This window comes from Pseudoalteromonas sp. NJ631, assembly GCF_000276645.1.
GTDB lineage: Bacteria > Pseudomonadota > Gammaproteobacteria > Enterobacterales > Alteromonadaceae > Pseudoalteromonas > Pseudoalteromonas piscicida.
This window is the reverse complement of sequence record NZ_AKXJ01000012.1, coordinates 1-57,671: the sequence shown is the minus strand read 5'-3', so window position 1 is coordinate 57,671 and position 57,671 is coordinate 1. Positions and strand designations below refer to the sequence as shown.

Annotated in this window: 63 protein-coding genes (1 of these 63 running past the window's edge); 31 read left to right on the top strand and 32 right to left on the bottom strand. The window is 42.8% G+C overall.

From position 1 onward, the window contains the following. Positions 1–1,009: the 5' portion of a pyridoxal phosphate-dependent aminotransferase gene (locus tag A587_RS0117660; protein WP_017218656.1), read on the bottom strand. The gene continues 206 nt to the left of window position 1, outside the view; only the first 1,009 of its 1,215 coding nucleotides appear in the window; it begins with the start codon at positions 1,007–1,009; the stop codon falls past the left edge of the window. A gap of 188 nt (positions 1,010–1,197) precedes the next feature. Next, positions 1,198–1,542, bottom strand: coding sequence for an Hpt domain-containing protein (locus tag A587_RS0117655; RefSeq protein ID WP_017218655.1), 345 nt, complete (start codon positions 1,540–1,542; stop codon positions 1,198–1,200). Positions 1,543–1,661: 119 nt separating this feature from the next. Here A587_RS0117655 and A587_RS0117645 point away from each other — a divergent pair, with 119 nt between their 5' ends. Next, positions 1,662–2,252, top strand: coding sequence for a tRNA-uridine aminocarboxypropyltransferase (locus tag A587_RS0117645; protein WP_026001041.1), 591 nt, complete (start codon positions 1,662–1,664; stop codon positions 2,250–2,252). 9 nt (positions 2,253–2,261) lie between these two features. After that, positions 2,262–3,050 (top strand): CLCA_X family protein, encoded by a 789-nt coding sequence (locus A587_RS0117640; protein WP_017218653.1) that lies wholly within the window; start codon positions 2,262–2,264, stop codon positions 3,048–3,050. Here A587_RS0117640 and A587_RS0117635 read toward each other — a convergent pair. The 3 genes from A587_RS0117635 to apbC all read right to left on the bottom strand — a co-directional run bounded on the left by A587_RS0117635 (position 3,010) and on the right by apbC (position 7,767). Beyond that, positions 3,010–5,475: a bifunctional diguanylate cyclase/phosphodiesterase gene (locus A587_RS0117635; protein WP_017218652.1), complete on the bottom strand. Its 2,466-nt coding sequence runs from the start codon at positions 5,473–5,475 to the stop codon at positions 3,010–3,012. The two genes, A587_RS0117640 and A587_RS0117635, sit on opposite strands and share 41 nt — an antisense overlap. A gap of 601 nt (positions 5,476–6,076) precedes the next feature. Further along, entirely contained in the window at positions 6,077–6,661 is a 585-nt protein-coding gene (dcd, locus tag A587_RS0117630) for a dCTP deaminase (RefSeq protein ID WP_010371648.1), read from the bottom strand. A gap of 2 nt (positions 6,662–6,663) precedes the next feature. Next, entirely contained in the window at positions 6,664–7,767 is a 1,104-nt protein-coding gene (apbC, locus tag A587_RS0117625) for an iron-sulfur cluster carrier protein ApbC (protein ID WP_017218651.1), read from the bottom strand. A 202-nt stretch (positions 7,768–7,969) separates the two neighbouring features. Here apbC and metG point away from each other — a divergent pair, with 202 nt between their 5' ends. Then, complete coding sequence (gene metG / locus A587_RS0117620; RefSeq protein ID WP_017218650.1) at positions 7,970–10,006, top strand: methionine--tRNA ligase; 2,037 nt, start codon at positions 7,970–7,972, stop codon at positions 10,004–10,006. A gap of 360 nt (positions 10,007–10,366) precedes the next feature. Here the strand turns inward: metG and A587_RS0117615 are convergent, their stop codons facing one another. The 5 genes from A587_RS0117615 to A587_RS0117595 form a co-directional block, all read right to left on the bottom strand. After that, positions 10,367–11,509, bottom strand: a complete 1,143-nt coding sequence (locus tag A587_RS0117615) for an ABC transporter permease (RefSeq protein WP_017218649.1) — start codon at positions 11,507–11,509, stop codon at positions 10,367–10,369. Then, positions 11,493–12,425, bottom strand: a complete 933-nt coding sequence (locus A587_RS0117610; RefSeq protein WP_017218648.1) for an ABC transporter ATP-binding protein — start codon at positions 12,423–12,425, stop codon at positions 11,493–11,495. Before A587_RS0117610 ends, A587_RS0117615 begins: the two co-directional genes overlap by 17 nt. 2 nt (positions 12,426–12,427) lie before the next feature. Beyond that, positions 12,428–13,369, bottom strand: a complete 942-nt coding sequence (locus A587_RS0117605) for an HlyD family secretion protein (RefSeq protein ID WP_017218647.1) — start codon at positions 13,367–13,369, stop codon at positions 12,428–12,430. Beyond that, the gene (locus A587_RS0117600) at positions 13,366–14,013 is read right to left on the bottom strand and encodes a TetR/AcrR family transcriptional regulator (RefSeq protein WP_017218646.1); all 648 of its coding nucleotides are present in this window, start codon (positions 14,011–14,013) and stop codon (positions 13,366–13,368) included. Before A587_RS0117600 ends, A587_RS0117605 begins: the two co-directional genes overlap by 4 nt. Positions 14,014–14,464: 451 nt before the next feature. Further along, a complete protein-coding gene (locus A587_RS0117595) occupies positions 14,465–15,769 on the bottom strand; it encodes an NAD(P)/FAD-dependent oxidoreductase (protein ID WP_017218645.1) in 1,305 nt (434 codons plus the stop codon). Positions 15,770–16,394: 625 nt separating this feature from the next. Here A587_RS0117595 and A587_RS0117590 point away from each other — a divergent pair. From A587_RS0117590 to A587_RS0117490, 21 genes are all read left to right on the top strand, one after another. Continuing rightward, positions 16,395–17,543, top strand: coding sequence for an AAA family ATPase (locus tag A587_RS0117590; protein ID WP_017218644.1), 1,149 nt, complete (start codon positions 16,395–16,397; stop codon positions 17,541–17,543). Between the two features lie 109 nt (positions 17,544–17,652). After that, positions 17,653–18,873: an AraC family transcriptional regulator gene (locus tag A587_RS0117585; RefSeq protein ID WP_017218643.1), complete on the top strand. Its 1,221-nt coding sequence runs from the start codon at positions 17,653–17,655 to the stop codon at positions 18,871–18,873. Positions 18,874–19,171: 298 nt separating this feature from the next. Next, entirely contained in the window at positions 19,172–19,468 is a 297-nt protein-coding gene (locus A587_RS0117580) for a RebB family R body protein (protein ID WP_010371676.1), read from the top strand. Positions 19,469–19,606: 138 nt separating this feature from the next. Continuing rightward, positions 19,607–19,873 carry a RebB family R body protein gene (locus A587_RS0117575; RefSeq protein ID WP_010371679.1) on the top strand — a complete coding sequence of 89 codons (267 nt, stop codon included), beginning with the start codon at positions 19,607–19,609 and terminating at the stop codon, positions 19,871–19,873. 71 nt (positions 19,874–19,944) lie between these two features. Continuing rightward, positions 19,945–20,211: a RebB family R body protein gene (locus A587_RS0117570; RefSeq protein WP_010371682.1), complete on the top strand. Its 267-nt coding sequence runs from the start codon at positions 19,945–19,947 to the stop codon at positions 20,209–20,211. A gap of 81 nt (positions 20,212–20,292) precedes the next feature. Then, complete coding sequence (locus A587_RS0117565; protein ID WP_010371687.1) at positions 20,293–20,484, top strand: RebB family R body protein; 192 nt, start codon at positions 20,293–20,295, stop codon at positions 20,482–20,484. 16 nt (positions 20,485–20,500) lie between these two features. After that, positions 20,501–20,836 (top strand): RebB family R body protein, encoded by a 336-nt coding sequence (locus tag A587_RS0117560; protein ID WP_010371690.1) that lies wholly within the window; start codon positions 20,501–20,503, stop codon positions 20,834–20,836. A gap of 41 nt (positions 20,837–20,877) precedes the next feature. Continuing rightward, the gene (locus A587_RS0117555; protein ID WP_017218642.1) at positions 20,878–21,237 is read left to right on the top strand and encodes a hypothetical protein; all 360 of its coding nucleotides are present in this window, start codon (positions 20,878–20,880) and stop codon (positions 21,235–21,237) included. 39 nt (positions 21,238–21,276) lie between these two features. Beyond that, a complete protein-coding gene (locus A587_RS0117550; protein ID WP_017218641.1) occupies positions 21,277–22,284 on the top strand; it encodes a hypothetical protein in 1,008 nt (335 codons plus the stop codon). Between the two features lie 15 nt (positions 22,285–22,299). Further along, positions 22,300–22,767 (top strand): hypothetical protein, encoded by a 468-nt coding sequence (locus tag A587_RS0117545; RefSeq protein ID WP_017218640.1) that lies wholly within the window; start codon positions 22,300–22,302, stop codon positions 22,765–22,767. Positions 22,768–22,793: 26 nt separating this feature from the next. Continuing rightward, a complete protein-coding gene (locus tag A587_RS0117540) occupies positions 22,794–24,203 on the top strand; it encodes a hypothetical protein (RefSeq protein WP_017218639.1) in 1,410 nt (469 codons plus the stop codon). A 27-nt stretch (positions 24,204–24,230) separates the two neighbouring features. Beyond that, a complete protein-coding gene (locus A587_RS0117535) occupies positions 24,231–24,488 on the top strand; it encodes a hypothetical protein (RefSeq protein WP_017218638.1) in 258 nt (85 codons plus the stop codon). After that, positions 24,418–25,128 carry an eCIS core domain-containing protein gene (locus A587_RS25300; protein ID WP_332306260.1) on the top strand — a complete coding sequence of 237 codons (711 nt, stop codon included), beginning with the start codon at positions 24,418–24,420 and terminating at the stop codon, positions 25,126–25,128. The genes A587_RS0117535 and A587_RS25300 overlap by 71 nt, the downstream gene beginning before the upstream one ends. 169 nt (positions 25,129–25,297) lie before the next feature. Further along, positions 25,298–26,149 (top strand): hypothetical protein, encoded by an 852-nt coding sequence (locus A587_RS0117525; protein ID WP_017218636.1) that lies wholly within the window; start codon positions 25,298–25,300, stop codon positions 26,147–26,149. Positions 26,150–26,366: 217 nt separating this feature from the next. Then, positions 26,367–27,209, top strand: a complete 843-nt coding sequence (locus tag A587_RS0117520) for a glycosyl hydrolase family 18 protein (protein WP_017218635.1) — start codon at positions 26,367–26,369, stop codon at positions 27,207–27,209. A gap of 203 nt (positions 27,210–27,412) precedes the next feature. Then, entirely contained in the window at positions 27,413–28,075 is a 663-nt protein-coding gene (locus tag A587_RS0117515) for a hypothetical protein (RefSeq protein ID WP_017218634.1), read from the top strand. Between the two features lie 181 nt (positions 28,076–28,256). Beyond that, positions 28,257–29,630, top strand: a complete 1,374-nt coding sequence (locus A587_RS0117510; protein WP_017218633.1) for an ATP-binding protein — start codon at positions 28,257–28,259, stop codon at positions 29,628–29,630. Between the two features lie 539 nt (positions 29,631–30,169). Next, on the top strand, positions 30,170–30,442 hold the full coding sequence (locus tag A587_RS0117505) for a RebB family R body protein (protein ID WP_010371716.1): 273 nt from the start codon (positions 30,170–30,172) through the stop codon (positions 30,440–30,442). A 56-nt stretch (positions 30,443–30,498) separates the two neighbouring features. After that, entirely contained in the window at positions 30,499–31,515 is a 1,017-nt protein-coding gene (locus A587_RS0117500; RefSeq protein WP_017218632.1) for a hypothetical protein, read from the top strand. Positions 31,516–31,533: 18 nt separating this feature from the next. After that, positions 31,534–32,328, top strand: coding sequence for a hypothetical protein (locus A587_RS0117495; protein WP_017218631.1), 795 nt, complete (start codon positions 31,534–31,536; stop codon positions 32,326–32,328). 9 nt (positions 32,329–32,337) lie between these two features. Continuing rightward, on the top strand, positions 32,338–33,246 hold the full coding sequence (locus tag A587_RS0117490) for a hypothetical protein (protein ID WP_017218630.1): 909 nt from the start codon (positions 32,338–32,340) through the stop codon (positions 33,244–33,246). A gap of 119 nt (positions 33,247–33,365) precedes the next feature. Here the strand turns inward: A587_RS0117490 and A587_RS0117485 are convergent, their stop codons facing one another. Then, complete coding sequence (locus A587_RS0117485) at positions 33,366–34,631, bottom strand: Xaa-Pro dipeptidase (RefSeq protein ID WP_017218629.1); 1,266 nt, start codon at positions 34,629–34,631, stop codon at positions 33,366–33,368. 89 nt (positions 34,632–34,720) lie between these two features. Further along, positions 34,721–36,466, bottom strand: coding sequence for an MFS transporter (locus tag A587_RS0117480; protein ID WP_017218628.1), 1,746 nt, complete (start codon positions 36,464–36,466; stop codon positions 34,721–34,723). Positions 36,467–36,540: 74 nt separating this feature from the next. Here A587_RS0117480 and A587_RS0117475 point away from each other — a divergent pair, with 74 nt between their 5' ends. Then, positions 36,541–38,955, top strand: a complete 2,415-nt coding sequence (locus tag A587_RS0117475) for a hypothetical protein (RefSeq protein ID WP_026001039.1) — start codon at positions 36,541–36,543, stop codon at positions 38,953–38,955. Positions 38,956–39,067: 112 nt separating this feature from the next. Here A587_RS0117475 and A587_RS0117470 read toward each other — a convergent pair whose 3' ends face one another. The 7 genes from A587_RS0117470 to A587_RS0117440 are packed head-to-tail and all read right to left on the bottom strand — an operon-like array spanning position 39,068 to position 42,769. Beyond that, entirely contained in the window at positions 39,068–39,601 is a 534-nt protein-coding gene (locus tag A587_RS0117470; protein ID WP_017218626.1) for a GrpB family protein, read from the bottom strand. Between the two features lie 31 nt (positions 39,602–39,632). Further along, complete coding sequence (locus A587_RS0117465; protein ID WP_010371740.1) at positions 39,633–40,181, bottom strand: HPP family protein; 549 nt, start codon at positions 40,179–40,181, stop codon at positions 39,633–39,635. Positions 40,182–40,212: 31 nt separating this feature from the next. Beyond that, entirely contained in the window at positions 40,213–40,608 is a 396-nt protein-coding gene (locus tag A587_RS0117460) for an ACT domain-containing protein (RefSeq protein WP_017218625.1), read from the bottom strand. Continuing rightward, entirely contained in the window at positions 40,605–41,042 is a 438-nt protein-coding gene (locus tag A587_RS0117455) for a GFA family protein (RefSeq protein WP_017218624.1), read from the bottom strand. The genes A587_RS0117460 and A587_RS0117455 overlap by 4 nt, the downstream gene beginning before the upstream one ends. A gap of 2 nt (positions 41,043–41,044) precedes the next feature. Then, the gene (locus tag A587_RS0117450; protein WP_010371749.1) at positions 41,045–41,503 is read right to left on the bottom strand and encodes a YaiI/YqxD family protein; all 459 of its coding nucleotides are present in this window, start codon (positions 41,501–41,503) and stop codon (positions 41,045–41,047) included. A 41-nt stretch (positions 41,504–41,544) separates the two neighbouring features. Then, complete coding sequence (locus tag A587_RS0117445) at positions 41,545–41,985, bottom strand: GNAT family N-acetyltransferase (RefSeq protein ID WP_017218623.1); 441 nt, start codon at positions 41,983–41,985, stop codon at positions 41,545–41,547. Further along, positions 41,972–42,769 (bottom strand): PhzF family phenazine biosynthesis protein, encoded by a 798-nt coding sequence (locus A587_RS0117440; RefSeq protein WP_017218622.1) that lies wholly within the window; start codon positions 42,767–42,769, stop codon positions 41,972–41,974. Before A587_RS0117440 ends, A587_RS0117445 begins: the two co-directional genes overlap by 14 nt. Before the next feature lie 146 nt (positions 42,770–42,915). Between A587_RS0117440 and A587_RS0117435 the strand changes: the two genes are divergently transcribed. Further along, positions 42,916–43,101 carry a hypothetical protein gene (locus A587_RS0117435; protein ID WP_010604566.1) on the top strand — a complete coding sequence of 62 codons (186 nt, stop codon included), beginning with the start codon at positions 42,916–42,918 and terminating at the stop codon, positions 43,099–43,101. 50 nt (positions 43,102–43,151) lie between these two features. Here the strand turns inward: A587_RS0117435 and A587_RS0117430 are convergent, their stop codons facing one another. The 3 genes from A587_RS0117430 to A587_RS0117420 all read right to left on the bottom strand — a co-directional run bounded on the left by A587_RS0117430 (position 43,152) and on the right by A587_RS0117420 (position 45,082). Next, a complete protein-coding gene (locus A587_RS0117430) occupies positions 43,152–43,370 on the bottom strand; it encodes a DUF6500 family protein (protein WP_026001038.1) in 219 nt (72 codons plus the stop codon). A gap of 118 nt (positions 43,371–43,488) precedes the next feature. After that, positions 43,489–43,959, bottom strand: coding sequence for a DUF3291 domain-containing protein (locus tag A587_RS0117425; RefSeq protein WP_010371763.1), 471 nt, complete (start codon positions 43,957–43,959; stop codon positions 43,489–43,491). An 88-nt stretch (positions 43,960–44,047) separates the two neighbouring features. Next, positions 44,048–45,082: a phytanoyl-CoA dioxygenase family protein gene (locus A587_RS0117420; protein WP_017218620.1), complete on the bottom strand. Its 1,035-nt coding sequence runs from the start codon at positions 45,080–45,082 to the stop codon at positions 44,048–44,050. A 133-nt stretch (positions 45,083–45,215) separates the two neighbouring features. On the opposite strand from A587_RS0117420, the gene A587_RS0117415 reads away from it, so the two are divergent. Together A587_RS0117415 and A587_RS0117410 are read left to right on the top strand one after the other, a co-directional pair. Beyond that, on the top strand, positions 45,216–45,677 hold the full coding sequence (locus A587_RS0117415) for a carboxymuconolactone decarboxylase family protein (RefSeq protein WP_017218619.1): 462 nt from the start codon (positions 45,216–45,218) through the stop codon (positions 45,675–45,677). Further along, the gene (locus A587_RS0117410; RefSeq protein WP_017218618.1) at positions 45,655–46,419 is read left to right on the top strand and encodes an AraC family transcriptional regulator; all 765 of its coding nucleotides are present in this window, start codon (positions 45,655–45,657) and stop codon (positions 46,417–46,419) included. Before A587_RS0117415 ends, A587_RS0117410 begins: the two co-directional genes overlap by 23 nt. A gap of 43 nt (positions 46,420–46,462) precedes the next feature. Here A587_RS0117410 and A587_RS0117405 read toward each other — a convergent pair whose 3' ends face one another. The 9 genes from A587_RS0117405 to A587_RS0117365 all read right to left on the bottom strand — a co-directional run bounded on the left by A587_RS0117405 (position 46,463) and on the right by A587_RS0117365 (position 55,213). Next, a complete protein-coding gene (locus A587_RS0117405) occupies positions 46,463–47,317 on the bottom strand; it encodes an acyl-CoA thioester hydrolase/BAAT C-terminal domain-containing protein (protein ID WP_017218617.1) in 855 nt (284 codons plus the stop codon). Between the two features lie 17 nt (positions 47,318–47,334). Next, complete coding sequence (locus tag A587_RS0117400; RefSeq protein ID WP_017218616.1) at positions 47,335–48,045, bottom strand: LytR/AlgR family response regulator transcription factor; 711 nt, start codon at positions 48,043–48,045, stop codon at positions 47,335–47,337. Then, positions 48,039–49,061, bottom strand: coding sequence for a sensor histidine kinase (locus A587_RS0117395; protein WP_017218615.1), 1,023 nt, complete (start codon positions 49,059–49,061; stop codon positions 48,039–48,041). The genes A587_RS0117400 and A587_RS0117395 overlap by 7 nt, the downstream gene beginning before the upstream one ends. A 150-nt stretch (positions 49,062–49,211) precedes the next feature. Next, positions 49,212–50,144: a class I SAM-dependent methyltransferase gene (locus tag A587_RS0117390; RefSeq protein ID WP_017218614.1), complete on the bottom strand. Its 933-nt coding sequence runs from the start codon at positions 50,142–50,144 to the stop codon at positions 49,212–49,214. 116 nt (positions 50,145–50,260) lie between these two features. Beyond that, positions 50,261–50,845 carry a GNAT family N-acetyltransferase gene (locus A587_RS0117385; protein ID WP_017218613.1) on the bottom strand — a complete coding sequence of 195 codons (585 nt, stop codon included), beginning with the start codon at positions 50,843–50,845 and terminating at the stop codon, positions 50,261–50,263. An 88-nt stretch (positions 50,846–50,933) separates the two neighbouring features. Further along, positions 50,934–52,157 carry a DUF418 domain-containing protein gene (locus A587_RS0117380; protein ID WP_017218612.1) on the bottom strand — a complete coding sequence of 408 codons (1,224 nt, stop codon included), beginning with the start codon at positions 52,155–52,157 and terminating at the stop codon, positions 50,934–50,936. Beyond that, positions 52,150–53,499, bottom strand: coding sequence for a M23 family metallopeptidase (locus tag A587_RS0117375; RefSeq protein WP_017218611.1), 1,350 nt, complete (start codon positions 53,497–53,499; stop codon positions 52,150–52,152). Before A587_RS0117375 ends, A587_RS0117380 begins: the two co-directional genes overlap by 8 nt. Before the next feature lies 1 nt (position 53,500). Then, entirely contained in the window at positions 53,501–54,829 is a 1,329-nt protein-coding gene (locus A587_RS0117370; protein ID WP_017218610.1) for a M23/M56 family metallopeptidase, read from the bottom strand. Positions 54,830–54,832: 3 nt separating this feature from the next. Continuing rightward, positions 54,833–55,213: a BlaI/MecI/CopY family transcriptional regulator gene (locus A587_RS0117365; RefSeq protein WP_017218609.1), complete on the bottom strand. Its 381-nt coding sequence runs from the start codon at positions 55,211–55,213 to the stop codon at positions 54,833–54,835. A gap of 159 nt (positions 55,214–55,372) precedes the next feature. On the opposite strand from A587_RS0117365, the gene A587_RS0117360 reads away from it, so the two are divergent. Both A587_RS0117360 and A587_RS0117355 read left to right on the top strand, forming a co-directional pair. Next, positions 55,373–55,627 (top strand): hypothetical protein, encoded by a 255-nt coding sequence (locus A587_RS0117360; protein WP_017218608.1) that lies wholly within the window; start codon positions 55,373–55,375, stop codon positions 55,625–55,627. Beyond that, positions 55,624–55,827, top strand: coding sequence for an ATP-binding protein (locus A587_RS0117355; RefSeq protein ID WP_017218607.1), 204 nt, complete (start codon positions 55,624–55,626; stop codon positions 55,825–55,827). Before A587_RS0117360 ends, A587_RS0117355 begins: the two co-directional genes overlap by 4 nt. A 23-nt stretch (positions 55,828–55,850) precedes the next feature. On the opposite strand, the gene A587_RS0117350 is transcribed toward A587_RS0117355, so the two are convergent. After that, on the bottom strand, positions 55,851–56,606 hold the full coding sequence (locus tag A587_RS0117350; RefSeq protein ID WP_017218606.1) for an SDR family oxidoreductase: 756 nt from the start codon (positions 56,604–56,606) through the stop codon (positions 55,851–55,853). A gap of 109 nt (positions 56,607–56,715) precedes the next feature. On the opposite strand from A587_RS0117350, the gene A587_RS0117345 reads away from it, so the two are divergent. After that, positions 56,716–57,612 (top strand): LysR family transcriptional regulator, encoded by an 897-nt coding sequence (locus tag A587_RS0117345; RefSeq protein WP_017218605.1) that lies wholly within the window; start codon positions 56,716–56,718, stop codon positions 57,610–57,612. Positions 57,613–57,671 lie beyond the last annotated feature (59 nt).

Below are 57,671 nucleotides of genomic sequence, written 5' to 3'. Positions count from 1 at the left end.
TAGGAAACGCATAAAGCGCGCCCTTTGGCTTTACACAGCTTATCCCTTCGATTTCGTTTAAGCCTTTAAACGCAATATCACGCTGCTCATACAAACGCCCACCCGGTTCAATGAGTTGGTCGATGGATTGTATGCCTCCGAGCGCTTGTTGAATGGCAAACTGTGCAGGAACATTGGCGCATAATCGCATAGACGCGAGCATTTCTAAGCCTGTGATCAAATCCCGCATCACTGAATGCTTACCACTGATCACCATCCAGCCCATGCGGATCCCTGCCGCACGATAAGTTTTTGCTAAACCGTTAAAAGTGATAACAGGAATATCATCACAAAGACTCGCAATTGAAAAATGCTCTGCATCATCATATAAAATCTTTTCGTAGATCTCATCACTCAGTATTAATAGCTTGTGTTCTCTGGCAACGTCGATTAATGCCTCAAGCAATGCTTTGTCATATACAGCACCGGTCGGATTATTTGGGTTGATCAGCACCAATGCCTTTGTACGACTCGTGATTTTACGCTTGATATCTTCGATATCTGGAAACCAGTCTTGCTCTTCATCACAGAGATAATGCACTGGGTTACCGCCAGATAATTTAACGGCAGCAGTCCATAACGGATAATCCGGTGCGGGGATCAACACTTCGTCACCATCATTGAGCAAGGCTTGCGCGGTCATTTGGATCAATTCACTAACGCCATTGCCAATGAAGATGTTATCGACACTAATATTAGGAAAACTTTTTTGCTGATAATATTGATACACGGCAACTCGGGCAGAATACAATCCTTTTGAGTCGCAATACCCCTGTGCAGAATATAGGTTTTTTATGATGTCTCGGTGCATATCTTCTGGCATATCAAAGCCAAATGCCGCCGGATTGCCAATATTTAATTTGAGGACTTTCATGCCCTCGTCTTCCATTTTTCTCGCTTGATCCAATACTGGACCACGAATATCGTAACTCACCCCGTTGAGCTTATTACTTTTTGTTATTTGTAGCATCTATAACCCCCTCATTTTGCTCAAGCATATATCACAATGCCGTCAAAATTCTATGCTTGTGATAACTTTTTATGCTTCAAAAAAGCAACTTACAAAATGAAGTGATTAGAGTGGGATAAATAAGCGCAATTTTAAATAAAAAAGGCCGTATAAACGACCTCATTTCCGCTCATTGGCTTATGCTGGATTTAAGATTGAGCACTCAGCCACTGCTGCAGTTTCGCTTTTGAACCTGCAACTTGTGCTGCAAGCTCTTCAATAGAGTCATCAACAATATCCTGCTCCCCTTGAATAAGGGCATGCTCTATCGTCTTTGCTAAATCGCTCAAACTAGCGGCCCCAAACTGAGCAGCGTTAGATTTCAAACTGTGAGCATGACGAATGGCAGCTTCTTGATCCTGATTCAAATTCAGCATCAACTCCGATTCTAACCGCTCGAATTCAGAACAACAAAAATGAACCGTATCTTCGAATTGCTCGCCCAGTAACATTTGCATGTTCTCTAGGGCACCTTCATCTATTACGATGCTCATAACTTTCCTTAAATTTAATATTCTATTACTTATGCTAGCCAAATCTGGTTTCTTGTGCAAAGTAAATGCGGGCAAGATATGATAAAATATGACTTATATTAAGAAACACCTCATCAAACATGAAACGTAATACCTGTCCAGTCTGTCAGTTTCCCACAAAAACTTGCGTATGCTCCTATATTGGTAACGTAATACCAAATGCGACTCAAGTTATTATCATGCAGCATCCGAGCGAAGTAAAAGTCGCCAAAAATACCGCAAAGCTCCTCGCCTTGCAGTTAGGCAGTTTTGCGCTGTATGTTGGAGAAAATACCACTGACTTTGAAGAGTTGATTAACTTCTGCAACGAAAACCATGTTGCACTGCTCTACCCAAACAGCCACGCTAAGACCTTAACTACAGAACACAATCACGCTCAAAAGCTTGATGCCATCATCTTATTGGACGGGACTTGGAAGAAAGCGACTAAGCTTTACAACCTCAATCCGTGGCTAAGCCAGTTGCCCAGTTTTCAGTTCGATTCGATAAATGAAAGTGAATATACTATTCGTAAATCTAAACATGAATACAGTTTATCAACACTTGAAGCGGCAGCTCAATTTCTCGAGATTGTAGATCAATGCGAAACTGCGGATCTCTACAAACTTCAAGCAGGCATGGTGAAAGAGCAGATGAAGCGAATGCCTGAAGATGTTAAAGCTCGGTATTAAAGGAAGAAAATGCCAGGCTCGAGACTACAGCGCGGATACGCTCGCCGAGGACCCGATTATCGATTCGGCGATCAAGTTGATTTCAGTGAAATCAAACAGACCTTTGGCTTTAAAACCATGACCATTGGTCATTGGGTTACGCCCGAAGAAACCCGTTTATCCGCCAATTTCATTTATGATGCCCTCGCAGATCTAGCCCAAATACTACAAGTACCGCCACAGGTCATTGGCCTTCGGGGAACACTTAACTTTGCTTTTGGTACAGGCGGTCAACAAGGTGTTCAAGCGCATTACGCAGCAAATACGAGCACACTCGCCTTAGCAAAAAATGCCGGTGGTGGCGCACTTGCCCACGAATGGTGGCATGCATTTGATCACTATATTTGCCAGCATTTAATAACACAGCCAAAAAAGCCTTTTGCATCATCAGCTTGGTTACTTTCTACCGAAACCGTGTTACACCCATTGAACAATGCTTTAGCAACGTTTTTTGCGCATACCTTTTTAGATGAACAACATCAAAAACCAAATCGGTATTTTCATACCGCCAAGATTGCTGATAGCGCGAACAAACAGATTTATTACGCACTACCCGAGGAACTAACAGCTCGGATGTTCGAGGCCATTATTGCCTACCACAGCGATATATCAAATTCATTTTTGGCCGCGGGAATTAAGGGTTCAGAACAAGAAAAACTGGGGATTTACCCAGAACATGAACATAGAAAACGATGCGCTGAGCCCATTTTTCACTACTTCAGCGAACTAGGAAAGATTTTATATCACCAGCATAGGTGACTTTACTTAGCCAACTCTTAAATTCCGTGAACGGCAACGGACGTGAAATAAAATAGCCTTGCGCAAAGTCGCAGCCATAGGCCTGCAAACGAATGTAACTATTGATATCCTCAACCCCTTCTGCCACCACCCTTGAGCCTAAACTGTGCGCCATATCACACGTCGCTTTACATATTGTTTGATTGCTCTTAGATGTCTCAATATCCATCACAAAACTTTTATCAATTTTAAGTTCATCAAATCCAAGTTTACTCAAATATGCAAGGGACGAATATCCAGTACCAAAATCGTCTATCGCTACTTTTACGCCGATTGAACGATAATCATCTAACACCCCTTTAAGCTCAGCTTCTTTTCCTATTGTTACCGATTCCGTGATCTCTATCATTATTTGAGAAGGTGCGAGTGATAATTCATTGACAAGCGTAATAAGCTGTACCGACAACTCTCTTCTACTCAAGTCACGACCAGATACGTTGATTGAAATAACGTGCTCAGGCAATAACTTAGTTATCTCGGCTTGATAATGAAGCGCATGCTCAATCACCCACTCGGTGATCTCGTAAATTTGCCCTGAAGACTCCGCAATCGGAATAAATTCGTCAGGTGGTATGTAACCAAGCTCAGGGTGAAGCCAGCGCAGTAGTACTTCAGAGCCGAATACCCTGCCAGTACTGAGATCTACCTGCGGCTGAAAGAATAAACTGAACTGTTCATGTTCTATCGCACTTTTAAGAAACGAGGTGAGCTTTAATTGTCGCTCAGTCGAAATAGAGCTTTCAACGTCAAATAGATGCCAACGTTGGCCATTGTGTGACTTAGTATTAAGAGCCTGCAGAGCGCGCTGGATAAGCTTCTCAGTGGATTTGGCATGCATTGGATAATTCGCTACCCCAACCTCTAAACTATCTACAATCTGCGTGTCTTTATAGCCAACCCCTTCTTCGAATACAGCAGATAAAATACATACATATTGCTCAACTTGACTGACTTCAATTTTACCATCAAGTACGATGGCAAACACTTGGTCTTCTAGGCGATAAATAGGTGTGTTTCCTTTATTTGCAACGGCAGCGCTACCGTAAGTATTGATCTGCTCAGAGACCTCTTTGAATAACTTATTGATGTGCTGATTTGCAAAGGTTAAGCCAAAACTCAGTCTTATTGATGGCAGGATCAGTGGTTTAAAAAGCAACAATGTATGCGCTTTATTTTGCTCCTCAAGCTTAGCGAGCGAACCAAACAGGGCGAATTTATTGGGCAGTGCAGTCTCTTTATCAAACTCAGCATAATGAATATACATACGCCGCTTTTCCGCATCATGCCAAACCACAAACAGTAGTAAGAGCATTAAATGTAGGCTGATCAACACATGGTTTACGATTGATATTTGTTCACTTGGCTGGATTAATTGACTCCCAGCAAAGCCAATTAGTACCGCTACCATAGGAGACCAAATTGCGCAGCAAAAATAGACTTCTTTACGACTGTCTTTATCTTGGCTTACCAAAATCATCGTACTTAATACAATTGCACCAATAACCATAATTGACTGAAGTGCAAACGGTAAATCCACTTTCGCAAACGCCACAACGACACCGCTTAGTAAGTAGATATATGCGGTCGTCTTGATGGTTAGCTTAATCTTTCTATCAAGCCTATTTTTAGTAAGGAAATGATGAAAAAACAAAAGGCTGAAGCCGAGTGCAAAACACACAAAGCTGCCACTGTAATGTAAAAAATGAATGCTATTTTGGTAGCTGAAAAAGATATCAGCGAGTCCTTTATGGGTGACGTAAAGGCAGGCTAATGACAGCAAATAGCCACCAACCGAAAGCAGACTTGGGCGTTTCGAAATAATACCGGTACTGAGCATAAAAATACTCAATAAAAACATTACCCCTAGAAACAACCCGGTTAAAAATAGATGAGCATTAGTATCTTCTATATAAACTTCATAAGGTTCAATACTCACTCTAGACAAGGAAACATAGGGTGATTGAACCTTTACAATGATCGGCTCAATATAGCTATTAGCATCAATCACCAAATGGGGCGAAAAATGGGATAACGATGTATGATTGTTACTTTCGGGGATTTGAGTTAGTTTTCCAATAGGGTCCGTGGTAAAAAACTCAACACTACCCATGGATGGACGTGCAACTGTTAGCACTTGGTCTGACAGATCATCGCGAACGAGGCTTGTGATTCGAAGCCAAACCGCAACGCCCTTTGGAATAATTACCGTTTCTTGCGATACACTAAACTGGGCCTCAGAAAAGTCACCATAGCCTACTGAAATTAAAGGTCTTGCTTCTATAGTTTCTGCGGCCAGCTGCGTTTCAGCAGTAGCCAACATTGCAAAGATGCAACACACAATTATTGTAAACATCAGTGTGGCATACCTAGCAGCGCTAAGCCACATACCCATTCTCCTTGAGTCACTTTGACGGTGATTTATCAGCCTATTCGTTATGCAAAAAACCAAGCGTTAACGTTCAAGAAAAACACCAACTCGAATACATTGGCTATGAGCTTCCCTTTGCAAATCAGGAAGCAACGTCATTCGCGCACTAATACCAGTGGTATTAAGTCAATGATCTACTTTGAAGCGGGAAAATAGTTTTAGTAGCAAGGCAAAAATTTTGCTATTTAGTTGTTCTAAATGAGAAATTTTTAACGAAGCTAATATGCTATTTCACCTTTCAAATTGATTAGAGACTTAATTCAATTGGTATAATACCTATTTCACTTTGTCTACTGCAGTCATTTGCATGACGCTTTCGCCGACAACATAAAAAACGCATTACGATAAGTATGGTTTGGATCAAAGCAAATGCAAAAATATTATTGAATTTAAATCGTTATGGCTATTTGATGGGAAATCAAAAATGTAAAGATGGCATGCCGTTTAGATAAGCTGAGGGTCTTGTCTAAACTCGGAATAACAACTTGTTTTCTAGTCGTTGTTATTCCCAAGGTCAGCGTCAGATTTGCTACACAAATCCTCTCGCCTACCTATTCAATTAACTGTCGTCACTAATACGCGAAGCAACCGCACTATTTTGATCCTTATATTTGGCGTCTTTACGCTCGTTATAAGGGAATTGCGCAGCACTTGTCATCGTTTCAAAACTCATTGCACCTATTTTCATGTTTGGCCTAAGTGCCAAAGGCAACTTCCCTGAGTTATAAAACTCTAATACGATGTTTCCAGACCAACCGGGGTCAATACGATGCGCGGTAACGTGAACCATTAAACCTAGCCTTGCCAGCGACGACCGGCCATCTAACCACCCAACAAGATCGGCAGGTAGCGTTACCTTTTCATACGTCATTGCCAACGCAAGCTCACCAGGGTGCAAGAAAAATGCTTGCCCATCTTCTAGCACGATTTCGTCACTCATGATGGATTCCATCGCGGCATTGATCTGATCTTTAGGACCACTGAGATCAACGTAAGGCGCGGCATGGTCCTGAAACACTCTAAACTTGTTACCCAGTCTTAAATCCACAGTAACGCCCGAAATCATATCTGGCTTAGGTGTAGGTTCGATGATTATGCGTTGTTGTTCAATCGCCTCTCGAATATGGGTATCCGATAATCTCATTCTTAATCTTCCGTCATCACAATCTCAACACCCGATGTTGAGTCTGATTGGTAATATAACATACTGGCAACCAGTTGGGCACAGTCAACATAGTGATCTGCTATACCATGATTGTCAGCCTTACTTTCTGAATTAGGCTCACGGACTGTGGCAATGATATCTTCGCCCTGCTCCGATGCTGCTCTGATTTGGTCGTCAAGCGGTACTTCCGCGAGCAGAGGCACACCATAGCGACTCGCCAGCGTGGTGCCACCAGAGTGACCAAAAATGTGGTTGCGGCTACCGCATTGCTCACAATTGAAGTAACTCATATTTTCGACCAAACCTAAAATGGGGAGCTGCACTTTTTCAAACATCGCGATGCCCTTCTGTGCATCTGCTAGCGCCAAGGTCTGCGGTGTAGTGACAATCACCGCACCACTGGCAGGCACTTTTTGCGTCATAGTAAGTTGGATATCTCCTGTGCCTGGCGGCATATCAACAATCAGATAATCCAGCTCGCCCCAATCCGTTTCATTTAACAATTGAGTGAGTGCTTGAGAAGCCATTGGTCCTCGCCAAACAGTGGCGTCCTCTGCTGGGACCAAAAAGCCGATAGACATGGCTTTAATGCCCGACTTTTCAATTGGTAGTAGGGTTTTATCATCTTTCGCCTGAGGCTTTTCATCCTCAAGAGCCAGTAAACTAGGTAGCGAAGGGCCATAAATATCAGCATCTAGCACACCGACTTTCGCGCCTTGAGCACGTAGCGCATACGCCAAATTAATCGCAGTGGTAGACTTACCCACCCCGCCCTTACCTGAGGCAACAAGAATAATATGTTTAATAGCTTTAAATTTTGGTCTGCCGACAACGACGACTTTCGATATCACCTCAACGGCCTTGCCTAAGTGTTGCTGTAGATAATTAGCAACATCTTGGTCGCATTGGATGGCAAATGGAAAATTAATTTGTACTTGAATTTGCGCCTTTGATTCTTGTGTTTTGATCACCCAATTTGCATCAATGCCCACTGGTAATGCAGCACTACGATAGCCATTTAAAAGCTCAATGATTGCCTGTTTGGTGTTTTTTCCCTTGGCAAACCATTTTTCCAGTCCAAACATACAAATTAAACTCCTCTGGGTGATGAAAATAGCCACGGAATTATGTAACATTCAACTCATTAAAACCAGTCAATTCGCGGTTCATGGTCTGAACGAAGGTGAGTCACTAAGCACACTTATCCATTCAAGTGTTAACTCAGTGAATAATCAACCAATTCAACACCATCACTTAGAAAGATCGCGCTAAATTCATGGAATCGTTATGACGAAGAGAAAAATTCTCATTACCAGTGCATTACCATACGCAAATGGCCCCACACACTTAGGTCACTTGCTGGAATATATTCAAACCGATATTTGGGCTCGCTTCCAAAAGTTACAAGGCCATGAAGCCTATTATGTATGTGCAGACGATGCGCACGGCACGCCAATCATGCTAAATGCACAAAAGCAAGGTATCACGCCTGAAGAAATGGTTAAGCAGGTGGGTATTGAGCGTCAGCGTGACTTTGCAGACTTCAATATCGAGTTTGATAACTATCACAGCACACACAGTGACGAAAACCGTGAACTAAGCGAGCTAATCTACACTCGTTTAGACGAAAAAGGCCATATCAAAAAGCGCACGATTTCACAGTTATTTGATCCAGAGAAAGGCATTTTCCTACCAGATCGATTTGTTACTGGCACTTGCCCGACTTGTAAGTCTGAAGATCAAAATGGCGACAGCTGTGATGCTTGTGGTGCAACCTACAGCCCAACAGAATTGATTGAGCCAAAATCAGTGATGTCTGGTGCGACACCCATCTTGAAAGATTCAGAGCATTACTTCTTTGACTTACCGGCATTCGAAGACATGCTAAAAACATGGCTACGCTCAGGTAGTCTGCAATCTGAAATGGCGAACAAGTTAGACGAATGGTTTGCAGACGGCTTACAGCAGTGGGATATCAGCCGCGACGCCCCCTATTTTGGTTTTGAAATCCCAGGCGCGCCTGGCAAGTATTTCTATGTTTGGTTGGATGCACCAATCGGTTACATGGCAAGCTTCAAAAACCTTTGCGAGAAACAAGGCCTAAACTTTGACGAGTTTTGGGGTGAAAGCTCCGACGCCGAGCTTTACCACTTTATCGGTAAAGACATCATCTACTTCCACAGCCTGTTTTGGCCTGCAATGCTAGATGGCGCTAACTTCCGTAAACCAAATAACGTATTCGCTCACGGCTTTGTCACCGTGAATGGCGCTAAGATGTCTAAGTCAAAAGGCACTTTTGTAAAGGCTCGTACCTATCTTGAGCATTTAGATCCTGAATATTTACGTTATTACTACGCAGCTAAACTAAACAGCGGCGTTACGGATTTAGACCTCAACCTAGAAGATTTTGCAGCACGCGTAAACTCAGATTTAGTAGGTAAAGTGGTAAACATCGCGAGTCGCTGCGCAGGCTTTATTACTAAGAAATTTGACGGCAAGCTAAGCGGCTCTGTCATGGACGAAGCGCTACTAACTAGCTTTGTTGCTGCAAAGGATTCAATCGCGACACATTTTGAAAACCGCGAATACAGCCGCGCAGTGCGTGAGATCATGACCCTTGCTGACAAAGCAAACCAGTTTATTGATGCCGAAGCGCCTTGGGTGCTTGCAAAGAATGAAGAGACGCTTGAGCGTGCACATCAAGTGTGCTCTATGGGTCTTAACCTATTCCGCGTATTACTGACTTATTTAAAGCCAATCCTTCCAGGTATGGCGAAAAATGTTGAAGCTTTCTTAAATACCGAGCTTACTTGGGAAAGCGTTGACAACGCCCTTGTTAATCATGAAATCAATAAGTTTAAGGCACTAATGCAGCGTGTTGAACTTGATAAAGTGAATGCGATGATCGAGTCTTCGAAAGAAAGTCTTGAAAAGAAAGTGGGTGGTCAATCTGTAGCAGCAGATCCGAATAGCCCGCTTGCCAAGGAGCCAATCGCTGCGGAAATCGAATTCGATGATTTTGCCAAAGTTGATCTACGTGTCGCAAAAATTGCCAACGCAGAGCATGTTGAAGGTGCAGATAAACTGCTTAAACTTACGCTTGATTTAGGTGGTGAAACGCGCCAAGTGTTTGCAGGCATTAAGTCTGCTTATTCACCTGAAGATCTTATCGGCAAGTTAACAGTAATGGTTGCAAACCTAAAACCTCGCAAGATGCGTTTTGGTATGTCAGAAGGCATGGTATTGGCTGCAGGCCCAGGTGGTAAAGAAATTTACATCTTAAATCCAGACGAGGGCTCACAGCCTGGCATGCGAGTGATGTAATCACCCTATTACTTGTATACAAATAAAGGCAGGCTTCTATTTAGAAGCCTGCCTTTATTTTTGCTCAGATCAAACCTTCGCGCCAAATTTCATTATCGAAAATTAACCAAGCCGCGACCAGATACAAACAGCCGCCGTAAAACCGATTCAACCATTTATTATAATTTGGGTCATTCGACACTCGCGCCAACAAATCACCAGCTTTAATCTACACCAAATGCACCGAAATGTTGAGTATCGCAAGCCATAACACCAGAATTAAATTGCCCAACGCGCCGAAGGTATCATTTGCTTACCCACTAAAAAGCGTAAACATAATAAAGACTAATACCCATCCTTTGCGATTCAATATTTACACAACTAATCTAATCGCTTTTTAAAACGCATCGTCGCAATCATAAAGCCAATCACACTAAAGGCGACCAAACAGAGTAAATCAAAATACAAATCGCTAAAGTGCGCGCCTCGAAGTACCACAGCTCGAATCGACCGCACGTAATGTGTGGCAGGTAAGATCTCTGCAAGGTATTGCGCCGCCTTTGGCATCGCGGCAAATGGGAACATAAACCCAGATAGCAATATTGCAGGCAGTAACACAAAGACCGTCATTTGCATTGCTTGCAATTGGTTTTTGGCTTTAGTGGAGATCAGCAGTCCCAAGGTAAGGCTCGCGGTGATAAACAACAACGTCACGATAAGTAGACTTGGCATATCAAAATTGAGCGGTACATCAAATAGCCAATGTCCTAAAAATAGTATTATCGCCATTTGAATAAAGCCAACAAGAATATAGGGTAGAATTTTACCTAACATCAGTTCGGTTGGTCGAACCGGTGTCGTGATAAGAAATTCCATATTACCCTGCTCACGCTCTCTAACCAGCGCTGAGGAGGTAAATAGGATCATCGTCATCGTTAATATAATAGCAATCAATCCAGGAATAATATTAACTGACGAACGTTTCTCAGGGTTAAAGTAATTTTGCAGCGCAAAAGCTGGATCTGGCAGTGCAGGCATAGGTAACCTTTTGATGCTAGTTGGCAACTTACTGAGCCCTGCCACGGCACCACTTAATAACGGATCGGAGCCGTCAATCAACCACTGCGCAACGCTATGTTGCGCTGTACTATTACCCACTTTATAGCCACTTAGTTGATAATCACGATTGAGCTGTCGACGCACAAAATCAGCAGGAATAACCAACACGGTATTCACCTTTCCTCTGGTAATGGCCTGCTCAGCTGCCGCAATTGAATCGTAATAGCCGATAAAGTCAACAACTTGAGTGTTGGCTGCGGTTTGGATCAACTGTCTGGATTGATAAGTCTGACTAAAATCAACAATACCTGCGGAAACATGTCTTACATCAGTATTAATTGCATAACCAAATAGCAACAGCTGCGCCAATGGCAACATCACAATCATCGCAAAGGTAATACGGTCGCGTGCCAGCTGCATAAACTCTTTACTGACGATGGCATTTAACCTACGCAAGCTCAGCATAGCCCCTCCCTGTGCTCGTTACAAACACATCCTCGAGGTTAGCGCGAGTGAAATCCACTTCGTAACCACCTCCAGATTCAGCTCGCAATAATGCCAAAGGTTGTGATTCTTTTTTGTTTATCAACACCCTAAGGCGAGCACCTATTTGGGAGACGGAAATCACACTCGGTAATGAAGCTAAACGTGTTTTTAATGCCGCGACGTCGTCACCCACAACTTCGCACACCGAAACCTTTAACTGTTCCATCAGCGCGATGGGACTATCATCCGCACGCTTTACACCTTGCTCTAAGATAGCAAGCCGGTGACAACGCTCTGCCTCGTCCATATAATGGGTAGACACTAAAATGGTCGTGCCCTGCGCACTTAAACTAAATAACTGCTCCCAAAATGCACGACGATTTTCCGGGTCAACCGCTGACGTCGGCTCATCTAAAAAGAGCAACTCTGGTTTATGAATAACAGCGGCGGCAAGCGCGAGGCGTTGTTTTTGTCCACCACTCAATGCACCGGACTGCACCGATTTTTTATCTTCTAATTGGTATTCCTGTAGCAGCTCAGCCACTCTACGCTTAACATCATTGCGTGATAAACCATAAATTTTCGCCACAAACTCGAGATTCTCCAGCACACTTAGCGACTCGTATAGGGAGAATTTTTGTGTCATGTAGCCTAGTCGATTACGCAAGCTTTCACCATGTGCCTGTACATCCTTTCCCATAATACTGACATGACCTGTGGTTGGCGTTAACAGTCCAGTCAACATCCGGATAGTGGTTGATTTTCCACAGCCATTTGGCCCCAGAAAACCGTAAATTTCGCCCTGTTTTACGGTAAGGTCTAGGTCTGAAACCGCCCAATAGTCATTAAACTGCTTACCCAAACCTTTACTTTGGATCACGATTTCCTTGGTCATTATTACAGCTCCACCCAAACCGGCGTGCCTGACGGGACAGTCACTTTATCAGTGAGCACCACTTCCACCACATACATCAAACGTGCTCTTTCCTCTTGTGAAAGTGCAAAATAAGGCGTGAAGCTCGCGCTTTGGCTAATGTAGCTGACGGTGCCTTGTAGACTTTTATCACTGCCATCGAAATGCACATTTAGCACACTTCCCAAAGAGACTTTAACAAGCTGGGTTTGCGGCAGATAAAGTCGAGCGAATGTTTTGTCATCAGCAGCCAGCAAAATAATCGGTGTACCTTTAATGGGACGCTCACCAACAAGCCAAGGTAAATCCTCGACAATGCCGGAAGCGGGTGCTTTAAGGGTAAGATCAGCGAGCTGCTTGTTGGCAATAATTAGCTGTGTTTGTGCTTCTGTAATTGCGATTTTTGCTTGTTCGATTGTCTCCTCTCTCGTGCCATTTTCAAGCTCTTTCAAACGCGCTTGGGCCTCTTGCAAAATACCAAGTGTCGACTCGACATTGGCTGAGGCGGCATCAACCCTATCTTGAGAGGTCAACTTGTCTTTGATTAACTGCCTCTGTCGAACAAGTTGCCGCTGAGCTTCTTCCCAAGCGGCCTGTGCTGCATGGACCCTTGCTTTGGCTTGTTTGACTTGTTCAACTCGGGTGCCAGAGAGTAACAATCTATATTGCGCTTGCAAGCGCGCGATTTGCTGTTCAATAGCATTAACCTGTTGTTGCTGCACTACGTCATCGATTTTCGCCAGTTGCTGTCCTTTTACCACTTTATCGCCGCGCTCGACCAGCAACTCAACTAACAACTCTCCGGTTGGGCTGCTGATCTGCACCTGCGGTCGTTCGATAATGCCGAAGATTTTACACTCGGGTTTAGAGCAACCAACCAAAAGCGTCAATAACACAAAACTAATGATGTAAAACGGTGTTTTCATAATGTTTTCCGTTCAATATGCTGGGATAGAAACACGTTAAAAATAGCTTGCTGATGTTTGCCAAGGGAGCGCCACTGCTCAGTATCCGAGTTTTCGATACCAAGTAGCGGCTGCATCACAGGTGGCACCAAAAAAGGAAATGCCGACAAGCCAAGACAGGTTAAAAGTAACCATTCAGCTCGAATGGGCTCTGCAGGCGAAAGCGTTTGAAAGGTCGAATTTAAAGTACTGACACCGTTCTCTACATGCTCAAAGAAAATCTTTTTTATGATTTCATGCTCTTTAGAGTGCGTATCATGTAGTGCCATAAAAATGATCTTAGGTAGCGTTGGGTATTGGCTCATCACCTGAAAGTAGCGCTCTATAAACTGAGTTAAAATGAGCGGTGAGAGCTCGCGTAACTGTGATTTTTTAATCCCTTCAAGCAAGCTCAGTAGAGGTGCTGCAATTTCGCGAAATACCGCTTCAAACAGCCCCGCTTTATCGCCGAAGTAGTACTTAATCAAAGCAATGTTTACCTCTGCAAGATCCGCAATTGCTCTAGTCGTGACTCGATTATATCCGCGGTTAATAAACAAACATTTACCAGCAGTGATGAGCTTTTCTCTCGGGGTAACAGCGGCTTCCGTTAGCCTATTTGTCATGTTTCAACTCCATTAATCACTTGATTAATATACTAGGACAAATGTGCAAGCTTAACGACAGCTTTCGTTAATCAAAAAAGAGGAAATGATTAACCACTAATCTACATCAAGCTTTCATTGGTTATCTGACCTTTTCGTGGACAGGCACACAAATTGAGTAACATATGACGTGGTTACAAGGCCATTATCGTGGATAGTCACTTAACAGTTGATATTCAAACAGGGAAGTCAACAAAGCAAAAAGCCGAATTTCATCGGCTTTTGAGATGCAAAAATTGCTTAACTTAGCCAGAGAGTTTTGGGGATAACTCCTCTCTCGCGTCCTGCTATCGCCTTCGTACCTAGCTCCTGTAGGCAAGGTTACGCACAAATAGCTGGCTATTGGACGTGACGCAGTTAGCGCTAAAACTGGTTGCTAGAAAGGCATTAATTATCTGAAGTTCAGATTAACTTAGTGCAGTTTCATTTTTGGCCGCACTACTCTAAGTACCTTTTCGCTTATCCATAGTGCAAAGGTTTTTGCGATACCATGGATTGCGCGCTGATGCATTCTATACAATGAGATGTACATGAATCGCGCTATCTTACCTTCAATAAAAAAGCTATTGCTGGTTAGGTTTCCCATTAAACTACCAACAGTGCTATAACGAGATAAATTCACTAAAGAGCCGTGGTCACTATAGATAAACTCTTGTAAAGGTAGATTTTTTAGTGTCGCGATTAGATTTTTCTCTACACATTGCGCCATTTGATGGGCCGACTGAGCACGCGGCGGCACTTGAGTGCCATCCGCTTGGGTAAACGCGCAGCAATCACCGATGACATAAATATGCTCATCTACACTGCTTTGTAAGTATTGATTTACCTTAATTTGATTATTGCGAGTAAGCTCGAACAGCCCAATCTCTTTAATAAAGTCAGGTGCTTTTACCCCCGCAGCCCACACCTTGATGTCTGCTTTTAGCTGTTCATCTTCTTTAGTAATAAAGCTGTCTTCGGTTGCCTGCTTTACCTGGGTGCCTTCTCGCACCGTGACACCTAGCTTCACAAGCTCCCGTTTGGCTGAATTAGCAATACGCTCAGGTAATGCAGGTAATATTCGAGGACCTGCTTCTATTAAATCAATACGAAGGCGTTTGGCAGTCATTTTATTCAGTCCGTACATTTTCAACATGTCTGATACATGATACAGCTCGGCAGAAAGCTCAACGCCAGTAGCACCACCACCAACAATGCCAATGGTTAACGAGTGCTTTGGATCGTCGTCTTGGTGTAAGCGTGTAAAATTATCGAGGAGTGCATGCTGAAATCGCTCAGCTTGCTGATTTGAATCGAGAAAGAAGCAATGCTCCTTGACCCCCGGCGTATTAAAATCATTGCTAATACTACCAATGGCAAGCACTAAATAGTCATAGCTGACTTGTCGCTCTGGGAGAATACGATGACCGAGTTCGTCTTTTAGCTCGCTCAGCGTGATGGTGTTATTGGTTGAGTCTACGTGGCTAAAACTGCCGAGTTGAAACTGATAATAATGCTTTGCTGCATGAGCAGAATAAACCACTCCATCTAAATCAGCGTCAATAGACCCTGTCGCGACTTCATGAAGCAGCGGTTTCCAAATATGGCTGCGATTTTTATCAATTAATAAGATTTCTGCTTGGCGTTTTTTTCCGAGTTTATGTCCTAATTGTGTTGCCAGCTCTAAGCCACCAGCACCACCACCGACTATCACGATTTTAGGAAGTTGCGTATTCATCATGTTGCCCTTAAAAGTATAATACTTAAGTACTCTAGGGTCTTCGAAAAGCACTTAGGTATTTCAAATCCATCATGAAATACCTTGTCTGGCAACGCCTTCAATTATGCGCTTTTTTAGTCCATTTGTCAGTAATACTTAGTCACTACATAGTGCTAGTCGTTATATAGCGTTGACTCGCAAACCTCACTTTTTCCATGACATTCCACGCCCGAAGCTCCCCTCCTTAAACTGTATCGAACAATAAATTAAACACTGTAAGACCTTGTAATAGAAATGAAGCAATAATATAAATATATTATTAACAATAAACACAACTGGCAACAATAATGATGTATCGATAACATAACGACAAGGATCTGAATAATGACTACACCCAACCTAGGTAGAATTGCGGTAAATAAAACAACGTTACTAATGCTGAGAAAAAAAAGCCCTAAGTAGAGAGAAGCTTGCTGAAAACTGTACAAACCAACGCTTCCCAGTATCGGTTTCCACAATAAAACGAGCAGAATCTGGTAATCGAGTACTCTGCAGAACTATTCAAAATTTAGCAAAGTATTTCCAGGTCAGTATTGATACATTAATCGATCAAGCAGAATCTCCTTTATGGCTATATAGCTATTTGTTAAAAGACGAGCCCACTCCATTATATGGAAGAGAATGGGAGCTTAATCAATTACATATCATTTTTAGTAGAGCGGTGGCGTTACCTTGCGCTCAAACCATCTTACTACAAGGTATGACAGGAATAGGTAAAAGCGCGTTACTCAATGCCTTTATTTGCCACTTAAAAAGAGCGGAGAAAAACTACCTCCTATTTAGCACCAACTCCTGTTTAAATCACAACAATCCTCACTTTTTTGTTGCCAATCTTGTTCGCTCATTATTGCTTGTTAAGGCACATACTGAAGTAGAGATAGGCCATCAAATAGACCTCGTTTCTAGCACACCGCTGAGCGCAATTCGTATGCGTCAATGGGCGGACTTGTCTTTAAGCCTTGCGCACACGCAGACGCTTCGTCAATTTTCAGACGAGCGCTTAAGGTTGGTTGATAAAACGGTTGTCAGTGATCTACTGGAATATCTCAATCACAAAAAAGTGCAAGCGATCTTGATAGACGATGCACACACTCTAAGCGAGCAAAGCCGATACTTTTTGAGCATACTTACGCAAGTCCAATGTCATTTTGGTATTTTATTTATCCTATCAGCCCAGAAAAAAAATGCTTTTACTCATCCTCCCAAATGGCTCACCTCCGCACATATTATCTATCTAAAGCCACTAGATATCAGTTCGATGCAGCAATTAGCACATCACACATTATTGAGCCGAGATATGCTTCCGTGCAAACATCAACATAGAACCGCTATTGCCTTAAAACGGGCATGTGGTAACCCATTATTTTTAATTCAACTACTTTGTGTCACCCATCCCCAATCAGAACTTCCTGAAACCCTACAGCAACTCACTCAACACTACCTCAACTCGATGCCATGTGAAGTTGTAAATACCCTTAAGTTTGCAGCGCGAATTGGACAACACTTCGATACGAAACAACTTCACCAATTTAATGAACATAAAAAAATCCGTGCTCCCTTGTGTGTGTTACACAAAATGTTGAGCAGTGGATTGATAACCCAAGACGCTGAACACTACAGTTTTGTGCACCCTCTCGTATGGGAATCTCTGAGAAGTCACGCAAACGACTTAGAACTGGATTGGTATAAACACCATCAATCTAATACACAAAACCAAGTGACCCGTATCTGAGCCAATATCTGAGTCAAAATATCCATATCGTTTCCTTGACCCCATAACATGCCATTCAAATGAACCTTGAATGGCATGTTTTCTGCAATATGAGAAATAAGGAAACACCATGTCCATACTCGTAAAATTAACACCTTCAGCACAACCTTGGATTGGCAGTAGTGATGTACTTTTCAAACTGAAACAGCAAATTCAACATTTAGCACAATGTGATTTACCCATACATATTGTTGGTCAACCCGGTTCAGGGAAGCATTTGGCTGCTTGCCATATTCATGAGCTGAGTAAGTCGCATTCTGAAAATATGATTGTATCGTGTGTAAACCATTGGCAAGGTCAATGCGCAGCAACCCTATTAGAAGAGCTTGTCAACCGAGCACAAAGCGGTACCATTTACCTCAAAAATATCGACGCACTGACCCAAGTACAGGCCGAGTCAATCAAAGACTACTGGCTCACCCTTTCCCCGCAGTCTCCCGCGCCACGACTAATCACCTCAACTAGCGCGGAAAAGCAAACCTCTGGAGACACACATATGCAGTCCGATTCTTTTCTGAGTTGGTTACATTATCATTGTCTTGAACTACCCATACCTCCTCTTTACAACCGTAAAGAAGACATTATTGCCTTAATAAACCACTACAAACATACTTGTAAACATCTCGCCAAACTGCAATTTCAAGGACCTGCGCTAGAAGTCTTAACCAGTTATGATTGGCCACATAACGTAAAACAGCTCAAACGTTGTTTAGACAAACTGACGTTCTTATGTGAGCAACCAGAAATCACTAAACAGACTCTGTTGACTCTATTCCCCGCAATGGAAAATAAGCCCGTGCCAACTAAGGGTAATCTTATCCCACTAAAACAAGCTGAATGCGATTTCACCCAAACCATGCAAACACTGATATCCTGCGATGATGAGCACAGTTACACCCCTTCAGATAGTCGTGAGGGGGTCGACTTTACTCCGTTATCACCGCTTAGGCCTGTCAACAAACCTCATCCTGCTTTAGCAAGAGCGCTGCAATATATTGATGACAATTTTAAGAAGCCACTGAGCCTAAGCGAGGTTGCCAATTATGCGTGCGTCAGCCCTTCTCATCTCTCGTTCTTATTCAAACGTTATGTTGGACAGTCATTTAAACAAACTTTGCTACGAATAAGGATCAAGACAGCAATGACGCTTTTGCGTGAAGACCCTTATAGTCAAGTGACTGAAGTATGTGACGATGTCGGCTTCTCCGATCTGAGCTTTTTTGTTAGAAAGTTTAAGTCCGTCGTTGGCGTCAGTCCTGGTGCCTACCGAGATCACCGTACAAAACACTGAATAACGGTACAACCGTATGCTGAATGCACCTCTCGTGTTCAGCACTTAGTTAGCTGTAGCAACGGTTAGAATATTTCTTAGTGACCAGATTCAATTTTTGGTATTTCAGCTCTGGTGATTCAGATAAATCTACCAAGTAGTTCCTGAGTTATACCAACAATTATGCGAAGTACTGCCAATTCTAACCCTACTGCGTTTTCTATACTAACCTCAGTGTTTAGGAGCTCCATCTAGCTTGTTAGACCTAAGCACCACTCATATTTTTTTTCGTCAAACTTAAAGCTAAAAAGGTGGAATTATGGCATTTCCAACAGCAGTAAACGATCAAATTACCGACTCGGTCACTCAGGCAAACGTAAAGGTATTAGGCGACGCTCCAGCGATGTCTATGGGTAACTTATTTCAAGCTACCTCTCAGGCATTAGCTAACGCGGCACACAATGCGACATCAGCTCAACAACAAGCTGCAATGACAGCGCAAGCGGCAACAACGATGGGGGTGACCACTTTATATTCTATTGACACCGCAACCACAGGTATTGCAACAAAAAGTATTCTTCAACCTCAGAAACAGCCGGTTGCTGGATTAGGTTAATTCGCGACTCCCTGATACTTGTTCAACATCGCGCACAACAGCGACTCAACGAAAACACTTATCTGGGAATGTGAGATACCTATAAATACAGCTAACGATATTTAGGCTGAACTTGTTAATGACAATAAGGATAACACTATGGCTTTTCCAACCGCTGTAAATAGTCAAATTACAGACTCTGTTACACAAGCCAATGTACAGGTGCTAGGCGATGCGCCTTCTATCGCTATGGGAAACCTCTTTCAGGCAACTTCTCAGGCATTGGCGAACGCGGCTCACAACGCAACGGCCGCACAACAACAGGCAAATATTACTGCGCAAGCAGTAACAACAATGGGCGTAAATTTACTTTACTCCATTGACACTGCAACGACTGGCATCGCGACAAGTAAGATTTTTGCATAGCGTACTCGGTTCAGTCACAAACTAACGGGCTTTAACGCCTAGATATTTAATACTTTAAAAGGAAGATAGTTATGGCATTTCCAACAGCTGTAAACAGTCAGATCACTGACTCAGTCTCACAAGTAAATACGAAAGTACTCGGTGACGCACCTGCTGTAGCAACTGGTAACTTTATGATTGCTACAAGCCAAGCACTCTCAAACGCTGCACACAATGCAACAACTGGACAGCAAAATAACAATGTGACAGCTCAAGCCGCATTGGTCCAAGGCGTAGATACCCTAATGAGTATCAATACGGCAACTACGGCGGAAGGCATCACTAAAGTCTACCGTTAAGTGCTAAGTCGTACTGATGGATCCAACATCAGTACGACTTTACTCACAAAGACTTAAGTGCTGCTCAATTGGAGAAATACCATGTTACCCCTTGTCGAAGCACACACTTTTTCGCTCGGTGTAGCCGCCATCACGATGGGAAACTCTATCTCTTTATTGATGGAGAACGCCGTGCAGAACGAAGCTCGAGGTCAGATGATATCCAGTGCAAGTGTAGCACAGTGCTGTGCACTCATTATCAGCTCTGGCGTAGCTTCCGTTAAACCAGGATAAGAAAGGAATTAGCAAAATGAGTACAGTAAACGACCAAATCTCTGATTCAGTGAATCAAGTTAATACCCTATTGACGGGCTCTGCTCCAATGCAATCTATGGGCATGCTCAATATTGCAGCAACCGAAACTATGGGGATGTCGATGTATAACGCCGTCACAGCACAGCAAAACGCGCAAACTTCGGCCTCTGCTGCTGCGGCAGCGAGCTGTGCAAAAATGCTACAGCAGTCACCGCCTAAACCAGAAAAGCCCAAAGCGCCTGAAGAACAACTGGATCTAAGCAAAATTGAAGAGGTAGTACAAAAACTCCTGCATCAATACCTCGACCCTGATAGCAAAAAAAGCACCTAGAGGTAAACCCAACATAACTTAAATTAACTGAGGCAAAGCATATGAATGAGTTAACAAATGTCGGGCCATCAACACAAGCGACGCTTGATATCATCAAAAATGCCAGCTTAAGCGGCGAGCTAAATAAACTCTCTGGTGCCGGTAAGGCTTATCAGTCAGTTTCTCAATCAACGGCAATTGCAATTCAAGATGCAACCGACAACCTAAGAAATATCAATACCATGGCGACTACCGCAATGGGGGTTGCGATTTCACAAATGCTGGCGACTGGTAAGGTCGAAGAATACAACAGTATCATCGAAGCGGCTAACAAGATGGTTGAAAACGGTACGAAAAACTTTGGCGATGTCGGTAGTTCTGCCAGTGATCTACTCAATAATTTTCCAAGTGGTGGAAGCTAATGGGGGCTTACGTCACTGACGCTGGCACGGGAGGCAAACATGACGATCGTAGTGAATAACACAGAAATTGAACAGTTGGCGCAATTTTCCGACAAAACGCAAACCTTGATCCAATTTTTAAATCAGGGAAAAGAGAGTGTCAACGCCCTCATACAACAGAGCGAGATAATGCGCTTTTCGTCAGAAGCGCAATTTATCGAGCAGCTTTACTTGGGATTGATGAATTCAACGTTGATCTACTTACATCATATTCCCATTTCAATCGATGTGAAAAAACTACTCGAGTTGACTACTAATGATCTCAGAGACCTCGCGACCTTGAGCAATCGAGACTCTGAAAAAGACAAAGCAATTTTAGCTGATCTGTTAACCAAATACCGTCTGTTAGATAGTACGATTCTGAACAAAATTGCACTGTTTTATCGACGTTATAACTTGAGTTACCATGCTCTGGGTTGGAGCGCCTCATTTAAGGATCAACTCAACTTATACCATGTTATTTGTTATTGTGAGCGTTGCTATGAACTATCAAATCAAACCGTTATCCCAGCGTGCCAATGGGCAACTCAGCAGGCACAAAATCTAAGTGAATTTGCTCGATATTTATGTATTTACCTTGAGTGGAAAAAGCGCTCACCAAGTCCTATTAGTGCGCTAAATGACGCAATTACTACCCTCTCTCCGGTGGTTAATGCCAACCTAGATTCTCCTGTGGTCACCTACGAACTTCAAGCTATTGATCTACACAATGCGATTAAGCAATGGCATGAAAGTGGAAAATATCTGGGCTTTAGCAGTTTCAGCGCAGGCTTACTTAATATCGTGCTTAACATAGACCTAGGTAAGGGCGATTTAGTGCAAGCTGCAAATGACTATCTTGAAACGCTTCAACATACGCTAATCAACTCATTAGCGAAAGACAGCTATGTCTGTCAGGCCGGCCAGTACCGGCACTATTTATATGACCTATATCACAGCGAAGCGTTGCTTGATGTTGATAGTCAAGGGTGTCTGAGTGTGCAAAATCACTGGCCGCTGGTTGCATAATAAGAGGACTGAACAATGAATACCAAAAATCAAAAGGTTACAGCGCTTGGTGAACTCTCTCATGCTGTTATGCCGAAACAAATGAATAGCATTTTAGCCGACATTGATACCATGCTTAACCGCGCACAACACACTATAGATATGTCATTACAGCAATCTTCACAGCTAATTGAACAGTCTCGTCAACATCTCGCCAGCATTCATAATGCGCTCGAGAGTGAGACTCAAATAAACCAATCTGACGCTCACGAAACGCCCTACCAAGATACATTACTGCAAGCGCAAGTAACACAATTAGAGGACCAGCAAGCACAGATAGAGCAAGTATATACGGAGCAGGAAGTCGCAGCTCGCCAAAGTGCTGAGGCCGCACAACAAGCGATGGAAGAAACGCTAAAAAACATGGAAAAGCAGCTAATGCATCAAAATCAAGTCTTTCAACATGATGTAATGCAGCGCAGTGCTGACACGCAAGGCGAATAAAACAAGTTGCAGGGAGCCTGACCACAATGATCCAGATAGATTGTAAACCTATAGCCTGGTTACCAGACGAAGACGTAAAAATTGCAGCAGCAAATAAACAGATGCAAGCACTCATGGCGCGCCTGGTAGACGCACCTAAATATCATACGCTGACAATTGAAGATAGAAAGCAGCTAGTAAGCGAGGGCTACGCTCCTGACTTAGTAGATAACCTCGTATTTATCACGCTCAGGCTGACAGGCTTAACAGAAGACTTGGTTAATGTGGGGTTTAACTATGCCGCTTTTGATACAGCGCTATTTGCATCCGATCATTTGAAAGCTCACTTGCAACAACTCAGTAATGGCTGCTGTGCCTATTGCGAAAGCTATTTATTAGCGACAAACTCCGGCGAAGTTGGCCACTTCAGGCCTGTTGAGTTACTGGAAAGACCGGTTTCAACACATTTAGACGTAGTGGCGACCTGCTCGCCGTACTTTTCATTGGCATATGATCAAAACAACCTACTTTTTGTCTGTAATGCTTGTCACGAGCAATATAAAGGTGGTCAATTTCCACTTGTTGGCAAACGTGCGCCACTGATTAATATCGACCAAGAGCAGCCCTTACTAGTCTGCCCTTACCTAGAAGACCCAAGACAATTTGTGCGCTTTGACCCTCAATCAGGTCGAGCCTATGCCTTTGATGTTTTGTCTACTTTTTTGATGGACAGCAAATCTATCAGTCACAATGAAGCCGAGCAGCTTGTTTGGTCACAGCCCGAATTACTTCAAGAGTCACACGACTTGATGGAATCGCCTGCGTTTACGAGATGGCTTCAGTCATTAGACAAGGATAGCGCAATACAATTAACCAAAGGTCAAACTACGATTGAAATACTTGGTTTAAACCGCCCAGAGCTGGTTATTTCACGTCTGAACGCAATTGGCCAATTACATTTTGCTTATGAACGCTTTAAGTTAAGTAAAAATGACGATTTGCCAGCCTTTATTGACTCACTCCCGCTTTTGCAATACCGAAGTTTGGCTATAGATGCACTACACACTTGGCATAATCAACAGAGTCCTCAAGCAACCACAGACAATACCACGACTCACCAAAACCAGCCATCCAGTTTGCCATTTCCAAACTGGTTTCGAGCGTCATTACGCTATTGCGTGGAAGAGTCTAACCTTGCGGATAACCACAAACGAAACTTAGTTTTTCTCTCTGCCAACGATAGACTCTACGGTCAAAAGGCCAAAGAAAGATGTGTATTTCTGCCAGTAAACTGGAAACAGGACAAGCATAAGCTCATCAAAGTGCGCTCCCAACGCAATATTTGGGAAACTTCTTTATCTGAACTAGCTGACTCGCGGCCGCTAGAGCTCATCAATTTGTTTACTCATAACGATGTTTGGGTTGAAGGCCCATTCGAGGCACTACACAGTGCATAATTTAACCATTAGTAAGGATATTCCATCATGACCACTCAAAATGAACAATCCGTTCTCAATGCAGAACAACAAGCAATGCAAGCAGTATCACAAGCTGAGGTCGCCACGGCAGCTCAGTCCACAGGCTACGCTACGGCTACGCCTTATGAGGCTGAAAATATCGCGAACAACGCCGTCGTCGCAGCAGATCAGAGTGTCTATCAGCAAGCGTTTGATGCCCCTGCCACCTCAACCCCAGATGAAGCAGAGCAACAAGCAACCCGAGCTGTTGAAGCTACTGAATAAAAGTCACAAATACCCGGCTCAGTCGGGTATTTTTCATGCATACCTTCTTTCAATTTGCAGTAACCTTACGAATAAATACCAACGACTCCAGACTTTTTACCAATCGTTACCGCTATACCATGCCTATAGTAAAAGTATCCAACAAACACGAAACAACACGATGACATTTTATCAACTCACGACCAGGCAGCGCCACATTACCGGAACGGTAAGGCAGAACCTCGCACGTCAGCGAAGAGCAAAAAACGTTCCTCTTAAGAGCTGCGCTTTACCAATACACCTCAGACGTGGCATGGAAAAACTATCTGGTGTTAATTTGGCCAATGTGCGAGTGCACTACAACTCGTCAAAGCCTTCGCAAGTACAAGCCCATGCATATGCTCAGGGCAAGGATATTTACTTGGCCCCAGGTCAAGAGAAACACCTTCCCCACGAGCTTGGTCATGTTGTTCAACAAGCGCTGGGGATAGTAAAGCCCACCACAGAGGTAAATGGCATAGCTGTAAATGACGACCCAACTCTGGAGCAGCAAGCAACGGACTGGGGAAAATTGGCATTATATTTAGGTGAGCAGATGAAAAAATGTAGGGACGATTTCCCGGTAAACATAAAAGTCAGCTCCCTTTCACTCCCAATTTAAAGTAAGGGATTAAAATTGACCTAAACCTATTTATTAAATTAGTGGGTTTATTTTAAATTCCATACTGAAAATAGGTAATTCGGCAAAACTCATTTTCAGAAAATCAGCTGTTATCTGGATTGAAAATTACCTCTCACAATCACAAATGAGAATCGGAGAAATTAGGCTCATGTATGCACAATTGAAAAAATCAAAAGGGCATAACGGTATATTAGATTGCAATTATACCGCCACAGAAAATAGTTCGTTAAAAAAGAGTAAGGAGAATTTAGATGCTAAAGCAGCTGCAGTGATCCAAAAAGTGGGGCTCTATGATTATCTCACTGGTAATCTAACTGAAGATGAGAAAGATGGGCTATATCTCCGTCGCTCAAGTTATAATCCGCTGAATTGGATAGCTCAAAACAAGAACGAAAACTTTGAACGAAATAATCAAGCTTATCACTCTACTTCTGTGCATGGTGCTCAAAACTCGCTACAAAATATCAGAAATAGACATTACGCAAATCCCGGAGGCCCCAGAGGTATGAGTGCAATGATGAACACTCTCACAGGTGCCGTAGGAAATATTAGAAGACAGCAACATAGCAGTCGCTTTGCATCCTCTAGCTGGGAAGCTCATGTAAGAAATGAAGCTAGAGAACAATTCAATACTGCAGCAAATGCAGTTGGTCTTAATGTAGTTTGGAATGATACCCCTCCTCCGTTTCGTGCTGTGATACCAGGTCTTAGCAGATCAATGTTCTTCATTACCTACTCGAATCCAATCACTGGTAACTACGAAGTTGGCGTGACCTCCAATAGGCCAAACATTGGCGCTGAAAGGCGCTCTCAAGTAACAAATGTTGCTAAGGTAACAATTAACTATTATCAATTACCAGGAAATCGAGTATCTGCATGGATAGGTCAAATGTTCCCAGTGCCAATAGCCACTCGTGCAGATAACACCGGTCCGGTACAAGTTGCAAACTTCCACGGAACGGCTTGGAGCCTATCAGATCTTAGTCCAATAAATGATTGAGTAAAAAGGTCATTTTCAACATCACAGACAGTCGAAAAGGTTGGCGAACACTAGTTAACCTTTTCGACGCTCAGATCGATTCGCCTAGCGTTTTCTAAAACGCTATGTCTAACGGCTTATCATCCAAATATGATCCATTACTGTAGCTGGACTAAGATAATAGTCTGCCAGTAATATTTCTCTCTTATTTTAGTACTCTCATATATAAGGAACAATGATGTCTAAAACCATTACCTACTATAATTCAGGTGCTATTCCTTTGGCCAATGCCGGTGAGCTTCCTTACGATGTAGTAAACTTGGCGTTTTTATCTTCGGCTTCAAACAATCCGTTTAAGCTAATTTTAAGCGGTGCAATTGCTGCTACAGAGACCAGCTTCACAGCCCATACGGTAGAAGCGATACAAACCATGCAGCAAAATGGGCAAAGAGTATTGATCTCATTTGGTGGTGGCGCAATGGATCACAACGTATATTACTCGTTATCTCAAGATCCAGACAGGCTGGCTGATTCCTTGGCGGACTTTGTTAAAAATAATCATTTGGACGGCATTGATATCGACTATGAAGATAGTGCTGCATTTATCGCGAATGCAAGTTATGACGGCGTACAGTTTCTCGTATCATTAACACAGGCTCTGAGAAAACAACTGCCCTCACCCCGCTACTGTATTTCCCACGCCCCGCAACCTCCTTACCTAGAGCATGGTGGTTACATGGCAGGCTATCTTAAAATAGTCGAACAAGTTGGAGAGGATATTGACTGGTTAAACGTTCAGTTTTACAACAATCCACCTTGGAGCGCATGCCCAGATCAAATCGTTAGTTCCTATATGGACTATATCAAGCTACCGAATATGTCTGCGAAGAAAATTATTGCAGGGTTCCCTGTGACAGCACACGACGCAGGCTCTGGATACATGCCGGCAGAGACTATTATTCAAGCGGTTATTGACCCCATTCAAAACACCACTGAGCTGGGTGGTATTATGAACTGGCAGTTTTCAAGTGACGCAAATGGCGATTGGATTAAAACCATCAAAAATGCACTTAAAAACTGAATCTTGCTTCTATTCTTTGGTCGCCTTTGTCGGCCTTTCTTCCTACATTTACCTCAATAAAAGCGATAAAGTAAAATATACCAACCGAAAAATAACTTTTACCAAGTTGGTAAAACCAGCCTCTCTTATAGTTAATTCAACCAATTTATCTATTTGGTTGCTTTCACCCTGAATTAATTAAACGCATTAAGTGAGACTAGATTATGAATGCCAAAAAACCTTTAGGTTCAAAAGACGATCCAAGCTATGTCAGAGTAACGAATATGCCAGATCCTAATCTGGCCTATTCCAGTGTTGCCCACCCAGGTGCAAAAGGCTTTATTTATAACGGTACCATGAAGCCAAGTGTCGCTGACAAATATAAAGGCGAAGGTTATAGCTTTTGTATGCGCAACCTTAACACACAAGACAATGAGTGGGATGTTGCGCTAACGGCTCAAGAAACCGACAGAATAACGGGCACCAGTGACAAGCACGGATACGCGCTGGCATTGATGCCGATGTTTATCCTCAACGTGTCTTCTATCAATAACACCAATAACAATCCTCTTGATATAGCTAACAACGTTCTTGACCTGTTAAATAGCGCCTCTATTCCTATCGGTACGACAGTCTGGCTACAGCTAAAAGACAATGACAATGGTGCTAAATCTGACCAAATACAAGAAATTGAACACTATATATTTCAGTCAGGTTATTCAATAGGTATTTTAGGCGATGAGGTGCAGCTACAGCAGCAAACTAACGGCCGTGTACTTGAATCAACTTATACTCCATTTGAAGAATCAAACAGTGGCACTACAATACGCACAATTATGATTGGCGAAAACTCAGGTACTTACCCAATTTACTGGGCACTTCAATGAGCTTTAAAGACTGAGCAGGATAACCAACTCGCCTGCTCTTTTACGTAACCAATCACCTCTTAAATAAAAAAACCTGCAGCAATTAGTCTGTTATACCAACATAATCCCTAAAGTTGCCAATCACATTCGCAGCCGCACAAACTACACTGTGGAACGCTTATTTAAAAAATAAGGAAGTAAAATGTGGCAATCTAACTTTGAGCCTTTAGCTCAAACTCCCTCCAAAGCGGCTTTAAATGCCAAAGACGTAGAACAAGAGTGCGACTGGCTGCAGCGTGCTATTCAATATCGTGTATCACATTACTTTGGACAGTCACTCGATAATACTGAGCAAGAATTTCCACTGCCACCTACGCTAGATAACTCAGACTCTCAATTTGCGGACTTTATTACCCGCAGCAAGCCAAACCTGATTGAAAGATTATTAATTATTCTGGCATTTGTCCCGGTTATCAAAGCCCCTGTACTCGACATTTTCCTGTCAATCAACGAACAAACAAACCGCCCTTTTAGTGAGTTTGGTATACAAGAATCTCAAGGGCAGATATTCACAACGGGGATCACGGCGGCATTCATTCTTAACGGAAATAATCTCAACACGGAGTTTGATGTCCTTCAAACGCTCCATTCAAGCCAATTGCTTAACCTTATGGTGGATAGTCATCGAGAACCTGAAGGTATATCACGATTAAACGTTCCGTTGGTTCTTAAACCCGAGTTTATACAAATGTTCACGACTGCAGAGCCATATCGGCCAGAAACAAGTCATCAATTTCCTGCAACTCAAGTAAACACAACACTTGAATGGGATGACGTAAAGCTACCAGATACCACTCGTCATCAGCTAAACGAAATTATTACTTGGGTTCAATATGGCAAGACATTACAAACGCAATGGAAAATTGGTAAACAGCTCCGCCCCGGTTACCGTGCACTGTTTTACGGCCCTCCTGGAACAGGAAAAACCCTAACGGCGAGCGTACTTGGAAAAATACTAGATAAATCAGTCTATAAAGTCGATTTATCGCTGATCACCTCAAAGTATATTGGAGAAACAGAGAAAAACCTTGAACAGCTGTTTAGCCTTGCAGAGCATCGTGACTGGATCCTTTTCTTTGACGAAGCGGACGCGCTTTTCACTAAGCGCTTAAAAACCAGTTCTTCTAACGATCAGTTTGCTAATCAAAATGTCGCCTATCTGCTGCAGCGTATTGAAAGCTTTAGCGGTGTGGTGATCTTAGCTTCAAACTATAAAGATAATATCGACGACGCGTTTTTTCGCCGATTTGAATCGATTGTCCAGTTTCAAGCGCCAAAGGCTGCACAACGACTAGAAATTTGGCAAAGCGGACTTTGCCACCAATCTAGCCTGTCAAGCAGCGTATGCTTAAACAGACTTGCAGAGCAATATCCACTAAGTGGAGCTGATATTATCAATGTATTACGATTTGTATCATTAAGATTACTCAGCGAAGCGCGCACAGAAATAACCATTACGGATATACGTGAGGGCATAAGTCGACTTTCTAACCACCAAACTCCACTTAGGTGGTGATCTCATCACACTCACACCTTTTACTTTTTCTAGACTGGTTGAACTCACAATTTGAAAACATCATAACTTCTACCAAGTTGGTAAAAGCGGCCCGCGATATAGTTAAAAATGCCAACTCAGTTGGAAATGTCAATTTATGCCCACTTTATCAATACGGTTTAGTCAGCAGGTGACTAAGCTAAAAGGCAAGTTCGCTGTGAATCAAGATCTGACAACGAATAAAGCATTCCTTAGCTGATAAATGAGTTGTCGTAGCTAAAACCTTTTGATGGACAGGCATAGCTAATGACTAACCCCATTGCGAGGAAAGTATGGAGCTCTCACGATGGGGTTATTTTTACACCGGCAATACCAGCCTTAGCTCAATCGTACAGCCGCAATGCGTAAAAACAACCAAACACTGTTAAATAATACGCGCTTGAAAGCCGTCTAATCTACCACAAAAACAGTTAGTTAAACCAAAACATCTGTGACAGAGCGGGCTACATTATTCTTTAGTTATTAACGCTAAAAAGCAACTAACCATTAAGGAAAAAATCATGGCATTTCCAACTTCTGTAAACGACCAAATCACTGACTCAGTCACCCAAGCAAACGTAAAAGTACTAGGTGACGCTCCAGCAATGTCAATGGGTAACTTGTTCCAAGCAACTTCACAAGCGCTTGCAAACGCAGCTCATAATGCAACCACAGCTCAGCAGCAGATGGCTGTTACAGCTCAAGCTGCCACCACTATGGGTGTTACAACCCTCTATTCGATAGACACCGCAACTACAGGTATTGCAACGAAGAAGATCCTTGCAAGTAGTTAACACCAAAGTGAAGTGCTGTGCTCCATCAGCACTTCTTCATCAAAAAAGAGAATAATATGAGCGAATTACACCCTGAGGTCACCTCAGCAGATCCCGCAATTTGCAGTTCTAAAGAAACAGAAACACAAGATAGCAAAACTTGTGACTCAGACAATCTTGGCATAGCGCCGGTAGAGGCAAACGATGCTAGGCTACCGAGCGCCCAGCAAGACCTTGACTCATCCGAGCAAATGCAAGCGCAGGAAATTCAGCATCCTACTTCCGTGCAATGCGCCGCTTTTGACTACATTTATGCAGTGGGCCAAGTAGAAATAGTCTTTCCTAATGAGGGAATAGAAAAGCAATTTTTACAAGCCGCAATGGAGCTCGCAGTCGATGAAAGAGCCTATTACGAAGTTTTCACTAATAAATCATTGCCGATTGGGGATCCTAACAGAGACAAGTATCTTTATCTTGCCGAGCAAGTTTCTTGGATTTTAGTCATTCAAAAACAGCTAAGTTACCACTTAACTCCCGCGACAAAAGTCGAGTTAGAAGCGCTAATTGAAGCGCTACAGCCACCTAAAGATACACTGGAGCTTGTGTATACCTGCGTCATTGGCCATTCTTCTAATAACCACGACTCCAATTTAGCTGAGATAGTTTGTCATCAGGTATATCATCAAACATTGTCAGAGCTGCATAATACAATTCAAAAAATTTCCAGTGCGGAAACCAATGCCATTCAAGATGTGATAAAAGCACTAGAAGTCAAACCAAATGCAGGCCGCGATGACTTTGATAGAGCTAAGAATTTTGTTGCATTTCGCTATCCAGATATCTACTTACAAACCCATAAAATGCGTCTTGGGTCTGCAACCGTGCCAAGTGCTTCTCTAACCGACATCACGTTTTCCCAATTTGACGCAGTGTCTGAACATAAGATTGTTGATATTACGCTAACCTATAAAGAAAACGCTTCTGCTAAACATCATTATTACTTTTGTCGTATCGACGTGAGTGGCTTGTATCCTTTTATCAATACAGAAATACAACAATTCCTCCCGCTGCTGAATACGATACCACTGGATTAATGCAAAGGAAGGATATAAATGAAGACCTCAATACACACTGATAAAACAGTGCCAATACAGTTTGCGCCTCATGACAATCATGATACATCTATTTATGCAATTGGTGTTATTCAACCAAGCTTTCCGACCTTAAACCTCGAAAAGCAATATGAAGCTGCTGCGTTGTCTATAAAGGCCAATCCCGAAGAGTTTTATAAAGTGTTCAACTATCGTGTAACCATGGACAGTCAACCTCAGTTGAGTTACAGGCCATTTTTATATTTAGCACAACAAGCAACATGGGTTCTTACCATAAACCTGGTAGACACTTATATCCTTGAGCCAGATACACCGACACAACTGAATGCACTGATCAATACAACAGAACAACAAAATACTTATGTGGTTATTGGCGAGCTAACAGGCGAACATGCCGCACAGCACTACGATGACATTGCTTTGCCAACCGCCACGGTAAAGCATCTAGTTGCGGTTACCGATATCAAAGTCCCAATACTCAAAGATGGTAAACCAGCCAACCAACAGCTTGAGCTGCCAGCACTTAAACCCACTATCGGGTTAACTAAAAAAGACAGAGCCAGTAACTATTTTTTGAGTCACTTCTATCAAATCGTCGTTGATAGCAACCAACACTTATTGATTGATGATATTCAAGCTATCCAATTACAACACATACACTCTGAACCAATGCGCCACGTTGTTGAGTTTATTCTGTGTAGTGCAGATCGTAGCCGCTATGCCTGTAATATCGACGTAACCAACCACTATCCTTTTGTTTCATCCAGACTAGCGCCATTTGCGAAAAGTATTTAGGGAGGCTTCATGAACCAATCATTATCTACTCAACAAAATTTGCCACTTAGTCAGAGGTTGGCCAACGATGAAACAAACTCAGAACCTTCGGTCGTATTCACAAATTTTGTCTATGCCGTTGGTGTGATAAATGCCCAATTTCCGACCCTTAATCTAGAAAAAGAGCTATATCAAAATAGCTTAATGGGCAACCAAGAAACACAGCTTCCCATGTTGGAGAACGTCAATGACGACATTGCGCTACAAAGGCTCAACAGGAATAAACAACTTAATCAGGAGCTGTTTAAAGGCTTGAGGTTAGGTAAAAATCGTTACATAGCGCGCAGCATGAAATGGGTCTTGGACAATCGCTACATTGAGCAACTTTATACTTTACTCATTCCAACAGATGAACTGTTGACTCAATGTATTACCGCACTGGATCGAACAATAAATGGTGAAACCGGACAAGTGGTAATTATCGGCGAAATGCACTCGCCAAATACAGTACTAGTTAGTGCCATTATTCCAGTGATGGTACTGCCATTTGGTGAGGTGTTACATGGCGTCAAGGCAAATAACGATCAGTTTCAAAACCTTGTTACTGAAATAACTTCGCTCAATATATCTAGAGGTAATAGTGACGCAGCACGCGCGTTAAACTATGTGCTATATAACAACCCAACTATATACCAACAGACATTTCACCTTTACTACCAAAGCAGCCAAGATGGTCCTAATCCTAATGGTTATCAGCTGATCAATGTTGACGTCAACGTTAGCAACAGTGGAGATAGAGTTGCTGCAGATGTTATTTTTGTCTATCAAGGGATTAATACTGGCGCGACGCAGTTTTGGCGCAGTCGAGTAGATGTAACGGGTGAGTATCCATTTTCCGTGTCGAATTGGGAACAATATTTACCAAGCAACCACAGTTAACACGATAAAATGTGTAGTCTGTCTCAAAGCGTTGCCTGTCCACTTATTTTTATTATGATTACAACGATATATTGCAAAGCTGCGCAGTTCTTTGCAGAAGAACTGCGCAGAACGTTTGGCTATTGCTTTTCTACTTTGCCATCTTTCATCACAAAGATGACGTTTTCCATCACACTAATGTCTTTTAGTGGGTTGCCTTTAACCGCAATAATATCAGCAAGTTTCCCCGCCTCAAGTGAGCCTAATTGTGTATTTTGCTTGAGTAACGTCGCCGAGTTAATAGTGGCAGCCTGTAAGGCTTGTAGCTCAGTCATGCCAAATTTCACCATGCGGCTAAACTGCTTACCATTGTCACCGTGAGGATAAACACCAGCGTCAGAGCCAAACACCATATTCACGCCTGCTTTTACCGCTTTTGTAAAACTAGCACGCTGAGTTGCACCCACCTTACGTTCTTTATCCAAGCTTTCAGGCAAAATACCTGCCTTTTCGCCCTCACCAAGAATATATTCAGTATTGTAGATGTCCATAGAAAAGTACGTGCCTTTGTCTTTGGCTAGCTGAATGGCTTCATCATCAACAAAACTTACATGCTCTACTGAATTCACACCAGCTTTAATTGCAGACTTGATACCATCAGTACCGTGCGCGTGGGCAGCAACCGTTAAACCGCGTAAGTGCGCTTCGGTCACAATCGCCGTCATTTCCTCTTGAGAATATTGTTGAGCCCCCACTTTAGTGCCTTTAGATAGTACACCACCCGTTGCACAGAACTTGATTAAGTTAGCGCCATATTTAATATTTTCACGTACCTTTTGCCTTACTGCCCAAGGTCCATCAGCCACCCCTTCTGAAAAGACTTTATGCTCATGGGTCAAGAGATTGTTGTCACAATGGCCGCCAGTGATCCCAAGTGAAGGGCCTGCTGCGTTTACACGTGGGCCTGATACGTCACCATCAATAATGGCATCGCGCAGTGCGATGTCAGCATAGCCAGCAGCACCAAGGTTACGAACAGACGTAAAGCCCGCATCTAGTGTGCGCTTAGCGTTTCTAACACCAGTAATTGCCGCACGAGGTGCAGTGCGTTGCAACCTTTTGTAGCCATGAACATGTGCGTCTGAAGTTAGGTGAACATGCATATCAAATAGACCGGGTAATAATGTGTGGCCACTTAGGTCTATCACTTCAGCGTCTTTTGGATAGGCTTTACGATTTGATTTTCCGACTGAGATAATTTTATTATCTTCAACGACCACAGTTGCAGGTGAGATAAGCTTGCCTGACACCACATCAATCGCAGAGTCAGCGTTTAAAACATACGTTTGCGCGTACACACTGCTGGAAACAAAGAGTGCCGTGCTCATCCATATTTTTTTATTCATGTTACTTCCTCATTTTTTGCTTGAGTGTAGAAAGAATATGACTTGCAAACAAACTGATCGCGACCAATAACTGTTCCCATTTCAAAAAACTATGTTTTTCTGTCTATTATCACTTTGTTAAACCAGAATAATGCAATGGCGGTTATAAGTGCGATAGCGGCAAATAGCCCCCACATTAACTCTGGTGCCGCCATTTCTTGCACCAACACTTTATAGCTCCAACCAGATAAAAATCCAGCAAACAAGAAGCCCAGCGCCATAGAAACAAAGTAGTATCCCATATACAACGCAGCTTGAGATTTAGGCGCGATACTCGCGACATACTCTTGGCTTTTAGGAGAGGCAAGCATTTCACCAAGCGCGATAAGCAATATGACAGTGACAATGAGCTGACCGCTTAACCAGTCGCTATCGCTAAGTAATGCGATAAACGCAACCGCCATTACTAGTAAGCCTGTGACTAACACATAAAATGGTCTAAATCGCTGACAGAGAAAGCTCACCAAAATTTGTGCGATCACAATCGCTGCAAAGTCTAAATTAATAAGATACTCAGGATTAATTTGACGATATTGTACGAGTTGTTCAGCAAGGGTTTGCGCTTGCTGCTGTGAAAGTGCCTGTCCATTATCGTGAAGCGCATTTAGCGTTTGCATTATCAACTGTATTTGCTCATGTGGGACATTCACTTTGAGGTGAACCCATTCAAGCCTAATGGTTTCAATTGGTACTGCGCCGCTTTCCTTAAGCTCTTTGAACAGCGTAAAAATGGCAGCAGTTAACTTATCAATATCAACATGTGCTAAAAACGCGACGCCAGAATCGCCAAACCACGCCAATATATCTCGGGTATCTGCATAATCGCGGATATATACAGGTAAAGTATAAAACAGCTGATTATACACAGTCCAAAAGCCTGCAAGGATCAGCAAATATAACGCAAATGGCAAGTTACTTACCTTCATTGGTTGTTGCCACCATGCTTTATTTGGCGCTCGATTTATAAGCACTCTGTCCCACACCCAGTTAGCTGCTAGCCATATTGCAATCCAAGTAAACGCTTGACTGTAGTTAGCAAACCCGACTCCTGCTGACATCAAGAGCGCCAGTGCGACAAACAGCGTAAGTGCTAAACGAGTATTACCCAGCACCGACTGTGCGGTTTTTAATACTTGAGTAAAAGATTGCTTGGTTTTAGGTAATGTTTGCGGGTCTTTGTAAAATAACATCAAGGGAATAAAGTTTATGGCAATCCAAACTGCCGACATCATAAATACCGCATCCCAGCTAATGGCGCGCATATATCCCGCAACCAATGGACCTAAAAATCCACCAATATTCACCATGGTATAAAAGATCCCAAATCCAAGGCCACGATTACCATCGTTTGTACTGTGGCTTACGGTGCCAACGACCACAGGTTTAAAGCAAGCAGCACCCAGTGCAACAAAGCTCAGCGCAGCAAAAAACGGCCAGAAACTCTGTGCCTGTCCCAATAAATAATAGCTTGGCGTCATGATCAAAAATGCAAAAAAGAACATCCTTTTATACCCGACGCGATCTCCTAGCGCACCAGTTACAACAGGCAAAAGATATAAAAAGAAGGGAATAATCCCCTGTACGGCGCCACGCTCTATATCAGTAAAGCCAATACCGCCTTGCGACTTCGGTGTTGTCATATAAATTGATGATACGGCGAAGAAGCCATACCAAGCGAGCCGCTCAAATATTTCCATGATATTCGCAATGTAAAAAGTTCGACCAAACCCAGAAGACGACTTTGACCAATTTGCCTCATTGAGATCTGGTTCACCCCACTGCTGCTGATTTTGCATAATGACAATACCTGTTATCTTTGTTATTTTATATTGCATACAATATACACAAATAACAACGAGAGAAAAGTATCATGTCATTATTTTATCTATTCCATACCTTTTATTGGCGAATACCCTCTATCCAAAAGCCCCGGCTAGTATTTGCTCCTCTAATTGCAATACTTGCGTTACTCAGCGGATGTAAAACTACGCGAAGCGATATTATCGCTATACCAAGCCCCGCTGATATGCGCTCGGAAGTAAGCGTTAATGGCCGAGTCAGCACGTTGAAACACATCGATATCCAACATATTGGTAAACAAATTCCGCTCACTTATAGCGATGGAAAAATAGCTAACTCGAGGGGATATGACTGGTGGGTGAGTAAACATTTCGCGTTAAAAAGTGACTTGCCTGAGGACAAAGTAAAACTCTATTTAGAATTACTAGAAATGTCTTATCCTCACTATGTTGAATTGTTTGGTATGGCGCCTGCTGCGATTGATAAAAAGAGAATTGCTGTCGTTTATGGCAGTTCACGCCAACGCACAAAAGAAGCCATGCTGGACGATGGCTTTTTGCGAGGCGTACATAAAACGGCTGGCGGCGAAACCATGTTTTATAACCGTGCAGGGTACAACTTTCCGAGTCATCGCCAGCATCACCAGCGCTACATCGTGATCCATGAAACCATGCATGCGTTTCATATGGCTCTGAACGGTCACTCAACTTGGGCACCTAATTGGATCACTGAGGGGATGGCTGATTCCATTGCAAGCCACGTATATGATCCAAATAAAAAGCAGTTAACTGTGATGGTTTTCGACCGTGCTCCAATGAACTATCTGCACTTGGGTTTACAGCAGTATCACCAAAATGGAAAGCCATCTTTCGAAGCAATCAACGATGATCCATCACTCAAACGCGGACTCAACTTTTTTATCGTGCATTTTTTATTGAGCGATCCTGAGCGATATCAATATTTTAAACGCTTTATCGGCAAATTAATGGACGCAAACCCTCACTCTGAAAACACCTTGCCAACTGCCAATGCACTCTTAAAACAGATCTTTCCCAATTGGCCTCAGCTTGAACAGCAGTTTGCAGCATTTGTGCGCTCTGCCACGCCAAGTTTTTATATTGTCGATGGGCCTTGGGAGCAAAACGGTGCCACATATTGGCTCAGAAATACCGAAAGCAAAGCACTTAAGCGTCTCGACATTCATCCAAACTTTTCTTCTACACATGCCGTGATGGATTTTCCCGCACCAGATAAAACACCTCTAATCGACTCACTTGGTGAGAATGGTATTGCAGCACTAATCGATTTCGAGCCGGAGCAGATTAAACGTGGGGAAATTGGCTTTGCGTTAATCGCTGATTTAACAAGTCAAAGCTTAGATGCGCGTCTTGGACGCGCTAAAGTTGAAGAAGTTGACTTTAGTAAAGACAACTTGCTGCAATTTACCCTTCAAGAAGGAGTAAAGTTAACGGTCTCAAGCAATCAAGCTTTGTTCCCCGCAAAGTCTATCGCACTGCTGCCGCAATTACGCATGGATATCAAGCAGTATCATCAACTTGCGCTCACGCTTTCAAAGCAGGACGATGTGCTAGTTATTAAAATGAAAACACAACAGCATGAGCAACTGGCTAGATTACAATTGAACCAAATCGACATTTCAGCGCTTAGCTTGCAAAAAATCAGTCTTCTTGGCCGAAATAATAATCATAGAATAGCACCCTACTTTGCCGCGCATGATTACTTGATCACGAATGAACAAACCGCTAATCCCTGGCACTTTAAAGGTGCATCATTACTGCGCAGAGCCTTTAACACCTGTGTGAAATATAGCGCTCAGTTAAATGACTGTATGACCCCACTTCGCGAAATATTTAGCAAACAGAAATCAAGGACAGTCACTGAAACTGAGAATAAAATCCTCAATCACTTGATGCAAAGTTGGCAATCAACACTTGGCGACAATGCGCTCTTTACGCTAAGTGGTATCAACACCCAAAGCTATTTTTCTGATGGAATGCACTATCTTTACGTCAACAACCCCAGTAAGCATGCTGTTGCGCTAAGTTACGGTAACTACAAAAAAATTCTAGCTTCAGGTGAACACCGTGTTCTATTGCCAAAACATACTTTTCAGAACTTAGTGATTAGTTGGAACGGACTAACACAACAAAAGCCTCTTCTAACGTCAGAGAAACCTTTTGATGGGGTAAAAATGGAAGTCACTGTTCGTGACAATATTACCATCACGCTAACCGGTCCCTATTCAGGTGCATCGAGTGGTATATTACGCGTCGATTTTACTCCATTTCAATCATTTCAAAATGAAGGTTCACTTTGGCAGCAGCCTGTTACTTTCTTACCTTATCAAACACAAGTAATTGAAGTAGATAAGTTACAAGGATTGAAAAATGGATTACTTGAGATCACGGGTGAGTTTGACGTTGATGGTGAACCGATTAGGCTGGTTAAAATAATCAATTTGTAGAAACAATTAATTGGAAGTCTGAAAAGCCAAATAAAGTAGAGCTGTTAGTGTTAGGTCATATCCATTGTCCTCACACTAACAGCTATAAAGATCTGATTTATGCGAACATAAGTTAACTAAAGTGGATGTCCTTCAAAGTGCGTTTTACAAATGGTGCTTTAGCTTTTCCATACTCATCTTGAGAAGCTATACCTTGCGCTATTACTAATTGCTTCTGAGTTTCATACTCCGCACGCGCGTCAGGATTACTGAGCATATAAGCTTTAAACTTTTCTTGCTTTATATGTTCTTCACTCCCTTTTTCAATGACATGAGCATGCACTTGAAAAAGCTCACCTTGATACATCACCGCGATGTCTTTTCTCGGACGAGTATCAGGAAATGGATTATCGCTGTGCTGATCTTTAAAGCCTAAATTTTTAAGATGTTCAACAGCTTGTGTTAATTTCCCGGGTTTGTATAACACAGAGATATCTATAATCCCTTTGCCAGCAACCTTAAAAGAGCTTGAACCAAAGTGTAGAAATTCAAGTTCAGGGTGTGCTAATGCCACCATCACTTCTTCTGCCACTTCAACAAATATTTCACGCCATGGATTAAAGCTAGCTGGGACTAATTGGTAAGGGACGAATTCAATTTTTGACATGCCTGTCCTTTTAAATTTTTATATAAAATAGTTAGAACCAATAAACTGGGTAATGCCGTTTGGGGTTGCGCGACATATTGTTCACAGACAGCGCGACCAATAGCATCAGCAGAGCCCCCACCAACACGGGATAAAATGCATACATATATCCCAAGTTATGAACAGACTCACCACCAATAATGGCGATTAACGCGGTCGCTCCACCGGGTGGATGCAAGGTTCGAGTAAAGTGCATCACAACAATTGAGAGCGATACCGCAAGCGGTGCTGCAAACAGACTCTCTTCTCCAAGCAAAATAAAAATGCTGACGCCGAGTAAAGCTGAAAAGAAATGCCCGCCCAGTAAATTCCTCGGTTGAGAGAACTCTGCCATAGGAGCGCCATAGAGTAAAACGGCAGTTGCACCAAAAGAGCCAATGAGCAATGCGCTGCCAACACCATATGGTAAAGCGAGGTTAGAAATCACCGTAATCAACAAGATCCCCACCATTGCACCAACCCATGACCAAAGGATTTTCTTAAGCGGTTTTCTCGGAGGACACACACCTTTGGAGGCCATTCTTTTAAAGTAAACTTTCATGCTTCCTAACAATCTTCGAGATTTATCAATGTCATTTTGCCAACGTTTGTATCGCGTGTACCGCCCGCTTAGCATCATTTACGGGTACGAAAATATGATCATGATAGAAGCCTGCAATTACATTCGCGCTAATATCAACATTTTTCAGTGCATTAGAAAATGCAGCAGTTAACCCCACGGCTTCTAAGCTCGAATGCACTTGCAAGGTAATTTTATTCATCACACAGCTGTAATCCAATCCATGTTCGTCTGCTATTTGCTTGGTGACTACCAGCGTTAACCCTTCGCGCTCCATAAAGGTCGCAATTGGATTGAAAATTACGCACTCAGCAAGGCTTTTTTGCACTGTACAAAATACATAAGGTGTTTCATCAAGCGTCGGCGAAATGTCTTTTAATAACTGCGATAAATCGCTAATACCCGTCACAAATTACCTCCCGATGTTGTTGATAAATCGCGGCTAGGCTCAAATGCATCGTAACGAGGAAGCGGCGCGTCTAAGTCGTCCCAATTGGCTTTTGAAGAGACAAAATTATGTGATATTGGCCGCTCTTTGATATCCGAGTCCAAAATGCCAAGTCTTAACCTCACCCGCTTTGGATCGCTTTCGTTCGAACTAAAAATTGGACTTGCACAATGTTTGCAAAAATGACGCTTTCTTCCAGGTTTGAACTCGAAGATGTTTAGTGCCTCTTCACCACTTAGAATCACAAGATCACTCCACTGTACAAAGCCATTGGTCGCATAAGCCGTGCCTGTAGACTTGCGACACAAAGAGCAATGGCAGTGAATGATATCGCCGATTGGTCCACGGATCTCAACTCGAACCGCTTTACACAAACAACTCGCCTTGTAAGCCATACTTACCCCTTTGTGTTTCTGGTGATCCAAGTATCCAATTGATTGGCGAAATTTTGTTTATCAGCTTGAGACAAAGGTGGTGGCCCTTGAGTTTGTACGCCGCTGGCACGCATCGTGTCCATAAAGTCACGAATATTTAAGCGAGATTTTATGTTTTCTTTCGTCAGTAATTCACCGCGCGTATTAAGTGCAGTGCACTTTTTCTCAATGACTTCATCTGCCAGTGGAATATCGCCGGTAATAACCAAATCACCCTCATTAACGCGCTTCACGATTTCGTTATCCGCAATATCAAATCCCTTTGGGACTTGAAGCTTTTGAATAAAAGGAGACGGAGGCGTTTTTAGATATTGATTTGCAACCAATGTAACCGTGGTAGAAGTACGCACTGCAGCGCGAAACAGCATTTCTTTTATTACCACGGGACAGGCATCGGCATCTACCCATATTTGTTTTGCCATAACAACTCTTTTAAATTTAAACTGGCTAGAGAATACTAAATTTAGGGATTAGGTTCACGCCTAAAATGAAACTCATATTCATCATCATCAAACTGCACAAATCCCAACTTCTCGTATAAACGCTTCGCGGGATTCGCTTTAAGCACCGTCAATACCCAAGGCAATGTTGAGTTGGTTTCTATCAAGCTTTTAATGACTTGTGCACCGAGCCCCTTTCCTTGTTGGTGGGGCTCTATTTGCAGCTGAAAGAGGTAATAGTCATATTCGCGTTGCTTAAACTTAGCCAAGCCAACACATTTTTCATTTATATAAATCAAATGTGAGCTTGAGTATTCGTATAATACTCGGGCTTTATGTTCAGCCTCAGTCAAAAACAGTCCTGCATTTTCTAAGTGAGGCACCATGGTCGCTTTACGCAGTGCCAATAGGTAATCAAAGTCACTTTCTTTTGCCTGTATGAAGTGAATCTTATTCGTCCTCAATTTCGAATATTCCTTTTGCGTAAAGTACACCAAACCCAGATACGATGACATTTGTATCTGTCACTTCACAAAATAGCTCACCGCCACGTTTTGAAGCCTGATGTGCATGAAGTTTCTGTTTGTTTAGCGCCTTTGCCCAGTATGGCGCTAACCCGGCATGAATTGAACCGGTAACCGGATCTTCATCGCCCCCGTTGGCGGGCCAAAAGTAGCGCGACACAAAATCAACGTCATCGCCTTTTGCTGTTACCACAACATCAAAAGGCGCAAGGGTTTTCAGTTTATCGCTGTCGTACTCACAGCTGCGTACTTGCTGCTCGGTCTCAACAATCACAAAGTACGCTTGGCGATTTTTAAGTACCCGCGTCGGTATTACGTTAAGCCCTTCCAGCAGTGCATAGGGGGCTTCAGTTAACTCAGGGGCTAAGTTCGGAAATTCCATCACAATGCGACCATCAACCACTTGCTTAACAGTGAGTGTCCCAACTTCTTGGGTTTGAAATTTTATCTCTCCTGACTTTCCCTTGTGATTAAAAAGCACATACGCCGCGGCAAGCGTGGCATGACCACAAAAGTCAATTTCAGTAATTGGAGAAAACCACCGGATCTCATAATGATTGTTACCAATTGGCTTCAAAAAGGCGGTTTCGGAAAGGTTATTTTCGATGGCTATCTGCTGCATTAAGCCGTCGCTAAGCCAATTTTCAAGCTCAACGATTGCAGCGTTGTTACCACCGAAACGTTTACGCGTAAATGCGTCAACCACAAAATACTCAACTTGCATCTTTTACTCCTTTCAGAAACACCTAAAAACACAGTATAATTTACTGTAATTAGAAGCGAATACAACTTAAATAAACGTGTATTGAGGTTGATCTGTGTGGCCATGATACACGTAATTAAAGTGAGTAGAACCAAGTCGAGGCTTATATGTTTACAGATGCTACCTTATCAATTTTATGTTTATATTCATTAGCAATGTTTGTCACTAGCCTGCTAATGATAGCGACAGCCCCTAAAACTGATGATGAGAAACGCAAACAAACCATCACTGAGTACACTATGTTTGCACTTGCATCTGTTGCCGTATTTTTTGTGTCGTTTTACACGCTGTAACTGCCAGTTGGGTCATCTCGGTTGATGGCCCATGATCATGTCCTTTGGGCCTACATTCCACTTTCAACCATTGCTTTTATCTTTAACGCCTTTTCGAAGTGGTCTAGTTCGTGAGTTTGTATCCACCAAATTGCCGCTTCCATAAGTAGTGCTGGGTCTGTGTTTTTATTGGCAAAAAAAGCGTAAAATGATACGCCAACGTTATCCCCTTTTTGTGCGATTTTTTTATCACATACTTCTATTATCTTGCTTCTTAGTGCCGCGCGCATTTTTCGTTTAATCCATACATCATGATCTGCGGTAAGTGTATCACCAACATCATCGGTATTCACCACTCCACGCGGCTCTCCCCCTTAGGGTTGACTATCATTTCATCGGTGCACAAGATTAATCTTCTTCACAAGCTTCCCTCTCCCTTAGGTCTAGCTCGGTGAAACTATTTCTAAACGTAAAGGCATAAGCCGAATCTCCAAAGCGACGCAGGTAATCAAGCCTTTCTTTGGCCTCATCCAGTGTCGGGATATGGCCTTCTTCAACCCACCACAACACGTAGGTTTCCTGTTCAGCGCGGTGAAACCATTCCTTTTTTCGAGCCAAAAATTCCTTATGTGCGGTTTTAAACATAAAATCTTTTAGCGCTTGCTCCGACTGCCATACTGACATGTTGACGATAATATTTGGATCATCAAACGCCTTAATCTCTGTTGCATTACCGGTTTCATCTTTTAAGCGCCAAATAAAGCCAGGGCTTTGCTCTGCGAGTAAATTAATGCGGTCTAAACTTTCTACAAAGTATTGAATTTCTGGCGCATCCATTTGGTATTTAGCGGTGGCTATATTGAGTTGTGCTAATTGCATCGACGGCTTTTCCTTGTGGTGAGTTGCTACATTCTCCCAAACTTCACAATCATACTACTGTTTACTCGCCGCCAAGTTAAGGCAAAATTTAACCAAATAGAGATTTTTTCATCTTTTCCATTTCGGGGAATGGATTCATATTAATATATTGCACTATGCGGGGTACGTTTGCTGTATTTGCGCTGCCACCATGGGGTAAAAACTGGTGCCAAATCACCATATCTCCTGCATTGGCTGCAATTGCTTTGGAACCTAGTTGATGTAAGTACTCGGTGTTTGGTATACATGGATCCCATGGGGCAGTTGCAAGCCATGACTCTAGCTTTGTATGAAATCCTGGCACAACCGTTGTTGCACCCTGTTTTTCTTCAGTGTCTGATAGATACAAAATCCCTTGCGTGCCAAACTTGAGTTGCTTAGAGAAATCTAAATCCCAATGTAGATCAGGACCTTGAAAACTAGATTGCGCAGTTTCAGGCGGGTTGAACCCACACTGATCGGCTGAAACTATCAGTTGTTCGCTTTGCCATAACTGACTAAAGGCCTTATGAATTCTCATTGAATTCCGATTGTCTTCCAGTGCTTTATGTTGTACCAAATGCACCATACTGCGACTCAATTTTTCTTGTTTAACCTTATACCAAGTCTTTGGATCTGCTAACTCAATCTCCAAATAGTTTTGGATGGCGTTTCTCGCATTAGCACAGCCTTCAGCGCTCACTGCATTTTTAACGATGACATAGCCGTTGTCCTGCCAGCATTTCAGGTCATCCTCAGTGAGTACATTCGGCATATTCTGAACAGCAGCTATTTTCTCTTGATAACTGTCGGGGCAAGGCATATGACAGGTGACATGTTTTAACAATGCTATTTTTTCACTACTCGGCTGAGCAATTGTTACAATTGCATCAATAAAACTATCGTAAGCATGAGCATATTGAAACTGTAACTGATGTGCTTGAGATAAACTGAGGCCAAGTATATCGAAAGTCGTTTTATATAATTCGAACTCGACAGATTCTCCTTGCTGCTGTCTATTTGTATAAGTGTTGTTGGCTTGAAGCCAGATTTTTTTGAGTATGGATAAATGATAAAGCGCTAGAGCAAGGTTTACATCACACATTATTTTACAACCATCCTTTAAATTAGAGTTGTGTGTTCCCTCCTTAAAATTTTATTACAAAGACGTTTTTTTTCAATTTTTACCGCTTACATCTCATTACACTATACGTATCACTAAACATGAGGATTCAGAAATGAAAAGAGCAGACTACTTCAATCAGGCACCTGAGCTTATTCAGCATTTATTGGGACAAGAGGAATTATTAAAACAGCAGGCCCATGCAACTTTTGGAGTCACAATCTGGGAGCTCGTTAAACTAAGAGCATCACAAATCAATCAATGCGCTTTTTGTATTGCAATGCACACTAAACAGGCACTAGAGTATGGTGAAACCACTAATCGTATTATTGGATTAAGTGCATGGCAAGACATGCCGTTATACACCAATAAAGAAAAACTGGCATTAGCGCTTTGTGAAAAGCTGACAAACGCACAAATGATTGACGACGCTTTTTATCAAACACTTAATGTAGAATTTGATGATAAAGAATTGACCACGTTAACTATCGCTATTAATGCCATCAACAGCTGGAATCGGATCGTGAAAATGTTTAAGCCGAATATAGAGTTCAATGAGCACAGATCTAACGCTTGAATTAATAAATCCAACAGGTGAAATCGCTAACTATGTGCAAGCTATCTGGTTTGCACAATCACACAAGCGCGGAGAAACTTGGCTTCCAAGCGACGGGGCAACTGGATTTATTTTCCCTCTTCGAGGGCTCGTTAGCTTCAATGACAATCAGCTCACAGCCCCCTTTTATCTACAACCAATTGCCATTCAGTCTAGCAAAGTCAACTATTCTGAACAGGCATGTTTTTTCGGGATCCGCTTTAAACCCGCGGGACTGGCATTTCTGAAAACGCTGCAACATCCTATAGCAAATCCCAAAAATATATTGCCCTTGTTGAACACGCTACAAACTAGTGCCAACCTGACAGCATTACTTCGACTACTAGAGCCGATATTGAATATGCCAATTCCTCGACAGAATTCTATCCTACATACCCAAATACTCCTTGAGCATATTGTTTCAATGACCCCTTTAGAGCAAGCATATGCTCAAACTCCGATCGGAAAACGGCAATTAGAGAGACAAGTTAAAACACATTGTGGGATCACCCCTAAACATTTAGCTCGCATTTATAGAGTCCGATTGGCTAAACAAAAACTGAGAGAAACGCCTGACATTAACATCGCTCAACTCGCGCTAGATTGCGGCTACGCTGATCAATCTCATCTTATTCGCGAGTTTAAAACTATATTTCAGATCACACCGGCAAAATACACAAAGCGACTAAAAGCTGCAGACACAACGTTACCTGCAGCTCGGTAAATTTTTCAACGACCAGCAATACAAAAGCAAGGTGAATTTCTTACTATTTATTCGCGCAACGTGCTACCAAGGTTTCGCTTAAAAATTGATTTACCTCAGTTTGCACTTTTTTGTTAAAGCTGTAGTGACCCGAGTTAAGTGCGATATGTTTAAATGGATGAGAAAAACTAGCTTCGCGTAAATCAGCTTCAATATATCCGGCCATTTTGTACGATGGCCAAATTTCATCATGTTTGGCAGAAACCAGCAACACTGGCCCATTGGTGTTTTCAACCGGGATGCGAGCGGCTGCAATTGCTTCAGGCGTTGCCTCTGCCAATGCAGCCTCAAAGGCAGGTGTAAACTCTCCCGTTACGTTCCCTTTTTGCATTTTCCATGACAACAGGGGGGCATCAATGTAGTCCAGAGCATTGCCGCTAAGTGTCCAGCTCGAGCGAGAAGACAAGGTCTTAACAGCATTCCAACTTACGTGACTAGGCATAACGGACACTACATGGTTTATCTCATCAAAGTGCGCACCGAGTAATAACGCAAGCTCCGCTCCTTTAGAAAAACCATATACCGCTACGCAATTTGGGTTTATCTTTGGGTCTGCACTCAATGCTTTTATCCGTTTGGCTATATCATTCAAAGATAATTCAGCTGCACTGCTCGATGTATTTTCAGTGCCATAATAACCAAGTGCCGCTACTGAGACACCAATATCATTAAATCCATCTAAAAATGGTTTCCACTGAGGATTAGCGAGTGTATTCCCCCCTTCACTGCCACCTAACACCACAACCAATGGATGAGTCTGACCATCATCGATAAACTGACGTTTAACATCTGGTATAGTCGTGTTTGAACAGGCCGCAAGAAGCCCTACCAAAGAAAATGGCATTATAGTTTTCATCATTTTATTACCTTTTTGAGTTAGCTGAGCCCTATGTTGCTCAGTTGTTGTTTGAGTAGTTTTGCACCGCCCCGGCTAGTCACAACTTGTAAATTGCTATCTCGCAACTTGACAAGGTAACCCCCTGTAACCCAGCGTTCAAACGCAGTTATCGCGCTTTGGTTTACAATGGCATTACGGTGAACTCTTAAGAAATGTGTTGGCAATTGCTGTTGGATCTCCTCAAGGGAGCCATCAATGGGATATTGCTGTCCATTACTAAACGCAATGGCTTGACCGTATTCTAGCTTGATAAGTTCGATACTGCTGACATCAATTAGTGAGGTTTTCCCCGCCACCTTACTCGTTAAAGTAGCGGCTAATCCTGTCGTGATAACACGATTAACTCTTGATAGTGCCAGGGCTAAGCGTTCAGTACTATACGGTTTGAGCAAATAATCAACCGCGCCGAGCGTAAAGGCCTCAACCGCAAACTCACTGTAGGCCGTGGTAAAAATTATCGCACCTGAAAACCCCGCCCTTTGAAGTTTCTCGACCAAAGTAACACCATTGCATTCTGGCAAGTTAATATCGACAAAGACAATATCTATCGCCAGTTCTCGATATGTATCAAGAAATACTAATGGCGTGTTACAAGTCAGTACCAAGTTGTGCTTGGTGATCTGGCTAAGTTGTTCCGTTAATTTATCAATGGCTGGTTGCTCATCTTCCACAATGGCAATGTTCAACATTCCTTTGCTCCTCGTGTGAGTGAAAAGCTGACAACCGCACCACCTGTGTGCATGTCGTTACCAAGCCTAAGTTCAGCATTTTCTTCTAACTTTAACCGTGAGCGCGTGATCGAAAGACCGAGTCCCGCATCTGACGAACCCAATATGTCCTGCTCCTTAAAGCCCACCCCGTTGTCACTGATTTTAAACATTAACTGGTTCGCTAACTTTTTGATTAATACATCAATGTGAAGCGGCCTACTGTTGCCATGTTTCACTGCATTTTCCAAAAGCGGCTGTAAAATCATTGGCGGTATTACTTCGCTCAATAATGCATCGTCGATATCAAAGTCGATGATAAGCGCATCCCCAAACCGGCTTTGCTCTATCTCGCACCACTGATTTAGTGCAATTAGCTCATTGGCAACGGACACTTTGCTCGGTATTTTTCCGCTTGTCACAGAATGCGTTAATGAATATCTTAATACCGCAGCGAGATTATGAACCAAAGACCGTGCTGCTTCTGGTTGATTTGGTACAAAGGCTGCAATTGTGTTGAGGCTATTGAACATAAAGTGCGGGTTTAACTGACTGTGTAATAACTTAATTTCAGCTAGTTGGCGAAGCTGTTTTTCTTGTTTTAACAACTTTTGGGAAAGGTAGAACTTAATCACCACAAAAATACCGCTAGACCAAGGCAGTGCGATGGTTAGCGCCTCAAACAGTGAAAATGCATGGGTATTTAACATTCCACTTCTGAGTACACCCCAACATAAACAGCCCATTACCATCAGTCCATAAAAGCCGATATATTGCAGCGGCCAATTGCCTATCTTGAAACGGATGATGAGTACGTAACTTATCACCATAGGTAACCAGTAGAGGAACACAACCGCCAAAATAGAAGAAAGCGCGATATTTGCCGACAACAACATGCCCCGCTGCACCCAATCGGTAAGACTGATAGCAAAACTTATTGCGGCAACGATGGCTAAAATTGCGAATTGTTCATTTCGCTGCAATGTGAGATTGACCATAATCAATACAAATAGTGACTGAATACGTTCATGGTACGCATTTAGCGTCGAAAAGCACTCTGAATGTTGCTGAATGGTCGCTTTTCAATGCTAAATGGTTATCTGTATTAGTCCACACTTTTACATCCAGTCAAAGTGCTAAAAAATAGATTAACTTGCTTTAAACCGTAAACACTTGAGGCTGCTTTGCTCATCAATGTCTTTAAATTCAGGTGGGTTTTGCAAACGTTCAACAAACGTAAGCGCTGGTGCCTCTCTGGTCATTTCATCAATGAGGAATTGACTTGAAACATCGGGAGAATTCACACACGCCAACACTTGGGCATTTGGCGTAAGTAACTCAGGAAGCTTTCTTAAAATACGTTGATAGTCTTTGGTCAGTGCAAAGCTGCCTTTTTGAAAGCTTGGCGGATCAATTACGATTAGGTCGTACGGCCCATATTTACGTACTTTTCCCCAAGATTTAAACAAATCATGGCCTAAAAAAGACACTTTGCTGAGGTCGTGTTCATTGAGTTGGTGGTTGACTCGGCCTTGCTTGAGCGCCGCTTTTGCCATATCCAGATTCACAACATGGGCAGCTCCGCCCGCAATTGCCGCAACAGAAAACCCACAAGTATAAGAAAACAGATTAAGTACCCGAGCCCCCGCAGACTGAGCTTTAACAAACTCACGACCCAAACGCATATCTAAAAACAGTCCCATGTTCTGCTTTACGCCGAGCTTTAAGCCATATTTAAGTCCATTTTCTTCAACGATAGGCATAGCAGTTAATTCACCATACAAAACCTCGAGATCTGAGTCAGGCAAATAACGATGCTGTAGTAAAATAGCAGAGAGTTTTCCGTTAAACGCTTCGGTCTCCACAAGTGATAATAATGCCTGCTTTAACGACGCTATCAAGTCAACGTCGTGATCCTTGAATAAAGAGACTAAGAGCTGACCTTGTAACCAATCTACTGTGATTTGTTCAAGCCCTTCATAGCAACGACCACGTCCATGAAATAGACGCCTTAGCTCGTTTGGTACGGCTTGGGTTTGCAAATGATTAAGGAGGGTCGATACAGGGTTTATTGCTGTCATGTCGGTGTCTGGTTATGCGTAAAGTTCGGCATTTTACTTGTTACTTCATAGCAAAAGCAAATGCCTAAGGTCTGCTTATCTTTCACGTTTATTTTTTGCAGCACAGAAAACCGGTCCTATGGACGCCACAACATCGTTGTTGCCCCGCTAAAACCGATTAACCAATTGAGATAAGAAAAATCTTCGTGATGGGAGGCAACAAAGCCCATTCTCATATAAAGCTTTTTTGCTTGAGGGTTAGAGTCAATGACATCAAGTCGTAAAGCGTGAAACCCGCTTTGTTTGGTATAGCGCTGCAGTGCCATTAAAAGCGCAGTACCAACACCTTGTCCTCTAACCGATTCTGCAACAGCAATGCCGTCCATCACCACTTCATTGGGCGCAGGCTTTCGCTCAAATAGGGTAAACACCGCTGCGGCTTTAACCCCGCCTAGCAAGCCTAATTCGTCAATGAGTACAGTAAAGCCCATATTCGATGTAAAACCGCTTTTGCCATATTGAAAGCCCGCAACCCCCACTAACTTGCCGTCTGCAAAGGCAGCAAAGGAGTATTCTGAGATGAAGCTCTTCGCGATAATAGTGATCAGCTTATTGCGATCCGGCACTGCGGCTATGAATTTGCTACCAAACGCGTCAACATAAAGCTCAGCAGCCGCTTGCGCATGCTCAATGTCCCATCCTTGTGTTATTTCTATTTCCATACTTTACCTCAAGCTAACTTGTCGACTTCAATATTAGGTCAAAATTAGCTTAGGTATGAAGTTCGAATTTGTAAAAAGTTCGAGTCGATTATGCATGTAACTTAATTGTTAGTTTGCGCCATACACGTTCAACGGGGCCCACCTTAAAGAATCGCCCGTAAGCCGCATTTAACAACAGCTGCACTGGCATAATAACAAGCCATAAGAGCAAGAGGTCACTGCGACTTTGCGTATTATGTAATCCAAAGCCATAAAATATCACCACCAATAACAGTGACTGTCCAATGTAATTGCTCAGCGCAAATCTACCTACTTGATTTATCGCCTCCAGGGGTTTGAAGCGATGCAACCAACGGTTATATAGCAAAGATAACAAAACCAAGTAAATAATCGCTTGCAGCTCCCGGTTAAGTATAATGATCATTTGTTTAGCGTAAGACAGCACTGGAATATGTGAACTTTGCAGCCAATGAAAATAGCGAGCTTGAGTGGCATAACACGACACTGCAATCAAGCAAAGTAATGCCACAACCGCAAATGGGCTAAGTTTAGTCTTTGAGAACAATCCCCATTGAAACAGCTGCGAGCCTATCAGCATCATCATTAGCGTGGACCAAAAAATACTTGAGTAAAACAGCTTACCTTTGTGGACTTGCGGACTGTCGAAGTTTTCCTGCCAATACTCAGTTAAGCTTGGCGTTTCTTCCAAAGTACGGTGGGTGGGTGTCCGTGGTTCGGTTTTATTCTGCCACCGATTAATCACTTTTTGCTGGTCTCGTGTGCGAGACGCTTCGTCCACATTGAGTGCTGCTTGGTAAGCATCGTATTGGGCGATGGTGCGCTCTGCTCTGCCAAAACCTGTAACTAACATAAACGCCAAACAAATTATTATGCTGACTTTTATGGCCCGAGTGCCAAGTAATATGACGGTGGTGGCAATCATTCCTATCACGGCATAGTGATAAAGAATGTCGCCACTCCAAATACAATAAGCATGAACAAGGCCGAGTATAAATAAAGCCACTAGCCTTGCCGCACTCAATTTAATCGCAAATTCAAATGGCTGTTTTTGAAGAATAATGGTGAGACCTGCGCCAAATAACATCGCCAACAGTCCGTAAAACTTGCCCTGAGCAAATACATAAACCCAGTACCTTACCTCACTGTCTATATCTGTCATAAAGCCATATTGGTAACTGCCCCATGGATTGGGATAGGCAAAGCTTTCGATGTTGATAAGTAAAATACATAGAATTGCTATCCCACGAATAAAGTCGAGGCTATTAATACGATTTTTTTCAGCACTAGTCATCAGTATTACCCATGCGGCCCGACTGTCCATCATTGTGAGCTAGCTTTGTATTTTCGCTATCGAGCAGTGTAGTAATTTGTGCTACCTGCGCGCTAAATTCATCAAATTGCGTGTCACTCAGCTTGGTGTTTTTAGGTTGTTTTAGGGTGAGTGGATTGATGGCTTTTCCGTCTTTATGCACTTCATAATGTAAGTGACGCGCCTGCGACAGGCCGGTATTACCAAGATAACCAATCACGTCTCCTTGCTTTACTCGCGTCCCAGCCTTAAGGCCGTTCGCAAAGCCATTTAAGTGAGCATACAGTGTTTGATACCCTTTACCGTGATCTAACACTACGCGATTACCAAAGCTGCCGCCCCACCCAGCTTTGAGTACTTTTCCAGAACCCGCAGCCATAATAGGCGTACCAACAGGTGCACCAAAATCGATCCCTTTGTGCATTCGGGTATAGCCCAATACTGGGTGATGACGTTTACCGAAGCTTGAAGATAATCGAGCACCGTTAAGCGGAGTTTTCATTAAAAAGCTTTGCGCGAGGGTACCATCTGAGTGATAAAAAGCGGTCGTTCCGCCATTATCAGTAAACCGGTATAAGCGGTATTTTTCTTTTCCTGAAAGTAGCGCAACATGTTGTAATTCTAAAGGCTTGGAGATTTGCTTGAGTATATCTTCGGCTGCCACAAGCTGCTGTTCTTGAAATACAAAATCGATTTGATCGCCGGCATATACCTCTCTTTGAAAATCGACAAGGTGAGATAAGGCCACAATACTTTGATTGATAATATCATTGGGTACCCCGATTTTGCTGGCGTCCACAAAAAAACTAGAATCTATATTTGTCGATAAACGCTTTGTTTGCGTGACGGTTTCAAGTTCACTTAGCGATGCATGCCAGTGTTCATCTCCCCTTTTAATCTCAATAACCTGTGCAAATGCATATTCAAAGCGGATCTGCTGTACTTGTCCGTCTACAAGCTCTGCTTCTATTAACTGTCCAGCCTTGAGCTTAGTCAGTGATGTCCACGTACTCACGGCTTGTTCCACCAGCCAACTATCGCGGTCACTGAACGCAAACCCACTTAAGAGATTAGCTAAACTCTCACCCGATTTAAGTTCAAGTAAACGAATATCTTGAACTGGCTTTAGCTCCTGCCTGATTTGGATTTGGGCCTCGATTGAGTCTTTAACGGGTTCAATATGTACAACAGCTTGGTCTTGTTCTGGTTGCACCGACACTAAGGTGTTCGCTTGCGTTTTATTATCCGAATGAGTCTGCTCGGGTTGTTTCGAGCAGCCAAAAGTTGCCATCATTGCAATGGCGATAGAAAGCTTTTTTATCATGTTAATTTTCCAATAAGGTCAGCGGATCAATACGCATGTTATTATGCAGAGCTTCTAGATGTAGATGTGGACCAGTGACTCGACCGGTTTCACCTATGGTACCGATCACTTCTCCTTGTGATACTTGATCACCTACTTCAACATCAATGCTATCAAGGTGTGCATAGAGACTTTGATAACCATTGTCATGATGGATCAACACCACTTTACCGTAATTCTCAGGCAAGGTTTTATCATCAGCAATCGTGACCGTACCGCTGGCAACCGCCATCGCAGGTTCACCAACGCCGCCAGCTAGATCCAGTCCTTGATGTGCTTTGTTGTGACGAAAATTCGATACATGCCCAAACCTTGATGTTATTTCAGGTGTGGCGACTGGGTATGTCCATGTTTTACTGACCATTGCCGTTCCCATTGTCCATTGAATATTGCCATAGGCTAAACCTGAACTAAGCAACACAAAAAACCCTATCAACACAAGGTTATTTGGCTTCTTTTTAGATTTAAGAATAACGCTAAAACGCTTTTTATAGTCATCTAAAGTCAGTGAATTAGACGCGAAACTTGCAGTCATATTCATCGTTTTCGGCTGCGCAGCAGCTCGTTTTAAAGAGTTCATTAATGCTTTGCTATAAGCCAAAGGCTCAAGGCTGTGCTTCGCTATCGTCACCTCATCACAACGATATTCCATCGCTCGAATAAAGCCCTGTTCCATTTTTGCAATAAACGGATTAAACCAAGCAAGCGTCGCGAGTATTCGCCAAGTTACGACTGCAATGTGATCGCCTTTATCTATGTGGGTTAACTCATGCAGAATAAGTGCTTGCTGCTCTACCTCTGGTAGGGTGTCAAATTCCACAGGTAAATACACTTTTGGTTGCCACAGTCCGAACACAAAAGGAGAGCAAGTAATAGGCAATTGATAGCAATTTCGTGCGCCAAGCTTTATTTTTGAGGCGGTACTACAGAGGCGTTTTACTCGCCAATACTGTCGCCCAAGTACCAAAAAATGAGCAACAAGCCCAACGCAATAGACTATAAATAAGCCCATAAGCGTCAGATTTAGCCAGTCAGACCCAACCTGTGTGCGCTTAGTCATTGCCAGCAGTGGTTCTGCAAATTGTTGTAAGTTGGCATTAAACAGTATGGCTGGAATGGCGTTATGTTGCTCTATGTGTTCAAGTGGGATCCAAGGCACAAAAGTCACAGCCAGCACGCCCCACCAAAGTCCTTTATTCTGTACATACCGAGTGGAAAATTTCACTCCAAGTGCGTACGTTAAGCCACTAAGCGCCACCCACAGCAAGACCGAAAGTAATATTAGTTCCATACCCTACTCTTTATCACCTTGCGTCTTAGCTAACTCATCTAACATGGCTTCTAATTCATCTAATTCGTCCGCTGCAATTAACTTACTATCTGAAAACATAGTAATTGGAAGAGGCTCATCCAACTCCATGATTTGCTTTGCAAACTCCTGGGCATAAAGTGCGAGAGTTGGTACCTTCGCAAGGACAGCTGAGTATATTTTTTTATTGCCTTGCATTTGCTCGGCGAGATAACCCTTTTCACACATTCTCTCTAGAGTTTTTCGAGTTGATGAGTAGCTCCAACTGAGCTTTGATCCTATTTCTGTGTGAATTTCTTTACCCGTTCTTGGCTGTTCACGCCAAAGGATCTTTAAAACGATTAGTTCGGTTGAGTTAGGTTTCATTGTTTTTCTCATAACTGCGACACATGTCACACACTACCAAACAAAAAGGTGCGACACAAGTCGCACATTGTGCTTTTTTTAATTTTCACCACGAAAAATGGCGACATTAATAACAGCACTTATACTTCAAGTTAATATGTAAAAAGTGAGCTATCTGTAGTGCTAGAGCTAATTAATATTCGCCATAAATTATCGCTGCTAAATGTGTTTCCCGTCATCGCGCTTGCCTTACTGCTTGGATATGCTTTTAACCGTTACGCTCACCTTGAGTCAGAAGTAGAGTCTCTATACGCCAATCGTGTTGTGCCGCTTATTCAAATAAAAAAGTATCAGATCACTGGGCAATTCAGGTTGTCGAAATACTTCATAAGTATCGTGCAGGGTTGGTATCCTAAGACAAAGGCGTCGGTATGAGTAATGAGGTCATAAACCGGATCTTCGAGCCGTTTTACACCACAGCTCGCCAACATGGTCATGCCGGGCTTAGACTTTCCGTCACCTATAATCTCGTCAAAAAATATTTAGAAGGTGACTTAAAAGTCAATTCCAAAGCCGGAAATGGCACCACTTTTACCATCTTGTTGGCGAACAAAACGTTGGCACAAACCGCCTAACCAACTCGTGCCCAATAGCATACTTAACGAGTGACAAAGCCTCCGTTAACAAACAAGGTTTGCCCAGTCGTCCAGCGTGATTGCTCCGACGCAAGATAAAGCACCGCAGGGGTAATATCATCCACTTGCCCCAGTCGGTTCATTACACTTGCAGACTGCAAATAATTAACGGTTTGCTCGTTTTCTTCGCCATGGAAAAAGTCAGTGTCAATTGGACCTGGTGCAATAGTATTGACGGTCACCCCTCGATGCCCTATTTCCTTTGCCAGCGCACGAGTGAAATGCTCAAGTGGTGCTTTTGAGCCAGCGTAGAGCGCATAATTTCCAGTAAATGCTGCCAACAGCGAAGTGCCCATATTAATGATCCGACCGTTATCACGAATATGTTTTGCTGCTTCTTGCATCACAAAAAATGCCCCTTTACAGTTGATCCCAAATAGCCTGTCAAAATCTTCTTCGCTATATTCATCAAACGGTTTTTTGCTGATTGTACCGGCATTATTGATAACGATATCTACGCCGCCAAACTCACTAATAATATGCTCAAATATATTCATTACCTGTGCTTTATTACTGACATCTCCGTGTACTAACGTCGTCCTAACACCCAGTGCTTCAACTTCCTTCTGGGTTTCAAGTGCTTGTGGTTTAGAATGCGCACTATGATAGTGAATGACAAGATCAGCACCTTGCTTTGCCAGCGCAATGGCAAAATCCTTCCCCATATTTTTGGCTGACCCAGTGATAAACGCAACCTTACCTGTTAATTGCTTAGACATACCTATTTCTCCTACTTGAAATATTCAATCGACTTTTAGTGTAGCTAGGTGAAAGGGATACAGGTATAGTGATTTTAGTCATTTACTAATTGCATTTTTTACATCCGCTATGAAATCGATTACTGAAGAAGATTTGTTTGTTCTTACCGTTGAATCTGGCAGCCTCAAATCTGCGGCTGAAGTGATAGGTACCGATCCCTCTTCGGTAAGCCGAAAGCTCGCAAACTTAGAAAGTCGATTAGGAGTAAAACTTTTACAGCGCTCCACTAAGCAAACAGCTGCAACTGAGGTTGGGCTTGAGTACTATAAAGGCGTAAAGCAATTACTAGATGAAAAAAGGGAATTAGAAGAGTCGATCTCAGGCACCTCAGCACTGCCCTCTGGGACATTGAGGGTTGCAGCTCCACACGACTTCGCCGAGCGCTTCATTGCTCCTGTGGTACAAACCATGATAACCACCTATCCAGACCTCAATATCGAGTTACTACTCGGCAGTCATTTTGAAGATCTCAAGGCTAAACAAATCGATATTGCAATTAGGATTGGCAAATTGGATGATTCCTCCTTGATTTGCCGACAACTAGGTCATGTACCGCGAGTCTTGGTGGCCTCTAAATCGTATATTGAACGCATGGGACAACCACAACGCTTTAGCGATTTAAGCAAACTGGACTTTATCTTTTACAACAAACCTAAGCTTGATAATCAGCTCATTCTCGGTAAAGGCCTGCATCGTGAAGCCGTTGCGGTAAGTGGTAAACTCATTGCCAACAGTGTTGCAGTGCTGAAAAATTGGGTAAACGCTGGCCTTGGTGTGCATTACGGGCCACTATGGGCATTTAAAGAAGAGTTAGCTATGGGCAGTTGTGTACAGCTACTACCTGAACTACACGATGAAAGTTATCCTATTCACGCACTGTACTTGTCGAAGCAATATACTCCCGCAAAGGTACGGGAGTTTGTTGCGCTATTGACTTCAACCTATCAGCAATACCGCTTCGATTAACTCAAATTACTTAACCTGAGGTTTGGATAAGGAATGTTCCAACTCATTGTTGCTAAAGC

Excerpts from the sequence above, each read along its gene's own strand:
- A587_RS0117655 (WP_017218655.1), bottom strand. The coding sequence starts at position 1,542 with ATGAGCATCGTAATAGATGAAGGTGCCCTAGAGAACATGCAAATGTTA.
- A587_RS0117645 (WP_026001041.1), top strand. The coding sequence starts at position 1,662 with ATGAAACGTAATACCTGTCCAGTCTGTCAGTTTCCCACAAAAACTTGC.
- A587_RS0117640 (WP_017218653.1), top strand. The coding sequence starts at position 2,262 with ATGCCAGGCTCGAGACTACAGCGCGGATACGCTCGCCGAGGACCCGAT.
- A587_RS0117635 (WP_017218652.1), bottom strand. The coding sequence starts at position 5,475 with ATGTGGCTTAGCGCTGCTAGGTATGCCACACTGATGTTTACAATAATT.
- dcd (WP_010371648.1), bottom strand. The coding sequence starts at position 6,661 with ATGAGATTATCGGATACCCATATTCGAGAGGCGATTGAACAACAACGC.
- apbC (WP_017218651.1), bottom strand. The coding sequence starts at position 7,767 with ATGTTTGGACTGGAAAAATGGTTTGCCAAGGGAAAAAACACCAAACAG.
- metG (WP_017218650.1), top strand. The coding sequence starts at position 7,970 with ATGACGAAGAGAAAAATTCTCATTACCAGTGCATTACCATACGCAAAT.
- A587_RS0117615 (WP_017218649.1), bottom strand. The coding sequence starts at position 11,509 with ATGCTGAGCTTGCGTAGGTTAAATGCCATCGTCAGTAAAGAGTTTATG.
- A587_RS0117610 (WP_017218648.1), bottom strand. The coding sequence starts at position 12,425 with ATGACCAAGGAAATCGTGATCCAAAGTAAAGGTTTGGGTAAGCAGTTT.
- A587_RS0117605 (WP_017218647.1), bottom strand. The coding sequence starts at position 13,369 with ATGAAAACACCGTTTTACATCATTAGTTTTGTGTTATTGACGCTTTTG.
- A587_RS0117600 (WP_017218646.1), bottom strand. The coding sequence starts at position 14,013 with ATGACAAATAGGCTAACGGAAGCCGCTGTTACCCCGAGAGAAAAGCTC.
- A587_RS0117595 (WP_017218645.1), bottom strand. The coding sequence starts at position 15,769 with ATGAATACGCAACTTCCTAAAATCGTGATAGTCGGTGGTGGTGCTGGT.
- A587_RS0117585 (WP_017218643.1), top strand. The coding sequence starts at position 17,653 with ATGTCCATACTCGTAAAATTAACACCTTCAGCACAACCTTGGATTGGC.
- A587_RS0117580 (WP_010371676.1), top strand. The coding sequence starts at position 19,172 with ATGGCATTTCCAACAGCAGTAAACGATCAAATTACCGACTCGGTCACT.
- A587_RS0117575 (WP_010371679.1), top strand. The coding sequence starts at position 19,607 with ATGGCTTTTCCAACCGCTGTAAATAGTCAAATTACAGACTCTGTTACA.
- A587_RS0117570 (WP_010371682.1), top strand. The coding sequence starts at position 19,945 with ATGGCATTTCCAACAGCTGTAAACAGTCAGATCACTGACTCAGTCTCA.
- A587_RS0117565 (WP_010371687.1), top strand. The coding sequence starts at position 20,293 with ATGTTACCCCTTGTCGAAGCACACACTTTTTCGCTCGGTGTAGCCGCC.
- A587_RS0117560 (WP_010371690.1), top strand. The coding sequence starts at position 20,501 with ATGAGTACAGTAAACGACCAAATCTCTGATTCAGTGAATCAAGTTAAT.
- A587_RS0117555 (WP_017218642.1), top strand. The coding sequence starts at position 20,878 with ATGAATGAGTTAACAAATGTCGGGCCATCAACACAAGCGACGCTTGAT.
- A587_RS0117550 (WP_017218641.1), top strand. The coding sequence starts at position 21,277 with ATGACGATCGTAGTGAATAACACAGAAATTGAACAGTTGGCGCAATTT.
- A587_RS0117545 (WP_017218640.1), top strand. The coding sequence starts at position 22,300 with ATGAATACCAAAAATCAAAAGGTTACAGCGCTTGGTGAACTCTCTCAT.
- A587_RS0117540 (WP_017218639.1), top strand. The coding sequence starts at position 22,794 with ATGATCCAGATAGATTGTAAACCTATAGCCTGGTTACCAGACGAAGAC.
- A587_RS0117535 (WP_017218638.1), top strand. The coding sequence starts at position 24,231 with ATGACCACTCAAAATGAACAATCCGTTCTCAATGCAGAACAACAAGCA.
- A587_RS25300 (WP_332306260.1), top strand. The coding sequence starts at position 24,418 with ATGCCCCTGCCACCTCAACCCCAGATGAAGCAGAGCAACAAGCAACCC.
- A587_RS0117525 (WP_017218636.1), top strand. The coding sequence starts at position 25,298 with ATGTATGCACAATTGAAAAAATCAAAAGGGCATAACGGTATATTAGAT.
- A587_RS0117520 (WP_017218635.1), top strand. The coding sequence starts at position 26,367 with ATGTCTAAAACCATTACCTACTATAATTCAGGTGCTATTCCTTTGGCC.
- A587_RS0117515 (WP_017218634.1), top strand. The coding sequence starts at position 27,413 with ATGAATGCCAAAAAACCTTTAGGTTCAAAAGACGATCCAAGCTATGTC.
- A587_RS0117510 (WP_017218633.1), top strand. The coding sequence starts at position 28,257 with ATGTGGCAATCTAACTTTGAGCCTTTAGCTCAAACTCCCTCCAAAGCG.
- A587_RS0117505 (WP_010371716.1), top strand. The coding sequence starts at position 30,170 with ATGGCATTTCCAACTTCTGTAAACGACCAAATCACTGACTCAGTCACC.
- A587_RS0117500 (WP_017218632.1), top strand. The coding sequence starts at position 30,499 with ATGAGCGAATTACACCCTGAGGTCACCTCAGCAGATCCCGCAATTTGC.
- A587_RS0117495 (WP_017218631.1), top strand. The coding sequence starts at position 31,534 with ATGAAGACCTCAATACACACTGATAAAACAGTGCCAATACAGTTTGCG.
- A587_RS0117490 (WP_017218630.1), top strand. The coding sequence starts at position 32,338 with ATGAACCAATCATTATCTACTCAACAAAATTTGCCACTTAGTCAGAGG.
- A587_RS0117485 (WP_017218629.1), bottom strand. The coding sequence starts at position 34,631 with ATGAATAAAAAAATATGGATGAGCACGGCACTCTTTGTTTCCAGCAGT.
- A587_RS0117480 (WP_017218628.1), bottom strand. The coding sequence starts at position 36,466 with ATGCAAAATCAGCAGCAGTGGGGTGAACCAGATCTCAATGAGGCAAAT.
- A587_RS0117475 (WP_026001039.1), top strand. The coding sequence starts at position 36,541 with ATGTCATTATTTTATCTATTCCATACCTTTTATTGGCGAATACCCTCT.
- A587_RS0117470 (WP_017218626.1), bottom strand. The coding sequence starts at position 39,601 with ATGTCAAAAATTGAATTCGTCCCTTACCAATTAGTCCCAGCTAGCTTT.
- A587_RS0117465 (WP_010371740.1), bottom strand. The coding sequence starts at position 40,181 with ATGAAAGTTTACTTTAAAAGAATGGCCTCCAAAGGTGTGTGTCCTCCG.
- A587_RS0117455 (WP_017218624.1), bottom strand. The coding sequence starts at position 41,042 with ATGGCTTACAAGGCGAGTTGTTTGTGTAAAGCGGTTCGAGTTGAGATC.
- A587_RS0117450 (WP_010371749.1), bottom strand. The coding sequence starts at position 41,503 with ATGGCAAAACAAATATGGGTAGATGCCGATGCCTGTCCCGTGGTAATA.
- A587_RS0117440 (WP_017218622.1), bottom strand. The coding sequence starts at position 42,769 with ATGCAAGTTGAGTATTTTGTGGTTGACGCATTTACGCGTAAACGTTTC.
- A587_RS0117435 (WP_010604566.1), top strand. The coding sequence starts at position 42,916 with ATGTTTACAGATGCTACCTTATCAATTTTATGTTTATATTCATTAGCA.
- A587_RS0117430 (WP_026001038.1), bottom strand. The coding sequence starts at position 43,370 with ATGCGCGCGGCACTAAGAAGCAAGATAATAGAAGTATGTGATAAAAAA.
- A587_RS0117425 (WP_010371763.1), bottom strand. The coding sequence starts at position 43,959 with ATGCAATTAGCACAACTCAATATAGCCACCGCTAAATACCAAATGGAT.
- A587_RS0117420 (WP_017218620.1), bottom strand. The coding sequence starts at position 45,082 with ATGTGTGATGTAAACCTTGCTCTAGCGCTTTATCATTTATCCATACTC.
- A587_RS0117415 (WP_017218619.1), top strand. The coding sequence starts at position 45,216 with ATGAAAAGAGCAGACTACTTCAATCAGGCACCTGAGCTTATTCAGCAT.
- A587_RS0117410 (WP_017218618.1), top strand. The coding sequence starts at position 45,655 with ATGAGCACAGATCTAACGCTTGAATTAATAAATCCAACAGGTGAAATC.
- A587_RS0117405 (WP_017218617.1), bottom strand. The coding sequence starts at position 47,317 with ATGATGAAAACTATAATGCCATTTTCTTTGGTAGGGCTTCTTGCGGCC.
- A587_RS0117400 (WP_017218616.1), bottom strand. The coding sequence starts at position 48,045 with ATGTTGAACATTGCCATTGTGGAAGATGAGCAACCAGCCATTGATAAA.
- A587_RS0117395 (WP_017218615.1), bottom strand. The coding sequence starts at position 49,061 with ATGGTCAATCTCACATTGCAGCGAAATGAACAATTCGCAATTTTAGCC.
- A587_RS0117390 (WP_017218614.1), bottom strand. The coding sequence starts at position 50,144 with ATGACAGCAATAAACCCTGTATCGACCCTCCTTAATCATTTGCAAACC.
- A587_RS0117385 (WP_017218613.1), bottom strand. The coding sequence starts at position 50,845 with ATGGAAATAGAAATAACACAAGGATGGGACATTGAGCATGCGCAAGCG.
- A587_RS0117380 (WP_017218612.1), bottom strand. The coding sequence starts at position 52,157 with ATGACTAGTGCTGAAAAAAATCGTATTAATAGCCTCGACTTTATTCGT.
- A587_RS0117375 (WP_017218611.1), bottom strand. The coding sequence starts at position 53,499 with ATGATAAAAAAGCTTTCTATCGCCATTGCAATGATGGCAACTTTTGGC.
- A587_RS0117370 (WP_017218610.1), bottom strand. The coding sequence starts at position 54,829 with ATGGAACTAATATTACTTTCGGTCTTGCTGTGGGTGGCGCTTAGTGGC.
- A587_RS0117365 (WP_017218609.1), bottom strand. The coding sequence starts at position 55,213 with ATGAAACCTAACTCAACCGAACTAATCGTTTTAAAGATCCTTTGGCGT.
- A587_RS0117355 (WP_017218607.1), top strand. The coding sequence starts at position 55,624 with ATGAGTAATGAGGTCATAAACCGGATCTTCGAGCCGTTTTACACCACA.
- A587_RS0117350 (WP_017218606.1), bottom strand. The coding sequence starts at position 56,606 with ATGTCTAAGCAATTAACAGGTAAGGTTGCGTTTATCACTGGGTCAGCC.
- A587_RS0117345 (WP_017218605.1), top strand. The coding sequence starts at position 56,716 with ATGAAATCGATTACTGAAGAAGATTTGTTTGTTCTTACCGTTGAATCT.